Annotated in this window: 53 protein-coding genes, 1 tRNA gene, 1 other RNA gene and 1 pseudogene (2 of these 56 only partly in view); 21 read left to right on the forward strand and 35 right to left on the reverse strand. The window is 73.3% G+C overall.

Annotated elements, in window-relative coordinates; all coding sequences use genetic code 11:
• On the forward strand, positions 1-14 hold the 3' portion of the coding sequence (locus ACTMTB_RS17625) for a GlxA family transcriptional regulator (protein WP_441146939.1). The gene continues 979 nt to the left of window position 1, outside the view; the window shows 14 of its 993 coding nt (coding positions 980-993); its start codon lies off the left edge, out of view; the stop codon is at positions 12-14.
• 45 nt (positions 15-59) lie between these two features.
• Here ACTMTB_RS17625 and ACTMTB_RS17630 read toward each other — a convergent pair whose 3' ends face one another.
• The 10 genes from ACTMTB_RS17630 to ACTMTB_RS17675 all read right to left on the reverse strand — a co-directional run bounded on the left by ACTMTB_RS17630 (position 60) and on the right by ACTMTB_RS17675 (position 10,542).
• The gene (locus tag ACTMTB_RS17630) at positions 60-1,103 is read right to left on the reverse strand and encodes an FUSC family protein (protein ID WP_441146941.1); all 1,044 of its coding nucleotides are present in this window, start codon (positions 1,101-1,103) and stop codon (positions 60-62) included.
• Between the two features lie 13 nt (positions 1,104-1,116).
• The gene (locus ACTMTB_RS17635) at positions 1,117-1,632 is read right to left on the reverse strand and encodes a hypothetical protein (RefSeq protein WP_441146943.1); all 516 of its coding nucleotides are present in this window, start codon (positions 1,630-1,632) and stop codon (positions 1,117-1,119) included.
• 70 nt (positions 1,633-1,702) lie between these two features.
• On the reverse strand, positions 1,703-2,278 hold the full coding sequence (locus tag ACTMTB_RS17640) for a hypothetical protein (RefSeq protein WP_441146945.1): 576 nt from the start codon (positions 2,276-2,278) through the stop codon (positions 1,703-1,705).
• A gap of 66 nt (positions 2,279-2,344) precedes the next feature.
• Positions 2,345-4,297 (reverse strand): vWA domain-containing protein, encoded by a 1,953-nt coding sequence (locus ACTMTB_RS17645; RefSeq protein ID WP_441146947.1) that lies wholly within the window; start codon positions 4,295-4,297, stop codon positions 2,345-2,347.
• 2 nt (positions 4,298-4,299) lie between these two features.
• Entirely contained in the window at positions 4,300-5,769 is a 1,470-nt protein-coding gene (locus ACTMTB_RS17650) for a magnesium chelatase (RefSeq protein WP_441147613.1), read from the reverse strand.
• A gap of 93 nt (positions 5,770-5,862) precedes the next feature.
• Complete coding sequence (locus ACTMTB_RS17655; protein WP_441146949.1) at positions 5,863-6,939, reverse strand: hypothetical protein; 1,077 nt, start codon at positions 6,937-6,939, stop codon at positions 5,863-5,865.
• 74 nt (positions 6,940-7,013) lie between these two features.
• The gene (locus tag ACTMTB_RS17660) at positions 7,014-7,664 is read right to left on the reverse strand and encodes a response regulator transcription factor (RefSeq protein WP_441146951.1); all 651 of its coding nucleotides are present in this window, start codon (positions 7,662-7,664) and stop codon (positions 7,014-7,016) included.
• Positions 7,661-8,962 (reverse strand): sensor histidine kinase, encoded by a 1,302-nt coding sequence (locus ACTMTB_RS17665; RefSeq protein WP_441146953.1) that lies wholly within the window; start codon positions 8,960-8,962, stop codon positions 7,661-7,663. The genes ACTMTB_RS17660 and ACTMTB_RS17665 overlap by 4 nt, the downstream gene beginning before the upstream one ends.
• A gap of 108 nt (positions 8,963-9,070) precedes the next feature.
• Positions 9,071-9,568: a hemerythrin domain-containing protein gene (locus ACTMTB_RS17670; protein ID WP_154939220.1), complete on the reverse strand. Its 498-nt coding sequence runs from the start codon at positions 9,566-9,568 to the stop codon at positions 9,071-9,073.
• 5 nt (positions 9,569-9,573) lie between these two features.
• Positions 9,574-10,542: an aldo/keto reductase gene (locus ACTMTB_RS17675; RefSeq protein WP_441146955.1), complete on the reverse strand. Its 969-nt coding sequence runs from the start codon at positions 10,540-10,542 to the stop codon at positions 9,574-9,576.
• 67 nt (positions 10,543-10,609) lie between these two features.
• Here ACTMTB_RS17675 and mgrA point away from each other — a divergent pair, with 67 nt between their 5' ends.
• Complete coding sequence (mgrA, locus tag ACTMTB_RS17680; protein ID WP_441146957.1) at positions 10,610-11,599, forward strand: L-glyceraldehyde 3-phosphate reductase; 990 nt, start codon at positions 10,610-10,612, stop codon at positions 11,597-11,599.
• Between the two features lie 65 nt (positions 11,600-11,664).
• On the opposite strand, the gene ACTMTB_RS17685 is transcribed toward mgrA, so the two are convergent.
• Positions 11,665-12,585: a lytic polysaccharide monooxygenase auxiliary activity family 9 protein gene (locus tag ACTMTB_RS17685; protein ID WP_441146959.1), complete on the reverse strand. Its 921-nt coding sequence runs from the start codon at positions 12,583-12,585 to the stop codon at positions 11,665-11,667.
• Between the two features lie 82 nt (positions 12,586-12,667).
• Complete coding sequence (locus tag ACTMTB_RS17690; RefSeq protein ID WP_441146961.1) at positions 12,668-13,162, reverse strand: N-acetyltransferase family protein; 495 nt, start codon at positions 13,160-13,162, stop codon at positions 12,668-12,670.
• Positions 13,163-13,301: 139 nt separating this feature from the next.
• Between ACTMTB_RS17690 and ACTMTB_RS17695 the strand changes: the two genes are divergently transcribed.
• The gene (locus ACTMTB_RS17695; protein ID WP_441146963.1) at positions 13,302-14,447 is read left to right on the forward strand and encodes a CapA family protein; all 1,146 of its coding nucleotides are present in this window, start codon (positions 13,302-13,304) and stop codon (positions 14,445-14,447) included.
• Between the two features lie 186 nt (positions 14,448-14,633).
• Positions 14,634-15,095 carry a hypothetical protein gene (locus ACTMTB_RS17700; protein ID WP_441146965.1) on the forward strand — a complete coding sequence of 154 codons (462 nt, stop codon included), beginning with the start codon at positions 14,634-14,636 and terminating at the stop codon, positions 15,093-15,095.
• Between the two features lie 136 nt (positions 15,096-15,231).
• Here the strand turns inward: ACTMTB_RS17700 and ACTMTB_RS17705 are convergent, their stop codons facing one another.
• Together ACTMTB_RS17705 and ACTMTB_RS17710 are read right to left on the reverse strand one after the other, a co-directional pair.
• Entirely contained in the window at positions 15,232-16,461 is a 1,230-nt protein-coding gene (locus ACTMTB_RS17705; RefSeq protein WP_441146967.1) for a low temperature requirement protein A, read from the reverse strand.
• A gap of 409 nt (positions 16,462-16,870) precedes the next feature.
• On the reverse strand, positions 16,871-17,290 hold the full coding sequence (locus ACTMTB_RS17710; protein WP_441146969.1) for a DUF2267 domain-containing protein: 420 nt from the start codon (positions 17,288-17,290) through the stop codon (positions 16,871-16,873).
• 589 nt (positions 17,291-17,879) lie between these two features.
• Between ACTMTB_RS17710 and ACTMTB_RS17715 the strand changes: the two genes are divergently transcribed.
• The 4 genes and pseudogenes from ACTMTB_RS17715 to ACTMTB_RS17730 all read left to right on the forward strand — a co-directional run bounded on the left by ACTMTB_RS17715 (position 17,880) and on the right by ACTMTB_RS17730 (position 20,685).
• On the forward strand, positions 17,880-18,266 hold the full coding sequence (locus ACTMTB_RS17715; RefSeq protein ID WP_441146971.1) for a DUF1877 family protein: 387 nt from the start codon (positions 17,880-17,882) through the stop codon (positions 18,264-18,266).
• Between the two features lie 200 nt (positions 18,267-18,466).
• Positions 18,467-19,225 (forward strand): hypothetical protein, encoded by a 759-nt coding sequence (locus tag ACTMTB_RS17720; protein WP_441146973.1) that lies wholly within the window; start codon positions 18,467-18,469, stop codon positions 19,223-19,225.
• A gap of 50 nt (positions 19,226-19,275) precedes the next feature.
• A pseudogene (locus ACTMTB_RS17725) lies at positions 19,276-20,140 on the forward strand (IS5 family transposase).
• Between the two features lie 23 nt (positions 20,141-20,163).
• The gene (locus ACTMTB_RS17730; protein WP_441146974.1) at positions 20,164-20,685 is read left to right on the forward strand and encodes an SMI1/KNR4 family protein; all 522 of its coding nucleotides are present in this window, start codon (positions 20,164-20,166) and stop codon (positions 20,683-20,685) included.
• A 312-nt stretch (positions 20,686-20,997) separates the two neighbouring features.
• Here ACTMTB_RS17730 and ACTMTB_RS17735 read toward each other — a convergent pair.
• Positions 20,998-21,070, reverse strand: a tRNA-Ala gene (locus ACTMTB_RS17735).
• Positions 21,071-21,160: 90 nt separating this feature from the next.
• Positions 21,161-21,751 (reverse strand): YqgE/AlgH family protein, encoded by a 591-nt coding sequence (locus tag ACTMTB_RS17740; protein ID WP_154939236.1) that lies wholly within the window; start codon positions 21,749-21,751, stop codon positions 21,161-21,163.
• Positions 21,752-21,901: 150 nt separating this feature from the next.
• Between ACTMTB_RS17740 and ACTMTB_RS17745 the strand changes: the two genes are divergently transcribed.
• Positions 21,902-22,705, forward strand: a complete 804-nt coding sequence (locus ACTMTB_RS17745; protein ID WP_441146977.1) for an S-methyl-5'-thioadenosine phosphorylase — start codon at positions 21,902-21,904, stop codon at positions 22,703-22,705.
• 147 nt (positions 22,706-22,852) lie between these two features.
• On the forward strand, positions 22,853-24,448 hold the full coding sequence (mdlC, locus tag ACTMTB_RS17750; protein WP_441146979.1) for a benzoylformate decarboxylase: 1,596 nt from the start codon (positions 22,853-22,855) through the stop codon (positions 24,446-24,448).
• A gap of 4 nt (positions 24,449-24,452) precedes the next feature.
• Here the strand turns inward: mdlC and ACTMTB_RS17755 are convergent, their stop codons facing one another.
• The 9 genes from ACTMTB_RS17755 to pruA all read right to left on the reverse strand — a co-directional run bounded on the left by ACTMTB_RS17755 (position 24,453) and on the right by pruA (position 32,491).
• Positions 24,453-25,394, reverse strand: coding sequence for a hypothetical protein (locus ACTMTB_RS17755; RefSeq protein ID WP_441146980.1), 942 nt, complete (start codon positions 25,392-25,394; stop codon positions 24,453-24,455).
• A 41-nt stretch (positions 25,395-25,435) separates the two neighbouring features.
• Complete coding sequence (locus ACTMTB_RS17760) at positions 25,436-25,900, reverse strand: hypothetical protein (RefSeq protein ID WP_441146982.1); 465 nt, start codon at positions 25,898-25,900, stop codon at positions 25,436-25,438.
• 167 nt (positions 25,901-26,067) lie between these two features.
• Positions 26,068-26,443: a transfer-messenger RNA gene (gene ssrA, locus ACTMTB_RS17765) on the reverse strand.
• 106 nt (positions 26,444-26,549) lie between these two features.
• Positions 26,550-27,029: an SsrA-binding protein SmpB gene (gene smpB, locus ACTMTB_RS17770; RefSeq protein ID WP_210774828.1), complete on the reverse strand. Its 480-nt coding sequence runs from the start codon at positions 27,027-27,029 to the stop codon at positions 26,550-26,552.
• Between the two features lie 136 nt (positions 27,030-27,165).
• Positions 27,166-28,041 carry a permease-like cell division protein FtsX gene (ftsX, locus tag ACTMTB_RS17775; RefSeq protein WP_441146984.1) on the reverse strand — a complete coding sequence of 292 codons (876 nt, stop codon included), beginning with the start codon at positions 28,039-28,041 and terminating at the stop codon, positions 27,166-27,168.
• 70 nt (positions 28,042-28,111) lie between these two features.
• Positions 28,112-28,792, reverse strand: a complete 681-nt coding sequence (gene ftsE / locus ACTMTB_RS17780; RefSeq protein ID WP_088969966.1) for a cell division ATP-binding protein FtsE — start codon at positions 28,790-28,792, stop codon at positions 28,112-28,114.
• Positions 28,793-28,910: 118 nt separating this feature from the next.
• Complete coding sequence (gene prfB / locus ACTMTB_RS17785; protein ID WP_441146987.1) at positions 28,911-30,032, reverse strand: peptide chain release factor 2; 1,122 nt, start codon at positions 30,030-30,032, stop codon at positions 28,911-28,913.
• A gap of 64 nt (positions 30,033-30,096) precedes the next feature.
• Positions 30,097-30,612, reverse strand: coding sequence for a PadR family transcriptional regulator (locus ACTMTB_RS17790; protein WP_088963825.1), 516 nt, complete (start codon positions 30,610-30,612; stop codon positions 30,097-30,099).
• 250 nt (positions 30,613-30,862) lie between these two features.
• Positions 30,863-32,491 carry an L-glutamate gamma-semialdehyde dehydrogenase gene (gene pruA, locus ACTMTB_RS17795; RefSeq protein WP_441146989.1) on the reverse strand — a complete coding sequence of 543 codons (1,629 nt, stop codon included), beginning with the start codon at positions 32,489-32,491 and terminating at the stop codon, positions 30,863-30,865.
• A 355-nt stretch (positions 32,492-32,846) separates the two neighbouring features.
• On the opposite strand from pruA, the gene ACTMTB_RS17800 reads away from it, so the two are divergent.
• Positions 32,847-33,860 (forward strand): hypothetical protein, encoded by a 1,014-nt coding sequence (locus ACTMTB_RS17800; protein ID WP_441146991.1) that lies wholly within the window; start codon positions 32,847-32,849, stop codon positions 33,858-33,860.
• An 82-nt stretch (positions 33,861-33,942) separates the two neighbouring features.
• On the opposite strand, the gene ACTMTB_RS17805 is transcribed toward ACTMTB_RS17800, so the two are convergent.
• Entirely contained in the window at positions 33,943-34,452 is a 510-nt protein-coding gene (locus ACTMTB_RS17805; RefSeq protein WP_210774833.1) for a DUF6912 family protein, read from the reverse strand.
• A gap of 197 nt (positions 34,453-34,649) precedes the next feature.
• On the opposite strand from ACTMTB_RS17805, the gene ACTMTB_RS17810 reads away from it, so the two are divergent.
• Both ACTMTB_RS17810 and ACTMTB_RS17815 read left to right on the forward strand, forming a co-directional pair.
• The gene (locus tag ACTMTB_RS17810; protein WP_377604200.1) at positions 34,650-34,877 is read left to right on the forward strand and encodes a helix-turn-helix transcriptional regulator; all 228 of its coding nucleotides are present in this window, start codon (positions 34,650-34,652) and stop codon (positions 34,875-34,877) included.
• Positions 34,878-34,981: 104 nt separating this feature from the next.
• Complete coding sequence (locus tag ACTMTB_RS17815) at positions 34,982-35,566, forward strand: Rv3235 family protein (protein ID WP_441147615.1); 585 nt, start codon at positions 34,982-34,984, stop codon at positions 35,564-35,566.
• Positions 35,567-35,686: 120 nt separating this feature from the next.
• Here ACTMTB_RS17815 and secA read toward each other — a convergent pair whose 3' ends face one another.
• Positions 35,687-38,614, reverse strand: coding sequence for a preprotein translocase subunit SecA (secA, locus tag ACTMTB_RS17820; protein WP_441146994.1), 2,928 nt, complete (start codon positions 38,612-38,614; stop codon positions 35,687-35,689).
• A gap of 169 nt (positions 38,615-38,783) precedes the next feature.
• Here secA and ACTMTB_RS17825 point away from each other — a divergent pair, with 169 nt between their 5' ends.
• Together ACTMTB_RS17825 and ACTMTB_RS17830 are read left to right on the forward strand one after the other, a co-directional pair.
• Positions 38,784-39,941, forward strand: coding sequence for a GNAT family N-acetyltransferase (locus ACTMTB_RS17825; protein WP_441146996.1), 1,158 nt, complete (start codon positions 38,784-38,786; stop codon positions 39,939-39,941).
• Entirely contained in the window at positions 39,938-41,047 is a 1,110-nt protein-coding gene (locus tag ACTMTB_RS17830; RefSeq protein WP_441146998.1) for a GNAT family N-acetyltransferase, read from the forward strand. Before ACTMTB_RS17825 ends, ACTMTB_RS17830 begins: the two co-directional genes overlap by 4 nt.
• Positions 41,048-41,119: 72 nt before the next feature.
• Here ACTMTB_RS17830 and hpf read toward each other — a convergent pair whose 3' ends face one another.
• From hpf to mtrA, 5 genes are all read right to left on the reverse strand, one after another.
• Complete coding sequence (hpf, locus tag ACTMTB_RS17835) at positions 41,120-41,746, reverse strand: ribosome hibernation-promoting factor, HPF/YfiA family (RefSeq protein ID WP_441147000.1); 627 nt, start codon at positions 41,744-41,746, stop codon at positions 41,120-41,122.
• A 246-nt stretch (positions 41,747-41,992) separates the two neighbouring features.
• The gene (locus tag ACTMTB_RS17840; RefSeq protein ID WP_441147002.1) at positions 41,993-42,700 is read right to left on the reverse strand and encodes a ComF family protein; all 708 of its coding nucleotides are present in this window, start codon (positions 42,698-42,700) and stop codon (positions 41,993-41,995) included.
• 7 nt (positions 42,701-42,707) lie between these two features.
• Positions 42,708-44,534, reverse strand: coding sequence for an LpqB family beta-propeller domain-containing protein (locus tag ACTMTB_RS17845; RefSeq protein WP_441147004.1), 1,827 nt, complete (start codon positions 44,532-44,534; stop codon positions 42,708-42,710).
• Positions 44,531-46,195, reverse strand: a complete 1,665-nt coding sequence (gene mtrB, locus ACTMTB_RS17850; RefSeq protein ID WP_441147616.1) for an MtrAB system histidine kinase MtrB — start codon at positions 46,193-46,195, stop codon at positions 44,531-44,533. The genes ACTMTB_RS17845 and mtrB overlap by 4 nt, the downstream gene beginning before the upstream one ends.
• A 90-nt stretch (positions 46,196-46,285) precedes the next feature.
• Positions 46,286-46,975, reverse strand: a complete 690-nt coding sequence (mtrA, locus tag ACTMTB_RS17855; RefSeq protein WP_441147006.1) for an MtrAB system response regulator MtrA — start codon at positions 46,973-46,975, stop codon at positions 46,286-46,288.
• A 225-nt stretch (positions 46,976-47,200) separates the two neighbouring features.
• Here mtrA and ACTMTB_RS17860 point away from each other — a divergent pair, with 225 nt between their 5' ends.
• From ACTMTB_RS17860 to ACTMTB_RS17880, 5 genes are read left to right on the forward strand one after another with little or no spacing between them, the layout of a single operon-like run.
• Positions 47,201-48,052 (forward strand): hypothetical protein, encoded by an 852-nt coding sequence (locus ACTMTB_RS17860; RefSeq protein WP_441147008.1) that lies wholly within the window; start codon positions 47,201-47,203, stop codon positions 48,050-48,052.
• The gene (locus ACTMTB_RS17865; protein ID WP_441147010.1) at positions 48,049-48,717 is read left to right on the forward strand and encodes a DUF4129 domain-containing protein; all 669 of its coding nucleotides are present in this window, start codon (positions 48,049-48,051) and stop codon (positions 48,715-48,717) included. Before ACTMTB_RS17860 ends, ACTMTB_RS17865 begins: the two co-directional genes overlap by 4 nt.
• Positions 48,714-50,141 (forward strand): DUF4350 domain-containing protein, encoded by a 1,428-nt coding sequence (locus ACTMTB_RS17870; protein ID WP_441147012.1) that lies wholly within the window; start codon positions 48,714-48,716, stop codon positions 50,139-50,141. Before ACTMTB_RS17865 ends, ACTMTB_RS17870 begins: the two co-directional genes overlap by 4 nt.
• Positions 50,142-50,200: 59 nt before the next feature.
• A complete protein-coding gene (locus ACTMTB_RS17875) occupies positions 50,201-51,130 on the forward strand; it encodes an AAA family ATPase (RefSeq protein WP_441147617.1) in 930 nt (309 codons plus the stop codon).
• Positions 51,127-52,437, forward strand: a complete 1,311-nt coding sequence (locus ACTMTB_RS17880; protein WP_441147014.1) for a DUF58 domain-containing protein — start codon at positions 51,127-51,129, stop codon at positions 52,435-52,437. Before ACTMTB_RS17875 ends, ACTMTB_RS17880 begins: the two co-directional genes overlap by 4 nt.
• 41 nt (positions 52,438-52,478) lie before the next feature.
• Here ACTMTB_RS17880 and ACTMTB_RS17885 read toward each other — a convergent pair whose 3' ends face one another.
• A complete protein-coding gene (locus ACTMTB_RS17885) occupies positions 52,479-53,516 on the reverse strand; it encodes a stage II sporulation protein M (protein ID WP_441147016.1) in 1,038 nt (345 codons plus the stop codon).
• A 41-nt stretch (positions 53,517-53,557) separates the two neighbouring features.
• Here ACTMTB_RS17885 and ACTMTB_RS17890 point away from each other — a divergent pair, with 41 nt between their 5' ends.
• Positions 53,558-54,550, forward strand: coding sequence for an RDD family protein (locus ACTMTB_RS17890; protein WP_441147018.1), 993 nt, complete (start codon positions 53,558-53,560; stop codon positions 54,548-54,550).
• Positions 54,551-54,611: 61 nt separating this feature from the next.
• On the opposite strand, the gene efeB is transcribed toward ACTMTB_RS17890, so the two are convergent.
• Both efeB and efeO read right to left on the reverse strand, forming a co-directional pair.
• A complete protein-coding gene (gene efeB, locus ACTMTB_RS17895; protein ID WP_441147020.1) occupies positions 54,612-55,925 on the reverse strand; it encodes an iron uptake transporter deferrochelatase/peroxidase subunit in 1,314 nt (437 codons plus the stop codon).
• Between the two features lie 23 nt (positions 55,926-55,948).
• Positions 55,949-56,679, reverse strand: partial view of an iron uptake system protein EfeO gene (gene efeO / locus ACTMTB_RS17900; protein WP_441147022.1) — the 3' portion only. It continues 403 nt past the right edge of the window; the window shows 731 of its 1,134 coding nt (coding positions 404-1,134); its start codon lies off the right edge, out of view; the stop codon is at positions 55,949-55,951.

Below are 56,679 nucleotides of genomic sequence, written 5' to 3' on the forward strand. Positions count from 1 at the left end.
ACCGGCACCCCTGACCCGCGTTCCCGCGGCGCGGGCGAGGACCGCCCGGTCGGCGGGGGTCAGGGTGGGGCGGCGGCGCGGAGCCGGTGCAGGGCGGCGGTGGCGTCGCGCAGGTGCACCTCGATCACCGGGCGGTCACCGGGACCGGACGGCACGGGTGCGGTGGACCCGGGCCGGGATCCGGAGCGGTCGGTGGTGGCGGCGGAGAGCTCCGCCAGCCCGTCGGCCAGCTCGGTCAACCGGTCCGGCAACGGGCCCGACCCCGCCGTCGGGTGGGACGTGAGCTGTCCGTGCACGTCGTCGCAGAGCAGCAGGGCGGCGGCGACCAGCACGTGGACGTCGTCGAGGGGGCGGTCGGCCCGGTGCAGCCGGGCGGCCCGCCGGCGCCCGCGTACGGTGCGGCCGGTGACCCGGTGGGCCACCACCCGGGCCTCGGTGAGCCGACCGAGGCGGGCGTTGGCGTGCCGGGCCTGCTCGCAGGCGGTGGCCGCCAGCGCCGGCCCGCCCCGGCGCAGCGCCTCGGCCGCCGTCCGCAGCGCGATCGCGGTGTCCCGCAGGATCTCCGGGACCGGCGCGGCGACCAGCTTCACCGGATCAGGGCTGAACAGCACCTGGCTGCCGAGCAGACCCAGCGCGCCGCCGACCGCCACGTCCAGCAGATAGCCGGCGGGCGACCGCGCCGGCCCCAGTGCGGCCACGATCAACACGGCGGTGCCGGACTGGACGTAGGGCAGCGGCCGCGGGTCGATCAGGGCGGCGATCGACATCGCCAGCGCGAGCGCCGGCACCATCACCAGGAATCCGATGCCGAGGTCGAGGGCCTGGACACCCTCCCCCACCGCGACGCCGGCCAGCACCCCCACGAACAGGTCGACGGCCTGCCGGCCCCGCCCGCCCATACCCGCCGACAGGCAGATCAACGAGCCGGTGGCGGCGAAGATCGGCGCCTGGTGGCCGAAGAGGGTCGCCGCGATCCACCACGCCGCGCCCGCCGTCAACGCGCACTGGCCGATCACCGGCAGCGCCATCCGGATCCGGTGCGGCAACAGCGCGGGGACCACCGACCGGGCCGCGCTGCGCAGGCCGGCCCCGCGCCGGCTCACCGCACCGGCTGGCTCACGACCCGACCGACCGGTCGACGGTCGGCCGGTCGACGGTGGGCGCCCCCGGCGGCGTCCGCAGGACCCGGAGCTGCGCGAGGTGTTTCGGCAGGTGGACACGGGCGTGCAGGTCCAGGGTGCGCGACCAGGGCAGGGTGTCGTCGACGACCAGGTCGAAGCCCTCCCGCAGGTGGGTGTCGACCGGGGTCTCCGCCGCCGGGCCGAGCCGGTCCACCAGGGCGCAGAGCTTCTGGCTGGTGGCCCTCAGCAGGGTGGCCAGCCCGTCCAGGCCGCCGCAGTCGGCGACCAGCGCGTCCACCTGGGGGCGGTGGATGGTCTCCAGGTCGTAGTAGGCGAAGGGCGAGCCGGCGAGGACCGCCTCGGTGGCCTCGCTCATCAGCTCGTCGTTGGCGGCCAGGTGGGCCACGATCTGCTCGGCGGTCAGCTGCCCCTGCGGCGGCTCGCCGAAGCCGCCCGCCTCCACCTCGGCGAGCAGTTCGTCGTAGATCCGCCGCAGCCCCGCGCTCTCCACGTCCCCAGTCAACCCCGCCGACCGGCGCGGACCGGGGCGTTACCGCACCGGGATCACCCGGACGGGCGGTTCAGCGCCGGCGCGGGCGGGCGCGACGGCGGCCCCACCTGCGCGCCGGCCTCGGCCGACGGGCGGACCGTGGACGGGCCGCGGCGGGGGCGGCCGGACGGAGGGGCCGCTCGTCCGGGCCGGTCCACCACCAGAGCATCAGGGCCGCCACCACCAGGGCGAAGATCCCGGTGATCAGCGCGGGCTGCCACTCGTCGTCCACCGGGTGGGCCCGGGACGCCCCAGGCCCATTGACCCGGGCGGGCAGCGACGCCGGCCCGCCCACGACCCGGGGGTCCTCGTCCAGCCACTCGTCGTAGGTGATCCGCTCGATCCGCACGGTGCCGTCGGCGGAGCGGAACGTGCCCCGGCACCGCCAGGGATCCCCACGGAGGAAATCGTTCTGCCGGCAGCCGGCGACCGTGACCGTGCCCTCGACGTCGGCCTGCGCGGCCCGGAAGCCGTCAATGCCGGTGGAGAGCGGAAACCAGGCGAGGCACAGGAAGAAGCCGACGATCGCCGCTCCACCCAGATTCCACCAGCCCAGGTCCCACACGTGGTCGAGCCGCCGGAGCAGAGCCGCGCGCACCCGTGACATGCCGCCGAGGCTAGGCGGTCCCCGCCACCGGACCGCCGTCGCCGGATCCCGACCCGGACGGGCAACTCAGCGCCGGCCCCGCCGGGCGCGCAGGTAGTCGGAGACGACGTACTCGCCGAGGTCGTCGAGGTCCGGGGTGAACATCCGGCCCTTCGAGCGGCGGGCCACCGCGTCGACGAAGCGGCGCAGCCCCGGATCGTCGCCGAGCATGAAGAGGTTCAGCGTGGCGCCGTAGCGGGTCAGCTTGTCCACCTCGCGGATGGTCGCCTCGATCGTCTCCGGCAGCGGCGGCCAGTGGAACAGCGCCTCCCCGTCGTCCGGGTCGAGGTGGGCGGTCGGCTCGCCGTCGGTGACCACCAGCACCACCGGCTCCGCGCCGGGGTGCCGGCGCAGGTGCCGCCCGGCCAGCCGCAGCGCGTGCTGGAGGTTGGTGCCCTGCTGCATGTCCGGCTCCACCGCGGCCAACTCCTGCTGGGTCAGCGTCAGCGCCTCCCGGCCGAAGCCGACGATCTCCAGAGCGTCCTGCGGGAAGCGGGTCGCCACCAGGTGCGACAACGCCAGCGCCGTCTGCTTCATCGGGCCCCAGCGCCCCTGCGAGATCATCGAGTACGACAGGTCGACGCAGAGCGCCACCGCCGCCGAGGCCCGGCGCTCGGTCTCCACCACCTCGAAGTCGGAGACGTCGAGCTGGACCGGCACCGTGGGGCCGGCCCGCCGGACCGCCCGGGTGAGGGTGCGGACCACGTCCAGCGGCTGCTCGTCGCCGTACTCCCAGGGTCGGGACGCCCCGCTGACCTCGCCGGCCGCACCCGCCGAGCGCAGGTCGTGCTGGCCGCGCGGCCCGGCCGTGAGGTCGGCGAAGACCCGCCGCAGCGCGGTGCCGGCGAGCCGGCGCAGCGCCTTCGGGCTCAGCGTGAGCCCGTCGGCGTCCCGGCTCACCCACCCCTGCCGGCGCAGTTCCCGCTCCAGTTCCCGCAGCCGGCGGATGTCGTCGGCGGGGTCGCGGCCCAGCGTCCGGGCCACCGCCTCGACGTCCACGTCGTCGAGGGTCGCGCCGGGGTGCTCCTGGTCGAGGGAGTCGAGCAGGTCGTCCAGCTCGCCGATCTCGTCGAGCGCGCCGGCCGCCTCGCCGTAGCCGAGCGGCTGCTCACCGCGGACCCGCTCGCCGCGCTGCCAGTTCAGGTCGGGGCGCAGCGCCCGCAGGTGCCCGTCCAGCGCGGACAGCTCGCCGGCCAGCCGGTCGCCGAGGGACTGCCGCATCAGCCCGGCCAGTTCCTCGCGCTGCTGGTCCGACAGCGACCGCATCAGCCGCTCCCCGGCGGCCGAGCGGCGGGCCAGCACGTCGACCAGCTCGTCGACGTTCTTCGGCCGCTCCGGGAAGAACTCGCCGTGCCGGCGCATGAACTCGGCGAACGCGTCGGTGGTGTCCTCGGCGCGGGCGTGCCGGGCCAGCAGGTCGTTGAGGTCCCGCATCATCTCGGCCAGCTGCCGCTGCACCGCCGGGTCGCCGGCCGCCCGCGCCGCGTCGCGCAGCCCGGCGAAGCGCTGCTCCAAGACGTCGCCGCGCAGCCCGTCGAGAATCCGCTGGTACGTCTGCCGCGCCTCGTCGCTGGCCCACTCGTAGCCCGCCAGCTCCTGCACCGCGCGGGCGGTGGAGCGGGGCAGGTTGTCCAGCACCGCCTCGGCGAACCGCGCGTCGTCGTCGGCGCGCCCGCGCAGCTCGTCGCGTTCCGCCGCCAGCGCCTGGTCGAGCAGGGCCCGGGAGCGGGTCACCGCCCCGTCCAGGTCGCCTCGGCGCAGCGCCTCCCGGCGCAGCCGGCGGGCCCGGGCGGCCAGGTCGTCCAGGCCGCCGCGCCCCTGCGGGCCCCGGCGCAGCAGGTCGCGCAGCGCGTCCCGCAGGCTGCCGCCGGCCAGCACCTCCGCGCCGACGGCGTCCACCGCGGCCCGGACGTCGTACGGCGGGGCGAGCGGGTCGGGCCCGCCGCGCCACTGCCCGTACCGGAACCGGTTGCCGGCCACGCTCAGCCCCGGCCGCCGTAGACGGTGCGGCCCGACTCGGTGACGTCCTTGCCGAGCCGGCGGGTCAGGTGCAGCCCCTCCAGGACGAACTCGATCCCGGCGGCGGCCTCCTCCGGCGTGGGCGCGTCACCCAGCCCGAGCCGGTCCAGCGCCTTGGCCAGCCCGGGCACGGTGCCGACCTGGCGCAGCAGCTCCGCCGACGAGACCAGCTCACCGGTCTCGATGGCGGTGCCCTCGGCGACCAGGCCGGTGAAACCGGACAGGTCCAACCCGGCCAGCCTGGCCCGGAACGTCTCGGCGGTGGCGGTGCGCAGCAGGTGGGCCAGGATCTCGATCTCGCGCCCCTCCTCGCCGCTCTCGAACTCGACCTTGCCGCGCAGGGTCGAGGTCACCGACACCGCGTCGCCGACCCGCGCGACCGGGGCCTCGGGGCGTACCCCCTGGGCGGCGGGACCGGCGGCGAGCAGGCCGGATCGGCGCAGCGCGGCGGCGGCGACCGTCTCGGCGGCGGCGATCGCGAAGCGGGCGGAGACGCCGGAGCGCGGGTCCACCGACGGCGACTCGCGCACGGCGCGGGCGAACCGGGCGAGCACCTCCAGCACGTGCTCCGGCACCTCGGCGACCAGCTCGGCCTCCTGCCGGATCAGCGCCAGCTCCAGCTCCAGGTCGACCGGGTAGTGGGTGCGGACCTCCGCGCCGAAGCGGTCCTTGAGCGGCGTGATGATCCGGCCCCGGTTGGTGTAGTCCTCCGGGTTGGCGCTGGCCACCAGGAACAGGTCCAGCGGCAGCCGCAGCTGGTAGCCGCGGACCTGGATGTCCCGCTCCTCCAGCACGTTGAGCAGCGCCACCTGGATCCGCTCGGCCAGGTCGGGCAGCTCGTTCACCGCGAAGATCCCCCGGTTGGTGCGCGGCACCAGTCCGAAGTGGATGGTCTCCGGGTCGCCGAGGGTGCGACCCTGGGCCAGCCGGATCGGGTCGACGTCGCCGATCAGGTCGCCGACGCTGGTGTCCGGGGTGGCCAGCTTCTCGCCGTAGCGCATCGAGCGGTGCAGCCAGCCGACCGCCAGGTCGTCGCCGGCCTCGGCGACCAGCGCGCGGGAGGCCGGGGTGAGCGGGTGCATCGGGTGCTCGTTGAGCACCGAGCCGGGAATCACCGGGGTCCACTCGTCGAGCAGCGCCACCAGCGAGCGGATCAGCCGGGTCTTGCCCTGGCCGCGCTCGCCGAGCAGCACCATGTCGTGGCCGGCGAGCAGGGCCCGCTCGACCTCGGGGAGGACGGTGTCGTCGTAGCCGACGATGCCGGGGAAGCGATCGGAGCCGGAACGCATCCGGGCGAGGAGGTTGTCGCGGAGTTCCTGCTTGACGGTGCGGTGCCGGTGCCGGTGCCCGGCCGCGCGCAGCTCGCCGAGCGTGCCCGGCAGGTCGGCGGGCGGGACCGGGAGAACCTGGTTTGGCGCAGTCACCCGACCCAGGCTAGCGCAGGAAAACGAGGGTGCCCCGTCGATCGACGGGGCACCCTGCTCCCCCCGTGTCCGGAGCCGGCGGCGGGGCGCCGGCCCGCGACGTCAGCCGCGACCGCAGCGGGCGCAGCCGCCCCGGCGGCGCAGGTGGTACGCGTATGTGGCGGCGCCGAGCGCGGCGCCCCAGAACGGCCAGAGCAGCATCGGCGCGCTGGCCATGGTGAAGCCGCCGCCGAGCCGCCAGAACTCGGGCGTGGTGACCAGGCCGAGAGTGGCCGCGGTGACCGCGAGCGCGACCAGGGTGGCCGGGACGACCGCGAGCTTCACCGGCACCGGCCGGCCGGCCAGACCGACCATCCAGCGCGGGAACCGCTCGCCCCAGCTCTGCACCAGCCCGAGGGTGAGGACCGCGCCCACGGTGGCGAAGGCGCCCAGCCCGGCGCCGGCCCAGACCTGTCCGGTCTCCCGCATGTCGTCCAGCAGCTCCGGGGAGATGCCGAGCGGGATGCCGGCCGCCCAGGCGAACCGGGTCAGCGCGTACGCGAAGGGGATGGCCGCGGCGGTCCCGGCGGCCCAGCGTCCCCAGCGGGCGGCGGCCGCCCGGGTGGTCCAGCCCCGGTCGGCACTGCCCCGACCGCAGGCCAAGCAGGCGTCGGCGGTCCGCCGCTGCCAGACCAGCAGCGCCCCGGCCAGCAGCACTCCGCCCGCCATGGCGGCCACCTTGACGCCGAGCGACCAGGTGAAGACGTCGGCGTAGTCGACCGGCGGCCAGCCGAACGGGGCGCCGAGGATCAGCATCGGCGCGTAGCCGAGGATCACCAGCACCCGCGCGTCGGGCACCACCACGGCCAGGACGAAGGCGACCGTCCAGCCGTAGCCGAGCAGCAGTGCGCGCAGCGGGCCGGCGGTACGGGCGCCCTGGCTGCTCATCGCGAGGGCGGCGACCGCGGCGGCCAGCAGCGTCCCGGCGAAGAGCGGCGGCGCGACATCGACGGGAACCAGCCGGAGCAGGTTCGCCCCGCCGCCGTCCTGGTCGTTCGCGCCGAACGGGTAGCCGGCGCCAGTCAGCGTGCAGAGCAGGGCGAGTACGCCCCAGAGGCCGAGCCAGCCGGCGGCCAGCGGGGCGAGCCGGTCGGGCCGGCGGGAGGCCGGACGGTGGGTGGGAACATCGGTCGTCGTCATGCTCTCAGCCTCGGCGGCGGCGCCGCCACCGCCCTCCCGAGCGGTGACGAACCCGCTCCCCCGGCCGAGGGGGATCAGCCGGTGGGAACGACGAAACCCGACTCGTAGGCGGCGATCACGGCCTGGGTACGGTCCCGCACCCCGAGCTTGGCCAGCACGTTGCCGACGTGCGTCTTGACCGTCTCCACCCCGACCACGAGCTGCCCGGCGATCTCGGTGTTGGACAACCCGGTGGTCATCAGCCGCAACACCTCCGCCTCCCGCTCGGTCAGCCGGGCCGCGCGCAGCCGGTCCCCGCCCGAGGACCCGTACGCCCCGGCGAGGCGGCGGATCGCGGCCGGGAAGAGCAGCGAGTCGCCGGCGGCGACCGCCCGGACGGCGGCGACCACCTCCGCCGGGCGGGCCCGCTTGAGCAGGAAGCCGCTCGCGCCGGCGCGCAGCGCCTCGTAGACGTACTCGTCGTTCTCGAAGGTGGTGACCACGAGGACGCGGGGCGGGTCGGCGGAGGCGGCCAGCAGCAGCCGGGTCGCCTGGATGCCGTCGATGGCGGGCATCCGCACGTCCATCAGCACCACCCGGGGCCGCAGGCGCGCGACCAGCGGGGGCACCTCGGCGCCGTCGGCGGCCTCGCCCACCACCCGCAGGTCCGGCTGGGCGTCGATGATCGCCCGCAGCCCGACCCGGATCAGCTCGTCGTCGTCGACGATCAGCACGTCCGTGCTCACCGCGCCTCCCCCCTCGGCACCGGCAGCCGCACCCGGACCCGCCAGTGACCATTCTCCGGGCCGGCGGTGATCCGCCCGCCGAGCAGCAGCACCCGTTCCCGCATCCCGTCCAGGCCCCGGCCGCCGCGTCCCGGCCGCGCCGCGCCGCCCAGCAGGTTCTCCAGCTCGATCTCCAACCACCGCCGGCCCGGCGCGTCCGGCGCCGCGCGAGGTGCGGGCACCGGGGCCTCCCCGGGTACGTCCACCCGCAGGCGCACCGGGCCGCGGCCGTACCGGGCGGCGTTGGTCAGCCCCTCCTGCACGATCCGGTAGCCCTCCCGGGACACCGCCGGGGGCAGCTCCGCCAGCTCCCCGTCGACCCGCGCCTCGACCCGCAGCCCGGCCGCCCGGGTGTCCGCGACGAGCCGGTCGAGCTGGACCAGGGTCCGCTGCGGGGCGGTGTTGGCCGGGGCACGGGCGGCGCCCTCGGTCTCCCGGAGCAGGCCCAGCACGTGGTCCAGGTCGTCCATCGCGTGCCGGCTGGTCTCCTCGATCGCGGCGAGCGCCCGGCGGGCGAACTCCGGGTCGCCGTCGAGGAGCTGACGGGCCGCGCCGGCCTGGAGGGTGGCCACCGTCAGCGCGTGGCCCACCGAGTCGTGCAGTTCCCGGGCCAGCCGGTTGCGCTCGGCGAGCCGGGCCGCCCGCGCCGCCAGGGCGGCGAGCTGCTCGGCCGCCGAGGGGCCGAGCAGCGCCGGGGCCATCGAGGCGGCGAGCGTGCCCAGCCCGGCGACCGCGTAACCGAGGCCGAGCAGCATCAGCACCCCGGTGAGGGTGAGCCAGCCGGTGTCCCGCCCGTCAAGCGGCCCCCAGCTCTCCTGGGCGACCAGCTGGGTGCCGACGCCGAACTGCTGGGCGATGAACGACAGCGCCATCGGCAGGGCGCTGATCAGCGCGAACATCACCGTTCCGCCGACGGTCATGTGCAGGGCGATCCAGAGCGCGGCGCGCAGCCGGGTCTCCCGGTCGGCCGGGTGCCCGGCGGCGGGCTCCGGCAGCGGCACGCCGAGCAGGGCGCGGGCGGCGGCGATCTCCAGCGTTCGGCTGCCGTCGAGGAAGAACGGCACCGCGCCGATGACGGCGGCGACCACCATCAGCGCGAAGACCAGCAGCCGGGGCACCTCGCCGCGGGTGAGGAGCTGGACGAAGGTGCCGGCCAGCAGCGCGTACGGCAGGGCCAGCACCCCGCCGAGCAGGAGGAAGACGCCACGGCGACAGGTGCTCGCACGGACGAGCGGCGCGATCAGCGCCCGGGGAGTCACCGGGCCATTCTCCCGCCCCGCCACGCCAGGCCGACTCCCCCGTGTCGGGGATTCCGGCGCCGCCTCGTCGCCCCCGGGGTCACCGGGCGCGGCGGTCTCCCGTCCGCCTCAGCGGTGCTCCTGCACGTACTTCTGCGGGTCCTTGTCGTCGAAGGTCAGGTTGCGGCCGTTCTTGTGCTCGCCGTAGAAGGTCAGCCAGCGGGCGCCCAGCTCGGCGCGGAGTTCGACGCTGGCGTGCCGGCGGAAGTCCGGCAGCGCCCCGTCCTCCTCCTCCGCGAGGTGCTCGCTGTTCTCCCGGCGGGCCTTCCACACCGCCGCCCACCACTCGTCGGAGCCCACCGGGTGCAGCTTCGACTCGGCGATTGCGTCGCGGATCTCGTTGTGGTCGCCGATGGCGTCGGTGGTCTCGTCCTCGCCGTCGTCGCCGTGCCGCACCAGGTGCGGATAGAGGATCGCCTCCTCCGCCTCGGCGTGGATGTCCAGGTGCAGGGCGAGCGCCTCCCAGACGGCGAGCAGTTCGGTCTCGTCGCGGGCGTCGTCGAGCCGGGCGAAGCCGCGCCGGAAGGCGGCGTGGTCGTCCAGGATCAGCGCGGTGATGTCGTCCATGATGCTCACTTCCCCAGTCGGGCGCGGATCAGCCTCGGCACCGCCGCCAGGCCGGTGACCGGCCGGAACTGCCGGGCGGCGGTGGCCAGGGCGGCGTACTCGTCGGCGCCGAGGTCGATCTCGGCGGCGGCCGCGTTGCGCTCCATCTGCTCCACACCGGACGCGCCGGGGATGGCCACCACGTTCGGGTGGTGCAGCAGATAGGCCAACGCGATCTGGCTGGGGGTGGCGTCGTGCGCGTCGGCCACCTCGCGCAGCGTCGCGATCAGGGCGGTGCCGCGTTCCAGGTTCTCCGGCAGGAAGTACGGGTTGGCCCGGCGCACCGCCCCGCTCGGTGGGTGCTTCGCGTCGTACCGCCCGGAGAGGAAGCCCTGCGCGAGCGGGCTGTACGCGATGACGATCCGGCCGGCCTGCTCCGCGTACGGGATCAGGTCCTCCGCCGGGCCCCGGTCGATCATGCTGTAGCGGACCTGGTTGCTCAGCACCCGCCGGCCCAGCGCGGCCTCGGCGAACCGCCAGCGGCGCAGGCTGTAGTTGCTGACGCCGACCTCGGCGACCAGGCCGACGTCCTGCAACGCGCGCATGCCGCGCATGGTGGTGGTGTCGGCGACCACCGGGTTGGGCTGGTGCACCTGGTAGAGGTCGATGCCCTGCACGCCGAGGCGGGCGGCCGAGGCGACCGCCCGCTGCTGCACCACCGGGGCGACCGGCAGGACCGGGAAGATCTTGCTGGCCACCACGACCTTCTCCCGGTCGCCGCCGAGGGCGGCCCCGAGGATCCGCTCGCTGCGGCCGAAGCCGTACACCTCGGCGGTGTCGAAGAGGGTGACCCCCAGGTCGAGCGCCCGCCGCACGATGTCCGCCGCCCGGCGCTCGTAGTCGGGGCCGTAACCCCACTCCTTCGAGCCGAACTGCCAGGTACCGAGACCGATCTTGGAAATCGGCTTGGGCGTGTCGAGCGGGACGAAGCGCATGGGCTCGAAGCTACCCCCGCACACCGGGACGGCACGCCCGTTCTCCGACGCCGATAGGGTCGGCGTCGTGACCTACCTCGCCGCTGATCAGCGTTACGACTCGATGACCTACCGACGGACCGGACGCAGCGGGCTGCGGCTGCCCGCCGTCTCGCTCGGCCTGTGGCACAACTTCGGGCCGGACCGGCCCTTCGAGCGGCAGCGGGACATCGTCCGACGTGCGTTCGACCTCGGGGTCACCCACTTCGACCTGGCCAACAACTACGGCCCGCCGCCCGGCGCGGCGGAGGAGGCCTTCGGCCGGCTGCTGGCGACCGACCTCAAGCCCTACCGGGACGAGCTGGTGGTCTCCACCAAGGCCGGCTACCTGATGTGGCCCGGCCCGTACGGCGAGTGGGGCTCCCGCAAGTACCTGGTCTCCTCACTGGACCAGTCGCTGCGCCGGATGGGGCTGGAGTACGTCGACATCTTCTACTCGCACCGGTTCGACCCGGACACTCCGCTGGAGGAGACGATGGGCGCGCTCGACGCCGTCGTCCGCTCCGGCAAGGCGCTCTACGTCGGCATCTCCAACTACGACTCGGAGCAGACCGCCCGGGCCGCGGCGATCCTGCGTGACCTGGGCACGCCGCTGCTGATCAACCAGCCGTCGTACTCGATGTTGAACCGGTGGACCGAGGACGACGGCCTGCTCGACACCCTGGCGGAGGCTGGCGCGGGCTGCATCGCGTACAGCCCGCTGGCCCAGGGCCTGCTCACCGACCGCTACCTCGCCGGCATCCCCGAGGACTCGCGGGTGCGCACCAGCGTCTTCCTCAACGAGAGCGACCTGACCGAGGAGAAGCTGGCCACCATCCGCGGCCTGGGCCGGGTGGCCGAGCGGCGGGGGCAGACCCTCGCCCAGCTCGCCCTCGCCTGGGCGCTGCGCGACCCACGGATGACCAGCCTGATCATCGGCGCGAGCAGCGTGGCCCAGTTGGAGGGGAACGTCGCCGCAGTGGAGAACCTCGACTTCACCGCCGAGGAGCTGGCCGAGATCGACGGCCTGCTCGGCTGAGCCGCCGAGGCGTCCCGGCCGCCGCCCACCTCACGTGGCGCGGCCGGGGCGCTGCGGCGCCGGGGTCACCAGATGCGGCGGCGGCCGGCGCGGTGGTTGCGCACCTCGCAGGCGCGGCCGGGCGGAACGGTGCCGGCGCGGCGCAGCCGCATCGCGACCATCGCGGCGAGCAGCACGGTGACCGCCGCCGCCGCGCCGACCACCAGCCGGAGGCTGTCACCGCCGAGGCGGGTCACCGACGCCACGGGTACGCCCGGATCGCCCGCCACCGGCGCCGCGGTCAACCCGGGCACCGCGGTGCTGGCGGCGCGCGGCGCGACGGCCGGGCCGGCCGGGCTGGCCGCTGCGGTGGGCGTGGCCCCGCCCGGCTTCCGGAACACCACGTCGGAGCAGGAGTAGTAACTGTCCGGGGTGTCGGAGTTCTGCCACACGGTGTAGATCAGGTGCCGCCCGGTCAGCCCGGCCGGCAGCCGGCCCGCCAGCTGGTACGACCCGTTGCGCAGCGGCGGGTCGGTCATCGTCAAGAACGGGCGCGGCGAGAGGTCCGCCCAGGTCAGCCGGCTCTGCGGGTCGTAGCCGGGGCGCGTGGCGTAGAGCCGGAACGTGCCCTTGTGCGGGATGGTCCCCCGGTAGCGGAAGGTGAACTTCGCCCCGGCGGTCAGCTCCGTCGCCGGCCAGTCGGTGCGCGGCAGGTCCAACCCCCGGTACGCCGACAGCCCGCCGCTGCACAGCTCCCCGTCCGGGATCCGTTCCCGGTCCTTGCCGTTGACGCCGAAGACCCGGATGTTGTCCCACTCGCGTACCGCCGCTCCGGCCCGGACGGCGGCCCGGCAGGCCGGCGTCGCGGCGTGCGGGCCTTCCGGGCCGCAGGCCGCGGACCGGCTCAGCGGGCTGGTGGGTGCGCCGTGCGCGGCGGCGGGGGTCGCGGTCGGCAGGACGCTCGCGGCGACGGCCGCGAGGACGGCGAGCACTCGGCGTACGGTCATGATGGACCTCCCGAGCACTGGTACGGGCGGGAGCCGCCAAAGGTTCGACCGGCGCCCCGGGGGCCGGGCGACCTGGCGACCGCTAGGCCACGAGGATCTTGGCCATGATGTGCTCCCGACGCACGCCGTCGGGCATGAGGTCGCCCAGCTCACCCGTGTCACGGAAGCCGTTGCGCTGGTAGAGCGCCCAGGCGTTCCGGTTGCCCGCCACCACGGACAGGCGCAGTGTCTCCGCGCCCACCAGCCGAGCCCACTGCTCGACCGCCCGGACGAGGTGGTCGCCCACGCTCCGGCCACGTCCCACCGGCGCCACATACATCGAGATCAGCTCGACGACGCCGTCCTGACCGGTCGGCACCCCGCTGGCCATCCCGACGGGCTGCCCGTCGAGCATCGCGATGATGTTGTACGAGCCGGGGATGGCCAGCCGAGCGCGCCACCGTTCCGCACGGTCGCCCTCGCCCTGCCAGTCCGCCAGCTGGGAACCGAACGCATACGCCGCCTCCGCCAGCGCGGCGAGCCGCAGCTCCCGCCACATCTTCCAGTCGCCCTCGCTGAGCACCCGCGTCTCGATCATGCGGGGAGGATGCCGTGGGTGCGGGGACCAAGCAACCCGGTATCCGGTGACGCGGTGTGCCGACCGGCCCTGTCGGCCGGCGGCCACCTCGGTCAGCGGCGGTGCGGCATCATCCGCCGCTGATCGGGAAGAGCCGGGCGTGCGCCTCACCGTCATCCGCATGCTGCTCGTCACCGCGCTGGTGGCCTCGCCTCCCGCGGCCGGGGCAGCCCGTGAAGAGACGATCCGCGACCGGTTGGCCGGCACCTCCACGTCGGTGGCCCCGGCGGCGGCTCGGCAGGTCACCATCCTGGGCTCCGGCGACATCCTGGTGCACCCACCCACCTGGCAGCAGGCCGGCGCCGACGCGGTCAAGGCCGGTCGGCCCGGTTACGACTTCGACCCGATGTTCGCCCCCATCCGGCCCGCGGTCGAGTCCGCCGACCTGGCCATCTGCCACCTCGAAGCGCCCATGGGTCCCGGTGCGCCGGCGGACTTTCCCCGGTTCCGCGCCCCCACCGACCTGGGACCGGCCATCAGGACCGCCGGCTACGACACCTGTTCGACGGCCAGCAACCACTCCTTCGACCAGGGCGAGCAGGGCGTCTACGCCAACCTCGACGCGCTCGACGCCGCCGGGCTGAAGCACACCGGCACCTTCCGCAGCAGCGCGGCACAGGCCACCCCCACCATCTACCAGGTGAAGGGCGTCAAGATCGGCCACCTGTCCTGGGCTGCGCACTTCAACGGCCAGCCGCGGCCACCGGACAAACCGTGGCTGGCCAACCGCATCGACGTGCCCGCCATCAGGAAGGCCGCCGCAGCGACCCGCAGGGCGGGCGCGCAGATCATCGTCCTGTCCGCCCACTGGGGCACCGAGATGGAACACATCCCCGACGGGAACCAGCTGCGCTGGGCCAACGAGTTGATCGCCGACCCGGACATCGACCTGATCATCGGACATCACGCCCACGTCGTGCAGCCCTTCGAGAAGGTCGGCGGCAAGTGGATCGCCTACGGTGTGGGCAACACCCTCGCCCGGCACGACTTTCCCAAGGACGCCAACCGCGAAGGCGTCCTGGCCAAGTTCACCTTCACCGAACAGGCCGACCGTCGATGGACCGTCACGCGGGCGGAGGCGATCCCCATCTGGCTCTCCCTGAAGCCCACCATCCGGGTCCTCGACCTCGCCCGGCTCCCGGCCGCCGACCGGCGGCGTGAGACGTACCGGGCCGCCATGGACCGGATCAGCGGCTACCTCGACGCCCGCGGGGGCATCAACGACGGCCTGCACATCGCCGGGTGACCCCTGCTGGGAAGCCCCGGTCGGTAGGCCGGGCCGGTGCCCGCCGTAGGGAGAGTTTGGGTGCCGGGGGTGGGGGAAGACACGGGCGCCGAGCGGGCCGGTCGGCTCGACCCGGCTGGAGCGGCCCGTCCCGTCAGCGGCACCGTCGGTGCGGGCCTCGGCAGGACACCCCGAGGAGGAGCGACGATGGCCGACGCTCGACGGAGCACGACCGGGGCCACCGCCAGGCCCACCAGCGCCCGGAAGGCCACCGGGGCCAGCAAGGCCCCGATGAACCGCAGGGCGGCGGCGAAGAAGGTCGCGACCGCCACGAAGCGGGCCACCGGGGCGAGCGTGGCCAAGAGCCCGGGTGAGAAGCCCACCCCGACGACGGCGCGGGTGGCCCGGAAGAAGGCGACCTCCGCGACGGCCGCCCCGACCCGCACCCCGACCGCCAAGGCGGCCGCCGCCAAGAAGGCGCCCGCCGCCAAGAAGGCAGCCCCCGCCATGAAGGCGCCCGGGACGAGGGCGGCGACGAAGAAGTCGCCGGCGAAGAAGGCCGCGGCTGCCCGCGCGCGGACGACCACGGCCACCCGGGCGCCGGCGAAGAAAGCCACCACCATGGAGTCCTTCGGCAACCGGCGCACGGCCCGCAAGACCAACCGCTGACGGTCCCGCCGGTCCCGGTAGTGCCGGGGCGGAACCGCCTCGGCCACGTCTGGGCGCCGGGCCAGCTAGCTGGTGGACGGGTCGGCACGCAGGTAGGTGAGTGAGTGCCGCCGGTAGACGGCAACGACCCGCGCTTTCAGGCACGTTGCTGTCGGCTTGACCCGGGTGGCGACGGTGCCTCACCTGGGTGTCTTCGCTCGCGGATCGTGTCCCACGCCGCGATCCCGGCCAGCACGGTGGCCGCGGTGCTGGTGGCGATCAGCGGCGGCCGGCGGACCATCACCGGCACCAGAGCGGCAAGCGTGAGAAGTCCGATGACCCGGGACGGGGACACCCGGGCGAACACCTCGTACTCCAGCCGGGACCGCCCGGCCAGGAACAGCGCGGGCCCACCCAGGATGACCGCGAGCCACAGCGGATCCTCGTGTAGGACCGGATGGTGGATGACCAGTGCGTGGCCGACGCCGGTGGCGAGGATGCCGGTCACGATGGCCAGGTGGGTCTGGAACGCGGACCGACCGAGGCGGGCTGGGCTGGGGATGGCCTCGATGGCGTCGGGCAAAACCGCCCCAGCGCGGTGGAAGTAGATTCGCCACATCAGCATCGTGGTGGCGAAGGACACGACGCTCGGCACCACCCGGTCGGGGGTGAACTGCTCGGCGAACGTCAGTCCCGTGAGCAGGATCGTCTCGCCGAGGGCGATGACGATGAACTGCTGATAACGCTCGGCGAGGTGCTCGCCGGCGCCCTTCCAGACTTCGATACGGGAGCGGCCAAGTCCCGGAACGGGCCAGGCGATTACGAGTCCCGTGTAGTCCAGCGCCAACGCCAGCGTCCACAGGACCCCGCGCGCGGGACTCTGCGGGAAGAGAACCGCCCCGGCGATCCAGGGTACGGCGGATACCGCTGCCCAGCAGAGTGCCCGCGCGGGGGTGTGCCGTTCACGGTGGTACCGGCCGAGCAGGAGGACGAGGGGCTTGCCGAGTTGGATGGCGACGTAGGTGACCGCGAAGACCACGCCTCGATCGCCGAACGCAAAGGGCAGCGTAACCGCCATGATCATGACGCCGAACATGACCAAGACGAGCGCGAGCCGGATCGCCCGTTTTCGCGGATCCGCGGCGCTGGTCACGATCGCCGCGCGGACCCAGGTCAACCAGAGGGCCAGCAGCAACAACGCGGTCTGACCGAGTTCTGGCAGAACGACCCGCCGCTGTGTGGTGAAGTCCACGATCAGCCGCTCCGAGATCCGGGTGAGCGCGAAGACAAAGACCAGGTCGAGAAGGAGTTCCGCCTCGCGGCCACGGAGCAGACCACGCAAGCCACCGACCGTCATCTTCCGCCCGTTTCCGCGCGCCTCGCGCACTATTGATGCAGTCGTACCACGCCGGTCAGAGCCTCCGACGCGGATAGGCGGAACCCTGCGCGGCTGACCGATCCGCTGCTACACCCTCTCGGCGGGTCTTGCTCGGGTACTTTCGCCGCCAGGAACGACGAAGGGCGCCCGTCATCTCTGACGAACGCCCTGGTCTCAAGGGTGGAGCCGAGGGGACTCGAACCACCTGACCCCCACACTGCCAGGGGGATCTCCCGAACTCTCCTGACCTGGAGTGGCGCTGACCTGCGGCCAGCCATCCACTCTCTCCGTCAGTCCCCGTCAATCCCCCGACATGACCTGTCGACCTGGCACAGATCTGGCACGTCCTACGGGTCGCGGGGCGATCATGTGGCTGTGGCCTGCCACAACACTTAGTCGGAGCTGGGGCAATCCTCCGCTATGCGCCGCGCGGCCTGACCTCGACCCCCGCGCCGGCCTGAATGATCTCCCAGAACTCCTTCGGGAGCTGCGAAACCAGGTCCTCCAACTCGTCCTTGCTCACAGCCTCACCGATGGTGCTGAGCACGGCTCGCATACCTGCGTCGGCCATCGGCACATCGACCCCGGCGCGTCTCGCCACCCGCTCGACAAACTGGTTCAGCGCGAACGGCTCGGCGTTCTGCGACCCGATAGCGGTGGTGGTCTTGTGCAGATGCTGCCGTAGCTCTCTCGGAAGCTGCCCGGCGATGTTGCTCGCCTGACCGGCGGTGACCCGGTCGGTCAACGTTTCCAAAGTCGCGCGGCTGAGGGCTTCGGCCTTCTCTGTCGGCACCCCGGCACGCCTTGCCACAACCTCTACGAATTCGGCGTAATTCACCTTAAAACCTCCTGTCCGACCAGGCCATCGTCTACCCGCGCCCCTCACGGTGAAACGGCCTCCCTCGACCTGGTCCCGGTCCTCGGGGTCACCCTGAAGCTGTGGATTGCCGGCAAGGCGGTCGCCTGCGGCACCGTGCGCAGCTCGCGAACCCTGCCGGGCTGCTCTGAGCCTCCAGCGGTCGGATCGGTTGCTCTACTTCGGTGCTGTACGCCGCTCCATGGACGCAGCGGTGACCTCTTCATCCCGAACGCGGGTTCGGGACATCCTTCGATGTCCTCTGATGCCGTTCTGCCCTGCACAGCGGGCCTTCCTTGCCGACCTGTGTCGTCTGATGCCGGTCGTTGCTGTTGCTCTCGCTGCCTCCTGGCTGCCTCAGCTCGCTGCCCTCTTACTAGGCGTTGACCTGTCGGCGGCCTGGACCTGGTCTTCGTCGACGACGCGCTCGTGCCTGCGGCGCCTGTTGGCCACGGGGCTCGCGTCGGTGGCCCCAGGTAGTTTGCCGAGAGTGAGTATGTGGATCTACTTTCGAGGGCTCGAATCCTCCAAGCTGCCCGGGACCCCAGCGGGTTTAGAGGTCCTATTCGATGTGGAGTTCGACGAGCTGCGCCAGCGGGTCCGGGCAGGTGATGCAGTATGGCTGGAGAGCGGCTTCTTCCAGCTGGACGAGCTTTACTTGCTCCAGTCGCAGCTGGGCGGCGACCGGGAGCTCCCCGTCTTCGGAGGCCGGCACATACCGGACCCCGGCGGCGGCCCGGGCCACGTGGCGCTCGAGCCGCCGGACGTGGCGCGCACGGCGGCGTACCTGGAGACAGTTTCGTTCCCGGACCGGTGGCAGCAGTGGCGGCAACTGCCCTCGTCCGAGTCCGACGAGGAGCTGCAGGAGCGCCTGGCTCAGTACCACGAGGACCTTCGGGCCTTCTACGCCAGGTCCGCGGAGCGGGGCTGGGCGGTGGTCAAGCACTTCTCGTTCTGACCCGCTCGGGATTTCAGGTCGACGGCCGGAACCGCGAGGGATCGCGCAGGTAGGACGACTCCTTGGCCGGCTGTGTCGTGTCCCGGCTGATGCTCTACACCTGCGTCCCACCAGATGCTTGACATGATCGACGCTTCGTTGTTCAGCGTCGACCGATCGGCTAACCAGTCCTGCAACCGCCGGCTCGTATGGTCACGGGCATGATCGGCAAGGTTTCGGATGCCATGGTGCAGCACCGGCACGTCGCCTTGATGCTTGGTCTACTTGTGGCGGGCGTGAACGCCGCAGCCGTCGGGTTCGTGCCTACCTTGGGTCAGCGCCTGTTCTTCCCGCTGCTCTTCCTTACCTTGGCAGTCCTGGTCCTGGCGCTCATCACTATGGGGATCCGTCCGGCCTACTTCGTCGTGCAGCCGCAGATTCCGGCCTTCGCCACACCCGCGCCAGCGTGGAAGGTGTTCATTGCCCTGGGCTTCCTCGCGCCTGCATCGGCCAGCATCGGCGCAGTGGTGCGTTCGACCAGGGCAGGCATTGTGTCGACGTTCGACGTGGTTGCCAATATCCCCTGGTTTGTGCTGATCGCGCTGTTGCTGGTTGAGGCGTGGCGGGGTTACGGGGTACAGCTCCATCCTTACGGGATACGGCAGCGTTGGGCTCTCGGCTCACTCACTGTGCCGTGGGAGGCCCTACCGGCCGCTCAGATCCCCCCAGGTGTCGACCGCCCCTCGCGGCTCCGGATGGCGATCGCGGAACCCCAGCTGGTGCGGCGACGCGGTATTCCGTGGAGCCGGAAGGCCCTGCGCACCGACAACATCGACGCTGGGTTTCTCGCCGCTGCAATCCGGCACTACGTCTGTCACCCGGAACACCGGGTCGCGATCGGCAGCCAGGACGAGCACCAACGGCTTCTCGCCGAGTTGCCCGACCGGGACGGTTGGAAGGACGCGGGCGACGATTCCTAGGGCGTGTCCTGCCGATCTTGTAGCGGTGGATCGTTGACGATGTGCCGGTGGTGCGCCGTGGCGAGTTGGCGGACGAGGCGTGGGCGGCGATAGCGCCGTTGTTGCCGGAGCCGGGTGGGGCTCAGGGTCGGTGGCGGGATCACCGGCAGGTCATCAACGGGATCTTGTGGAAGCTGCGCACCGGGGCACCATGGCGTGACCTGCCGGAACGGTACGGGCCGTGGAAGACCTGCCACGAACGGCTGCGCCGGTGGACCGCGGACGGCACGTGGGACCGGATCCTGTCCGCGGCGCAGGTGCATGACGACGGGACACCGGTGCAGTGGAGGATCAGCGTCGACTCGTCGATCGTGCGGGCGCATCAGCATGCTGCTGGCGCCCGCAAAAAGGGGGATCTCCGGCTGGTGCGGCGACGCCTGGTGAGCAAGTTGGTGAGGCCATCGGCCGATCCCGCGGCGGGCTGAGTACGAAGATTCACCTCGCCGTCGACGGGCGTGGCCGGCCGTTGTCCATCCTGCTCACCCCGGGTCAGGCCGGCGACAATCCGCAGTTGCTGGCCCTGCTCGACGCGATCCGCGTCAACGAGCCCGGACCCGGCCGGCCCCGCAAACGCCCCGACGTGCTGATCGCGGACAAGGGCTACGCGCACGACTCGACCCGCCGAGCGCTGCGGCAACGCAGGAGCCGGCACGTCATTCCGGAACGGTCGGACCAGATAGCCACAGGGCTGCCAAGGGCAGCGCCGGCGGCCGACCACCAGCCTTCGACAAGGTGATCTACAAGAAGCGCAACGTGGTGGAACGCTGCTTCAACCGCCTCAAGCAGTGGCGTGACCTGGCCACCCGCTACGCCAAACGCGCATCCCTCTACCGATCCAGCGTGGTCCTGATCGCCGCGATCATGTGGCTTCCATGATCGGCACTATCTAAACTGCATCGATGACGGACGAGGACCTGACGCTGCCTGCGGTGCTCGTCGAGGCACACACGGCGGGGTTCTTCCACGAGCACAGCGGGCATGACTTCGATCCGTACGACACGTTCATGTGGTCGGGCGAAATGGTGGAGTGGTGGCAGAACTGGACGAACGACCCTATGACCGGCGCTCCTCCATTCCGCGCCTTCGGCCAGGACGGCACCGGTGGCCTGGCCGCCTTCTGGCTCCGTAACCCAGGTGACCCTCTCGACCGCCAATCGGTCGTGTTCTTGGGCTCTGAAGGCGAGTACACCGTCATCGCGCGCGACCTTGGCGATTATCTGTGGCTGCTGGCGAACGGCGTCGGCCCGCTCGAGACGGTCGACGGCATCGAGCGCGTGCCCGAGCCCATCGCAGCGTTGACGACAATCGCACAGCGGCACACCGACTCCGCCCGACGGTCGACCGCAGAGGTGATCGCCGCCGCGCAAGCCCAGTTCCCCGCCTTTGAGGCACTGCTCAACACGCACGCACCGGCGGAGTAACCCTGGAGTTTGACCTGTCAATGATGGAAGCCGGATCCTCATGATCGGCAGGACAGGCTCTAGGCCAAACGTCAAGCATGTCCTGGGACGGATTCGGCCCCGTCACGCATCAACTGAAGCTCGACATCGCCGACAGCCGGCCGGATCGTACGTCTGTTCGACTAGATTGTTGCTGGTGGAGGTACGGGGGCGCTGGTGGAAAGGGGCATGGGGCCGCATGGCCCGCCGGGGCACGTACCGGCCCTGAGAGCATGGGGAACAATAAACGCCCTGGTGAAGGATTCGATCCCTCACCAGGGCGTTTCGCTAGGGTGGAGCCGAGGGGACTCGAACCCCTGACCCCCACACTGCCAGTGTGGTGCGCTACCAGCTGCGCCACGGCCCCTTGCTGTCGTCCCCGGTGTCCCGGGCACGCAGAGAACTATACACACGCCGCGCGGCATGGTCATCTCGCGGGGTCCCCACCCCGTCGCGGCTAGTTCAGCGCCACGTCGGGCGGGAAGTGGGCGACCGCCGCCATCATTCCGCCCTGTCTCCGCAGCACCATCGGCCACAGGTCGTCCGGCCGGTCGACGAAGGCGTCCCCCGGCAGCGCGTCGAAGACGAACCAGGAGCCGTCCTCGATCTCCTGCTCCAACTGACCCGAACCCCACCCCGAGTAGCCGGCGAAGACCCGGATGCCGCCGATGCCGTCGCGCAGCTTCTCCGGGTCGGCCGACAGGTCGACGGTGCCGACCGCGCCGGAGATCTGCTGGAAGCCCTTCAGCCGGCGCATCGGGTGCCGCATCCGGGCGAGGCAGATCGCCGAGTCCGGCTGCACCGGGCCGCCCTCGAAGAGCACCGCGGGGTGCCGGGCCAGGTCGCTCCAGTCACCGAGCACGTCGGCGACCGGCACCTCGGTCGCCCGGTTGAGCACCACGCCGAGCGCCCCGCCCGCTTCGTGGGCGACCAGGAGCACCACCGTGCGATCGAAGTTCGGATCCTTGAGGGCCGGGGTGGCGACCAGCAGCCGCCCGGTCATGGACTCCATGGCTCGACCGCCGATCGCCCGTCCCTCCTCCTGCATCTCGGACACCGTCAGCCGCGCGCCGGGTCGTGGAACCGGTTGCCGTCGGCCGTCCGCGCTGTCACCGCCATGCCTGGCACCATAGCCTGCGCCCGGGGCGGTGGCTAAGGTCTGACCGGCGGGTGATCGAGCGGGAACGAGGGAGGGTCGATGGGTCCGACGGCGGACATCGCGGTGATCGGCGGGTCGGGGCTCTACGCGTTCCTGGACGGTGCCACCGAGCACATGGTCGAGACGCCGTACGGGGCACCCTCGGACCCGATCACCGTCGCGGAGGTGGGCGGGCGGCCGGTGGCCTTCCTCCCCCGGCACGGCCGCGACCACCGGTACCCGCCGCACCTGATCCCGTACCGGGCGAACCTGTGGGCGCTGCGGTCGCTCGGGGTGCGCCAGGTCGTCGCCCCGTGCGCGGTGGGCGGTCTGCGGCCGGAGCTGGGCCCGGGCACCTTCGTGGTCCCCGACCAGCTGATCGACCGGACCAGCGGCCGGGCCCAGACCTACTACGACCGGGGCGCGGTGCACGTGCCGTTCGGCGACCCGTACTGCCCGGTCGGGCGGCGTACGCTGCTGGCCGCCGCGGCCGGTCGGGACGTGGCGGCGGTGGACGGCGGCACGGTGGTGGTGATCGAGGGTCCTCGCTTCTCCACCCGCGCCGAGTCCCGCTGGTACGCCTCGATGGGCGGCACGGTGGTCAACATGACCGGCCACCCGGAGGCGGTGCTCGCCCGCGAGCTGGCCCTCTGCTACACCTCGATCGCGCTCGTCACCGACCTGGACGCCGGTGTGCAGGCCGGCGAGTCGGTCACCCAGGAGGAGGTGTTCCGGGTCTTCGCCGAGAACACCGACCGGCTGCGCGGGGTGCTGCTGGACGCGGTGGGCGCGCTGCCGACCCACCGGGACTGCCCGTGCGGGCACGCCCTGGACGGCATCAAGACCCCCTTCCCGCTGCCCTGAGCCTCCCCGGCCGGGTGCGCCCGGCCCGGTGAGCGGCAAAGCGCCCGACTTGTCCACCCGCCCCCGATAGATTCGGCAGGTCGGGAGCCTCTGTCGGGGGTGGGCGCCGGCGGGCGCCGGCACGCGCCGGACAGGGAGGCAGGGGCGATGGCGACCGTCCGGGACACCACCTACGAGCTGCTCCGCGCCCTCGGCCTGACCACCGTCTTCGGCAACCCCGGCTCCACCGAGCAACCGTTCCTGCGGGACTTCCCGGCGGACTTCCGCTACGTGCACGCCCTGCACGAGGCGTCCGCGGTGGCGATGGCCGACGGGTACGCGCAGGCCACCGGCCGCCCGGCGCACGTGAACCTGCACACCGCGCCGGGCACCGGCAACGGCATGGGCAACCTCGTCACCGCCTGGCACAACCGCACGCCGCTGATCGTCTCGGCCGGCCAGCAGAGCCGGGAGATGCTGTTGACGGAGCCCCGGCTGACCAGCCGGGCGCCGACCGAGCTGCCCCAGCCGTACGTGAAGTGGAGCTACGAGCCGGTCCGCGCGCAGGACCTCCCGGCGGCGTTCATGCGGGCGTACGCGAGCGCCGCCCAGCCCCCGGCCGGGCCGGTCTTCCTCTCCCTGCCACTGGACGACTGGGACCAGCCGGCGGACCCGCCGCCCCAGGTGCGTACCGTGGCGACCCGGTTCGGGCCCGACCCCCGGCGGCTGCGGGAGTTCGCCGCGCTGCTGGCCGCCAGCCGCTCCCCGGTGCTGGTGCTCGGCGCGGCGGTGGACCGGGCCGAGGCCTGGCCGCTGGCGGTGGCGGTGGCCGAGCGGCTGGCCGCCCCGGTCTGGTCCGCCCCGGCGCCGGAGCGGGCCGTGTTCCCGGAGCGGCACCCGCACTACCGGGGGGTGCTGCCCTTCGCCATCGCGCCGCTGGCGGAGAAGCTGCGTGGGCATGACACGGTGCTGGTCGTCGGCGCCCCGGTGTTCCGGTACTACCCGTACGTCCCCGGCGCGCACCTGCCCGAGGGCGCCCGGCTGCTGCACGTCACCGACGACCCGGACGAGGCCGCCCGGGCACCGGTCGGCGACAGCCTGCTCGGCGACGCCGGGCTGACCCTCGCCGCGCTACTGGACCTGCTCCCGGCGGCCGACCGACCGGCGCCGGAGCCCCGGCCGGCGGTGGCGCCGCCGGAGCCGGCCGACCCGCCGGACGCGGACACGCTCTTCGCCGCGCTGGCCGCCTGCTGGCCCACCGACGGGGTGCTGGTCCAGGAGTCACCGTCCAATCTGGCCGCGCTGCGCCGCCGGCTGCCGATGGTCCGGCCGGCGTCGTACTTCACCATGGCCAGCGGCGGGCTCGGGTACGGCCTGCCGGCGGCGGTCGGCATCGCCCTCGCCGAGCGGGACACCGGCCGGGGCCGGCCGGTGGTCGCGGTGATCGGCGACGGCTCGTTCCACTACTCGGTGCAGGCGCTCTGGACCGCCGCCCGACTGCGCCTGCCGGTGGTCGTGCTGGTGCCGGTCAACCAGCAGTACGCCATCCTCAAGTCGTTCGCCGAGCTGAAGCACACCCCCGGCGTGCCCGGGCTGGACCTGCCCGGCCTGGACATCACCGCGATCGCCCAGGGGTACGGCTGCGCCACCAGGGTCGTCGGCACGCCGGACGACCTGCCCGCCGCGCTGGCCGACGCGCTGCGCGCCGAGGGCCCGACGGTGCTCCCGGCGCCGATCAGCGGCGACCTGCCCCGGATCCTCTGACCGGTCAGCCGGCCCGCTGGGTAAGCACCCGCCCGGTCAGCACGTCCAGCACCGGCCGGCCGCCGAGCGGCGCGGAGAGGGTGACGGTGACCGGCTCCAGCTTCAGCTGGTCGGTGCAGACGCCGCTGGCCCGGACCACCCCGCCGCCGACCACGACCACGTCCTCGCGCTCCTGCACCAGCGGGGTGATCCCGGTGTCGCAGGCGCCCACCCCGAGCACGTAGGTCAGCCGGGTGCCGTCCACCCGTTCGGTGTGCTGGGCGCCCACCACGTCGGCGGGGCCGGGCCGGGCGGGAGCCGTCGGCTCGGGCACCGGGGTGACCGACTGCGGCGCGACGGCCACCCGGGCCACCGGGGCGGCCAGTCCCTCCACGGTGAACAACCAGGCCGGTACGTCGGCCACGCCGCGGCTGGTGCGGACTCCGGCGGTGCCGAGCCGGACGGCGGTGACGGTGAGCGGGACGCAGGCGGTGGCGACCGGGCTGGAGACCGAGCCGTCCGGCCCCGGCTCGATCGTCGGGCCGGGCGCCTTCGGCCGCCCCTCGCACGGCGGCGGGTCGCCCTGGTCCAGCTGCCGGTACGCCTCGGCGGCGCTGAGCAGCGGCGTGGTCATCGTGCCGTCGGGGAACCGGATCTTGCCGTCGGCGGGGCGGGCAGCCGGCAGCTCGATCTGATCCCGGTACCAGCCGGCCCGGAAGGCGGTCTCGGTGTCGGCGGTGAACCCGGGGTCGCCGACCAGCACGGTCGGGTCCTGCAGCGGCACGTACCCGGTCCGCCAGGCGGGTGCGGGGCGCCAGTCCTCGGCGACTTCCACGGCCCGCTGGTGGAACGCCTCCCAGCGGTGGTCCGGTCCGGCGGACGGTCCGGCCGGGTCGGAGCCGGCCGGCGCGCAGCCGGCCGCGGTGACCACCAGGGGCAGGCCCAGCAGGGCGAGGAGTCGACGCATACGCACTTGGACGCCGCCCGGCACGGGCCGGTTCCCGCCGGTCAGGTCTCCCCGCCGAGGTCCGTCTGATACGCCTGCCAGAGCAGGTCCGCGCCGCGCTGCCGGTGCCGGGACAGCGCCCGCAGCAGGTCGTCGGTGCGCCGGCGCAGCTCCTCGGCGCACACCCCGGGCCGGTCGACGGCCCGCTGGAGGTCGGCCAGCGCCGCGACGATGGCCCCGTGCTCCCGGGTGAGCAGCCGGACGCCGCGGTGCAGCCGGGGCGCCTGGGCGAGCACCTCCGCGTAGAGGCCGGCCGGGCCCTCGGTGATCCGGACGTGTTCGGCGAAGCCCCGGCGGACCGGGGCGAGCTGGACGATGACCCGTTCCCGCCAGCGCGGCTCCCCCGGCGGTACGGCGAGCGCCCGGGCCAGGGCGGGCAGGTCGCCGGACGGGCTGGGCCGGCGCGCGGCGGGCGGGCGGACCGCCGGCGGGGCGACGGACGGCTGCTGGATCGGACCGGTGGCCATGGGCACCTCCCGCGCTGCGTGCTACCGCGTACAGCGATGGTGGACCCCCTGCTCGGGCGCTGTCCAGGGGGCCGGAACGCCTCATTGGCCCCATCGGTCCCACTGGCCCCACAAGTATCCGGAAGACGACTGTGCGCCCCGGTCCAATGGACCGGGGCGCACATGAGGTGTGGAGGTGCCGGGAATCGAACCCGGGTCCTTCGCCGGTTTGTCAGGGCTTCTCCGAGCGCAGCTCGCTATGCCTCTACTCGGCCCCACCGCTCACGCGAGCAAGTTGGTGTGACGGGCCCAGTCGCTGATTGATCTCGCCGCACGGACCCCGCGACCGGGTCCGATTGGCCAGCCTCCTAGCTGATGCCGGCTGACTGGGACGAAGGCGTTCCCAGGCCGACAGACTCACTACTCGCCTCAGGCGGCGAGAGCGAAGTCAGCGCGATTGTTCTTGGCGCTTATTGGTTTCCGACGAACGATTCTCGAGACGACGTCGGCTTCCTCGGCTCGCTTCCCCTGCCGCAACGTACGAAGTCGAAACCAGTCACCCCCTCGGTGGGCCGCCCTTCCGGCGGCTTCGTACAAGACTAACGCCTGCCGCAACGGGTTTCATCCCGAGCCCCGGGCCGGATTCACCGACTCGGACAAAGACGACAGATCAGTCGTCCATGCCCTTGCCGCGCCGGCCGGCCACCCGGGCGATCTCCCGGTCGGCGTCCCGCTTGGCGAGGTCCTGACGCTTGTCGTACGACTTCTTACCCTTGGCCAGGGCGATCTCCACCTTCGCCCAGCCGTCGGAGAAGTAGACCTGCAACGGCACCATGGTCAACCCGCCCTCGCGGGTCTTGCCGATCAGCCGGTCGATCTCCAGCCGCTTGAGCAGCAGCTTGCGGGTACGCCGGGGCTCGTGGTTGGTCCAGGTGCCCTGGGTGTACTCCGGGATGTGCATGCTGTGCAGGTAGAGCTCGCCGTTGCGCTCCTGGGCGAACGCGTCGACCAGGGACGCCCGACCGGCCCGCAGCGACTTGACCTCGGTGCCGGTCAGCGCCATGCCCGCCTCGTACGTGTCGAGGATGGCGTAGTCGTGGCGCGCCTTCTTGTTGGAGGCGACCACCTTGCGACCCTTTTCCCGTGGCATCGGCGCCACCCCCTTTCCTGGTGACCCACGACCGGTGCGACCGGCCGCGGGCAGAGATCATGCTACCCGAATGACAAGGACCCTCCCGCGCCGTTTATTCCGGCGCGGAAGGGCCCTCGGCGGAGCCGTCGGGTAACTAGACCCGCAGGTAGAAGCGGAGCGTGATCCAGCCGGTGACCGCGCTGAACAGCGCGCCGACGCCCGCCATGATCGGGAACATCAGCAGGATGTCGCCCCACGAGACCGGCGTGATCAGGCCCTCCAGGGCGGACAGCGAGCCGCTGCCGCCGAAGTACTTTCCGAGCGCCATGAACACCAGCGCGAGGATCGAACCGATCAGACCGGCGACCACCGCCTCCAGCACGAACGGCGCCTGGATGAACCAGTTGGACGCGCCGACGAGCTTCATGACCGCGACCTCACGCCGCTTGCTGTACGCGGCGACCTGGATGGTGTTCGCGACCAGGAGCAGCGCGGCGGCGGCCATGAACACCGCGATGACCAGCGCGAAGGTCTGGATGCCGGTGAGGACGCCGAAGACCTTGTCCAGCAGTCGGCTCTGGTCGACGATCTCGTCGACCCCCTCGGTGTCCTTGTACTGGTCGTAGATGTTCTTGTACTGCTCCGGGTTGACCAGCTTGAGCCGGAACGACTCGGGCAACTGGTCCGCCTTGACGGCGTTCACCAGGTCCGGGGCGTCCTGGTACATCTCCTGGAACCGCTTGTACGCCTCGTCCTTGTTGACGTAGAGGACCTCCTTGACCAGGGGGTCGCTCTTGAGCTTGGCGTCCAGGTCGTTGCGCTGCTGCTCGCTGACGTCGGTCGCCAGGAAGATCGAGACCTCGACGTTCTCGTAGTAGAGGTCCTTCATGTCGCCGACCTTCTGGTACAGCAGGCCGGCTCCGCCCAGCATGAACAGCGACACCGCCATGGTGATGATCATGGCGATGGTCATGGTGACGTTGCGCCACAGTCCGACCAGTACCTCGGACAGGACGTATTTCATCCGCATCGGGTGTTCCTCCGGCTCTCCGGCATGAGGTGTTCGTCGTCAGGGTGTACGGCAGGGGTGGAGCGCCGGCTCACCCGTAGACGCCGCGGGCCTGGTCGCGCACGATGCGGCCGCTCTCGATCTCGACGACGCGACGGCGCATCTGGTTCACGATGTTGGAGTCGTGCGTGACCATCACGACGGTCGTGCCGGTGCGGTTGATCCGGTCCAGCAGGCGCATGATCTCGATCGAGGTGTCCGGGTCCAGGTTTCCGGTCGGCTCGTCCGCCAGCAGGATCAGCGGACGGTTCACGAACGCCCGGGCGACGGCCACGCGCTGCTGCTCACCACCGGAGAGCTCATGCGGGTAGCGGTGCTCCTTGCCACCGAGCCCGACCAGCTCCAGCACCTCGGGCACGACCCGGCGGGCGACCGCCTTGGTCTTGCCGATCACCTCGAGAGCGAACGCCACGTTCTCGTAGGCGGTGCGGTTGGGCAGCAACCGGAAGTCCTGGAAGACGCAGCCGATCGAGCGCCGGAAGTGGGGTCGCTTCCAGGAGCGCATCGTGGTGACGTCCTTGCCGTTGACGACGACCCGGCCCTTGTTGGGGCTGACCTCGTGCAGCAGCATTTTGATTATCGTGGACTTGCCGGAGCCGGATGGACCGATGAAGAAGACGAACTCGCCCTTCTCGATCGAGACGGACACGTTGTCGAGCGAAGGCCGGGACGCCTTCGGGTACGTCTTCGTCACTTGCTCAAGCTGAATCACGGGTGGTGAGTCTACGCGGTGTAACCGCTGAGCCAAGTCCTACGCCCCACCTGTGCGAGGCGCGTCATCGATTGCCCCTCCCGCCAGGAGATCGACGACGCGCTCCGCCCCCGCTTGATCACACAGCGTCGTTGGCGAGCTGCTGCTGCTTGCGCCAGCGGATGCCGGCCTCGATGAAGCTGTCCAGTTCCCCGTCGAAGACCGAGGACGGATTGCCGGTCTCCTGCTCGGTTCGGAGATCCTTCACCATCTGATACGGGTGCAGGACGTAGGAGCGCATCTGGTCGCCCCACGAACCGGCGGCGTCCGTCTTGAGGCCCTGGAGCTTGGCCTGCTCCTCCTGCCGCTTGCGCTCCAGCAGCCGGGCCTGGAGCACGCGCAGCGCGGAGGCCTTGTTCTGCAGCTGGGACTTCTCGTTCTGGCAGGTCACCACGATGCCGGTGGGGATGTGGGTGATCCGGACCGCCGAGTCGGTGGTGTTGACGCTCTGCCCGCCCGGCCCGGAGGACCGGTAGACGTCGATCCGCATCTCGTTCTCGGGGATGTCGATGTGGTCGGTCTGCTCCACCACGGGCAGCACCTCGACACCGGCGAAGCTGGTCTGCCGGCGGCCCTGGTTGTCGAAGGGGCTGATCCGGACCAGCCGGTGGGTGCCCGACTCGACGCTGAGGGTGCCGTAGGCGTACGGGACCTTGACGGTGAAGGTGGCGGACTTCAGGCCAGCCTCCTCCGCGTACGAGGTCTCGTAGACCTCGGTCGGGTAGCCGTGCCGCTCGGCCCAGCGCAGGTACATCCGCAGCAGCATCTCGGCGAAGTCGGCGGCGTCCACCCCGCCGGCGCCGGCCCGGATGGCGACCAGCGCCTCCCGGGAGTCGTACTCGCCGGAGAGCAGGGTGCGGACCTCCATCTCCTGGATGGCCTTGCGCAGCCCGCCGATCTCCGTCTCGACCTCGGAGAGCACCCCCGGGTCGGCCTCGGCCTCGGCCAGCTCCAGCAGGACACCGGCGTCGTCGAGCCGGGAGCGGAGGCTGCCGAGCTTGCCGATCTCGCCGTTGACGTACGACAGCTGCGAGGTCACCTGCTGCGCCTTCGCCTGGTCGTCCCAGAGGTCGGGCGCGGACGCCTGCTCCTCGAGCCGGGCCTTCTCCTCGTGCAGGCGGTCGAGGTCGAGCACCGCCTCGATGTTGCGCAGGGTGGCGTCGAGTTCCTTGAGCTGTTCGGCGTAATCGGCAGCGGTCACGACAGACAAGCGTACTGTGCGTGCGGCGGTCCGCTCACGTCACACCGCCGACCCGGGCAGATGATCAGCCGACCGGGGCGGTCTTGAGCCAGGAAAGCGCCGCCTTGTGGTAGGCGACGGCGAACTCCAGCGCGCTGGCGTCGTAGGTGTCGCCCTCTTTCTTGGCGTTCTTCACCTGCTCGCGCACGTGCGCCAGGGCCTCGGTGTGGTATTCGTTGGCCGAGGCGTAGAGGTTCTTCAGCTGGCTGGCCGAGTGCAGGTCGCCGAAGGCGATCCGCAGGGCGATCGGGTTGCGGATGGTGTCCCGCCCCGGGTTCTCCGCCAACCAGCGGGAAAATGTCCGTTTCCCGCTGGCGGTGATCGCGTACGGCTGGCTCATCCGCGGCCCGGGCTTGCCCAGCCGCACGAAACCCCGCTCGGCCAGCACCGGCAACTCGCGGTAGACCTGACTGCGGGTCATCGACCAGTACGGCGCCAGTCGGCGCTCAGCGGCGGCCATCAGCTGGCCGCCAGTCATCGGGCCCTCGTGCAGCAGCCCCAGCAGGGCTGCCGCGGTGGGGTTGACTCCGGATTCCGCCATGCCCTCTAAGCTGCCACTTTGCCGTCGCAGCGTCCAGGATTTCCGGATTTGCCACCCGGGAGGATTTCCAATGTGCACTGTCGGCGGACGACAGTGCTGCCAGGACTATCGATGCCTACCGGCCGGACGGTGTCCGGGCCCCACCGGACGGCCGGTCGGGCTCCGCCGCGCAGCCAGCGACCCGCCCACGGCCGCGGGCCGGCCCCGGCCGCCGGTGACGCTGTGCGCGCCACCGGCGGCCGTCGCCGGTTCAGCCCATGTGCGGGTACGTGTGGTCGGTCGGCGGCACGAAGGTCTCCTTGATCGTCCGCGGCGACAGCCAGCGGACCAGGTTGAGCCAGGAGCCCGCCTTGTCGTTGGTGCCGCTGGCCCGGGCGCCGCCGAAGGGCTGCTGCCCGACCACCGCGCCGGTCGGCTTGTCGTTGATGTAGAAGTTGCCGGCCGCGTACCGCATCCGCTCGGCGACCGCCTCGACCACCCGGCGGTCGTTGGCGAAGATCGAACCGGTCAGCGCGTACGGCGCGATCGACTCGGCCTGGGCGACCGCGTCGTCGAAGCGGGCGTCGTCGAACACGTGCACGCCGAGGATCGGACCGAAGTACTCGGTGGTGAAGGTCTCGTGCGCGGCGTCGCTGCACTCGAAGAGGGTGGGCCGGACGAAGTAGCCGACCGAGTCGTCGGCGGTGCCGCCGGCGAGGATCCGGCAGGTGTCGTCGTCGGAGATCAGCTCCAGCGCGGCGGTGTGCCGGCTGAACGCCTTCTCGTCGATCACCGCGCCGCCGAAGTTGCTGAAGTCGGTGACGTCGCCGTAGGTCAGCGAGTCCGTGGTGGCGGCCAGCCGGTCGCGCAGCCCGCCCTCCCAGAGCGAACGCGGCACGTACGCCCGCGAGGCGGCCGAGCACTTCTGGCCCTGGTACTCGTAGGCGCCCCGGATCAGCGCGGTGTGCAGGGCGTCGACGTCGGCGCTGGGGTGCGCCACGACGAAGTCCTTGCCGCCGGTCTCGCCGACCAGCCGCGGGTAGCCCCGGTAGCCGGCGATGTTCTCGCCGACGGTCCGCCACAGGTGCTGGAAGACCTTGGTGGAACCGGTGAAGTGGATGCCGGCCAGGTCCGGGTCGGCGAGCACGACGTCGGAGACCTCCTCGCCCCGCCCGGTGACCATGTTGATCACGCCGGGCGGCAGGCCGGCCGCCTCGAACAGCCGCATGGTGAAGTGCGCGGCGAACTGCTGGGTCGGGCCCGGCTTCCAGACCACGGTGTTGCCGAGCAGGGCCGGCGCCGAGGGCAGGTTGCCGGCGATCGCGGTGAAGTTGAACGGGGTGACCGCGTAGACGAAGCCCTCCAGCGGGCGGTGGTCGAAGCGGTTCCACACCCCCGGCGACGACATCGGCTGCTCTTCGAGCAGCCGACGGGCGAAGTGCACGTTGAACCGGAGGAAGTCGATGAACTCGCAGGCCGAGTCGATCTCCGCCTGGACGGCGGTCTTGGACTGGCCGAGCATGGTGGCGGCGTTAAGCGTGTCCCGCCAGGGGCCGGCGAGCAGCTCGGCGGCGCGCAGGAAGATCGCGGCCCGCTCCTCGAACGGCAGCGCGCGCCACATCGGCGCGGCGTCCTTGGCGGCCTTCACCGCGGCGCGGGCGTCGTCGTGGGTGGCGTGGCCGGTGACGCCGAGCACGTGGGCGTGCTTGTGTGGCTGGACCACGTCGATCGACTCACCGCCGGCCATCCGCTGCTCGCCGGCGATCGTCATCGGCAGGTCGATACGCTCGGCGGCGAGTTCGGTCAGCCGCCGCTGCAGCCGCTCCCGGTCGGCGCTGCCCGGCTCGTAGGTGCGTACCGGCTCGTTGCGCGGCTCGGGTACGGAGAACACGGCGTCCATCACAGGCTCCTGTGCGATCTCGACAGCGGTGGCGAAACCGGACCCGCGGGCACCGACCGGACGGCCGGACGCCGGGCGCCGCGCGGGTGAGGCGTCGCGGCGGCGGGACCTCCGAGGATTCTCCCACGCCCGTTCCCCGCCGATCGCGCCCCGCCCGCCCGGAAACCATAGATCGAGAAGTGCGGGAGCGGGCCGGGCGGCGATCCGTACCCGAACGGCCCTTTCCGCCGAAGGAAAGCAGGCCGCCGGTGCGGGCGCGGGCGCGCGGAGCCAGCCGGGCCGGGCGCGTACGCTGGATGGCCGGTGACCTGCCCCGGCCCGCCGCTGCGGTCGGGCGCCCGTCGAAGGGGACACGATGAGCAAGCAGCCCGGCAGCTCGACGGCCGCGGAGTCGGACCGGCCGGACACCACCGACCCGGCCGACCAGGTCGCGCCGGTGGCCGAGGCCCCCCGCCCGGCGCGCGCCCCGGGCGCACCCGTGCTGGCCCTGCTGGCGGTCGGTTGGCTGGCGGCGATGCTCTGGTCGACCCGCGAGGCGATCAGCTCGGCGGCGGCCGGCCTCACCGCGATCAGTCTCTCCGCCTTCGCCCTGCCCGGGGTCATCTCGGCCGCCCTGGTGGCCGGGACCGCCGTCGCCCTGGCGGTGACCGGGCTGCTGGCCCGGCGGGGCGTCGACCGGGCCACCCTGCGCTTCGTGGTGGCGGTCGGCACCGGCCTGCTGGTCGGGCTCGCCGTCGCCCTCGCGATCAACCTGACCTACGCCGACAACGCGACCACCAACACGATCGCCGGCACCAGCGCCGCGGCGGCCATCATCGGCGGGGCACTGGCCGGAGCCCGCGACGCCGCCCCGGTCGGCGCCGTGGTCACCGCCGCCCTGGGCACGCTGGTCTTCGTGGTGGCGTTCAGCCGGGCCCGCGACCCGCTGTTCGACCTCTTCGGCGCCGACGGCTCCCAGGCGTCGCTGGTGAGCGCCGCCAAGTGGGTCTCCCGCACGGAGTCGCTGCTCGCCGGACTGCTCGCCGGACTGCTCGCCTTCGGCTACCTGACCTGGGCCCGCCGCCGGGCGCTGCGCCGCGACCCGGCGACGCCGGCGCTGCGCTGGCCGGCGTACCTGGTCGCCGGGGCCGGCCCGGGCCTGCTCCTGCTGCTCGCCGAGGTGATCATCCGGATCGGCGGCCGGACCCTGCTCGACCTGGCCAGCGCGCTGAGCGAGGCGGACGCGGTCGCCCAGACCAGCCTCGGCACCTCCCGGGTCGACAACGGCATCTGGGTGCTGTTCGTGGGCGCGCTGACCGCGCTCGTCGCCTTCGGCCGCACCCTCGGGCCGGCGCCCCACGACGACGAGCCGGAGCCGGTCGAGGACTGAGGCGGCTCCGCCCCGGGGCGTCCCGCTCCGCCGGGGGCGTGGCCGCTTCCACGGCGGGCCGGGCGCCCGCCGGCGGGCCGGATCAGGAGGCGGCGCGGAGCAGCAGGTCCAGCTCGGAGGGGTCGTACCACTCCAGCTCGTGGTCCTCGGCGCTGTCGACGGTGAACTGGGCGTCCGGGTCGCCCGCCAGGGCCTCGGCGACCACCTCGACGGCGGCGGCCACGTCGTCCACCGCGTCCGCCCCGTCCACGTGCAGCGCGGCCACCGACCGCACCGGCACCGGCTGGTCGAGCCGCACCGTGCTGGAGCCGAGGTCACCGTCGCCCCGGCCGACCGCCGACGGGGGCAGGTCCACCGAGACCACCACCCGGCGCCGGGGCGCGGCCGGGTCCTCCCGCAGCAGTTGGAGGGCGTCCTGGGCGGCGCGGGTGAACGCGACGTACTCCAGCTCCTCCTCGTCGCCCTCGGCGTACCACTCGCGCAGGGCGGGGGTGACGGCGTGCGCCTGGTCGGCCGACAGCCCCTGCTCCCGCAGCCGGGCCAGCATCGGCACGGTCGCCGGGACGTACACCCGGACCAGCTCGTCGCTCACCGTCGTATCCCCCGATCGTTCGCGGACCGGCGGGTCTGCCGGTCCGGGCGCCGATCATGCCGTACGCCGAGACCGTCATACACCCCGCACCGGCCCGGTGGAAGTTGCCGCACCGCAGCGCCGGCCGGGTGGGTGCTGGGCGGGTCCGGCCGGCGGTGGCAAACTGAAGCAAACGACGCCAACACCGGGGGTTATCCGTGGAGCCGAGGTTTCTCCTGCTCTCCGACGTGGCCACCGAGTTGAACGTGTCGGACTCGCAGGTCTACCACATGGTGCGCAGCGGAGAGCTGCCCGCGATCAAGATCGGTGGGCGCGGCCAGTGGCGCGTCGAGCGCGCCCAGCTGGAGGAGTACATCCAGCGCAAGTACGCCGAAACTGCCGAGTGGGTACGCGGCAACCCGCTCACCGACCGCGACACCGAGTAGCCGTCCCGACGCCGAACGCCATTGACGGCGAATACTGTTGTACCCGAGTATCGAAGCGTACCGGAGGCAAACGAACGCAAACGCAAGGATCAGAGGTGAGCACCATGGTCGACTCCCGCCGTCCCGGCCCCTCCCGGCCCCCGGTCCGGCTACGCCCGGCCCCGGTCAGCGACCCGCCCTACGTCGACGAGTCGCCGGATCTCTGGCCCCGCCCCAGCGGCCAGCTCGCCCTCGACCTCTTCGGTGCCGCGCACCAGCCCGCCGGCCGCCCGCCCGGCCGGCGGCACGACTCCCGCCCGGGGCCGCCCCGGCCCCGCTCCGGCCCGCCGCCCGGCGCACTCGCCACGGCCACGCCCGAGGCCGGCCGCGCCGCCCAGCGGTTCGTCGCCACCTTCCTGGAGATCCTCAACGGCTACCGCCCGCCCGGGCAGCTCCGGTCCCTGGTGGAGCCCGGACGGGCCGCCGAGGTCACCGAGCAGCTGGCCCGGGCGTCGGCCCACACCGGCCCGCACCGCCGTCGGTCGAGCCGGCCGGTGGTGCACCTGCGCCGGCTCCGGGTGTGCGAGCCACGGTCGGCGGCCGTCGAGGCCGCCGCGGTGCTCGCCGGCGCCGGCCGCACCTGGGCGCTGGCGGTCCGCCTCGAACACCGCCGGGGCGGCTGGCTCTGCACCGCCCTCCAGGTGCTCTGACCACCTCGCCCGTTGTCACCGAGGATCCGACGGACGCGCGGCAGGACGGCGAGAGCCGCAGCCCCGAAGGACTGCGGCTCTCGCCGTACCGACTCGGCGGGGCGGGGCCCCGCGTCAGGATCAGGCGCCGCCGTTGGGCGCGCCGTGGCAGCGCTTGTACTTGCGGCCGGAGCCGCACGGGCAGGGCGCGTTGCGGGACGGGCCGTTGCCGCCCTCGGCACGCTCCGCCGGCACCGACCCGCGCCGGGCGGTGCTGGCCGCGACGGCCTGACCGCTCGCCCCGGTGGCCGCCGGACGACGCGGCGCGCCGGACGCCCCCGGCGCCGCCGGACGGGCCGGCGTCTCCGAACGCCCGACACCCAGGGCGGGCGCCTGCTGCTCGGGCCGCTCCACGGCCACCGCACCCTGGCCGGCCTCACCGTCGATGGTGGGCGCGGAGTACTGCAGGCCCTGCTGCTGCGGCGCGCGGTTGAGACCCTTGGCCCGGATCTCGACCGGCTTCTCCAGCAGCTGGACCTCCTCGGCCTCCGGCTCCTGCTCCTGGACCTGCACCTCCAGGTTGTAGAGGAAGCCGACCGTCTCCTCCTTGATGCCGTCCATCATGGTGGCGAACATGTCGAAGCCCTCGCGCTGGTACTCGATGACCGGGTCGCGCTGGGCGTACGCCCGGAGGCTGATGCCCTCCTGGAGGTAGTCCATCTCGTAGAGGTGCTCGCGCCACTTGCGGTCGATGACCTGGAGCAGCACCATCCGCTCCAGCTGGCGTACCGCCTCCTCGCCGAGCTGCTCCTCACGCCGGTCGTACGCGGCGTGCGCGTCCTCCTTGAGGCGGGCCAGCAGGAAGTCGGCGTCGATGCTGGCCCGACTGCCGCCGGCCTCCTCCTCCATCTCCTCGATGGTGATGCCGACCGGGTAGAGCTGCTTGAGGCTGGACCAGAGCTGCTCCAGGTCCCAGTCCTCGGCGTAGCCCTCGCTGGTGGCGCCGGTGACGTACGCGGTGACCGTGTCGTCGATCATGTTGCGGACCTGGTCGGAGAGGTCCTCACCGTTGAGCACGCGCAGCCGCTCGGCGTAGATCACCTGGCGCTGCTTGTTGAGCACCTCGTCGTACTTGAGGACGTTCTTGCGGATCTCGGCGTTCTGGCCCTCGATCTGCGCCTGGGCGCTCTTGATCTGGCGGGTGACCATCTTCGACTCGATCGGCACGTCCTCGGGGATGTTGAAGCGCTCCATCACCGCCTCGACCGCACCCGCGCGGAAGCGCTTCATCAGCTCGTCCTGCAGCGACAGGTAGAAGCGGGACTCGCCCGGGTCGCCCTGCCGGCCGGCCCGACCGCGCAGCTGGTTGTCGATCCGGCGGGACTCGTGCCGCTCGGTGCCCAGCACGTAGAGGCCACCGGCGTCGGCGACCTCCTCGGCCTCCGTTTCGCAGGCCTGCTTCCAGGTGGGGAGGACCTCCTCCATCGCCTTGGCGTACTCCTCGTCGTTCTCCAGCGGGTCGAGGCCGCGCTGGCGCAGCTCGCTGGCGGCGAGGAACTCGGGGTTGCCGCCGAGCAGGATGTCCGTGCCACGGCCGGCCATGTTGGTGGCGACGGTGACCGCGCCCTTCCGGCCGGCCTGGGCGACGATCTCCGCCTCGCGGGCGTGGAACTTGGCGTTCAGCACCGAGTGCGGGATGCCGCGGCGGCGCAGCAGCTGGGACAGGATCTCCGAGTTCTCCACCGAGACGGTGCCGACCAGCACCGGCTGGCCCTTCTCGTGCCGCTCGGCGATGTCCTCGATGACCGCGTTGAACTTGGCCCGCTCGGTCTTGTAGATGACGTCGGCGCGGTCGATCCGGACCATCGGCCGGTGCGTCGGGATGGTCACGACGCCGACCTTGTAGACCTTGTTGAACTCGCCCGCCTCGGTCTGGGCGGTACCGGTCATGCCGGAGAGCTTCTCGTAGAGGCGGAAGTAGTTCTGGAGGGTGATGGTGGCCAGGGTCTGGTTCTCCTGCTTGATCTCCACCCCCTCCTTGGCCTCGATCGCCTGGTGCATGCCCTCGTTGTAGCGACGGCCGTGCAGGATGCGGCCGGTGAACTCGTCGACGATCAGGACCTCGCCGTCGCTGACGATGTAGTCCTTGTCGCGCTTGTAGAGCTCCTTGGCCTTGATCGCGTTGTTGAGGTAGCCGACCAGCGGGGTGTTCACCGACTCGTAAAGGTTGTCGATGCCGAGCCGGTCCTCGACCTTGGCCACACCGCGCTCGGTGACCGCGATGGTGCGCTTGGCGTAGTCGACCTCGTAGTCGCCCTCGCCGTCGGTGCCGGGCTGCAGCCGGGCCACCACGCCCGCGAACTCGGAGTACCAGCGGGCGGAGTGCTCGGCCGGGCCGGAGATGATCAGCGGCGTCCGGGCCTCGTCGATGAGGATCGAGTCGACCTCGTCGACCACGGCGAAGTTGTGGCCGCGCTGGACCAGCTCGTCGCGCGACCAGGCCATGTTGTCGCGCAGGTAGTCGAAGCCGAACTCGTTGTTCGTGCCGTAGGTGATGTCGCACTCGTACGCGGCGCGGTGCTCGGCGGCCGGCCGGTTGGGCAGGACCACGCCGACGGTCAGGCCGAGGAACTCGTGCACCCGGCCCATCCAGGCGGCGTCGCGCTGGGCCAGGTAGTCGTTGACCGTGACCACGTGCACGCCCTTGCCGGACAGGGCGTTGAGGTAGACCGCCATGACCGAGGTCAGGGTCTTGCCCTCACCGGTCTTCATCTCGGCGATGTTGCCGAAGTGCAGCGCCGCGCCGCCCATCACCTGGACGTCGTACGGGCGCTGGCCGAGCACCCGGGCAGCCGCCTCGCGAACCGTGGCGAACGCCTCCGGCAGCAGGTCGTCGAGGGTCTCACCGTCGGCGAGCCGCTCCCTGTACTGCTCCGTCAGGCCGCGCAGCTCGTCGTCGCTGAGGTTGACGTAGTCGTCCTCGATCGAGTTGACGGCGGCGGCGATGGCCTTGAGCCGACGCACCATACGGCCCTCGCCGGCGCGGAGGACCTTTTCCAGAATCGACACGGATCAACGCTCCCCTAGACAGTCTCGAACCATCGTAGGCGCTCCATCGGCGCGATGGTCACTGGTGGCGGCGGTCCGGCCCGGCGAACCCGACATATCGCGCAGGCAGTGCCGCCACCGGCGGTTATCCGGTTACGCCCACCGCGAACGATCCGGCACGATGGCTCGGATGGAGCCTGTGGAGATCATCGAGGACGGCCTGCTGCTGCGCCCCTGGCAGGCCGCCGACGCGGACGCCGTGCATCGCGCCTGCCAGGACCCGGACATCCAGCGCTGGACCACCGTACCGCGCCCGTACCTGCCGGAACACGCCCACGGGTTCGTCACCGGCATCGCCCCGACGGCCTGGGCCGAGGGCACCGGCGCGCCGTTCGCGGTCTGCGACGCCGGCACCGGCGAGCTGCTCGGCTCCTGCGGCCTCGTCTCGATCGACCGGGCCCTGGACTCGGCCGAGATCGGCTACTGGACCGCGCCCTGGGCGCGCGGGCGGGGCGTCACCGTGCGGGCCACCCGGGCGGTCGCCCGCTGGGCGTTCGACGCGCTGAAGCTGCGCCGGCTGGTCTGGCAGGCCGAGGTCGGCAACCACTACTCCCGGCTGGTCGCGCTGCGCGCCGGCTTCCAGGTCTCCGGCGAGCTGCGGCTGGCCCACCCGGCCGAGGGCGGTCGGACGGCGGGCTGGATCGGCTCGCTGCTGCCCGGCGAGGTGCCCGCGCCGGGCGAACCCGGCCCGGCCGGCCCGGACACCCTCGACGCCCGCCGGGCCGCCGTCTTCGGTCGGCCGCAGCCCGTCCTCTTCGCCACGACCGGCGACACCGAGCTGCGGCTGCGCCCGATGGAGGAACGCGACTTGGATGCGATCGCGACAACCTGCCAGGATCCCGACACGATCCGGTGGACCACCGTGCCGCATCCCTACCAGCGGAACGACGCCGAGGAGTTCCTCGACCACTGCCGGACCAACTGGGCGCGCGGTGCCAGCGCCTGCTTCGTGATCGCCGACGCCGACGACGCCTACGCCGGCACCATCGACCTGCGTCTGAGCCCCGCCGACCCGCTCCTGGCCGACGTGGGCTTCATGACCGCCCCGCACGCCCGGGGCCGCGGCTGGATGCCGGCCGCGCTCGCCGCGCTGACCGCCTGGGGCTTCACCACGCTGGGCCTGGCCCGGATCGAGTGGAAGGCACACGTCGGCAACACCGCCTCCCGGCGGGTCGCCGAGAAGGCCGGGTTCACCGTCGAGGGCACCGCCCGGGGCGGGTTGCAGCACCGGGGCGAACGGGGCGACGCCTGGGTGGCCGCGCTGCTCGCCGAGGACCTGACCTCGTGACCCCCGAGATCGTCGAGTCCCACGGCATCCGGCTGCGCCCGTTCCGGCTCGACGACGTCGCGGACACCGCCACCGCCTGCGCCGACCCGCTCACCCGACGGTTCATCTCCGGCATGCCCGACCCGTACACCGAGCAGAGCGCCCGGTGGTGGATCACCGAGGGCGCGCCGGCCGCCTGGGCCACCGGCGGCGCCGCGTACGCGATCGCCGACCCCGCCTCCGACCGGCTGCTCGGCGGGGTCGGGCTGAGTCAGCCGGTCCCGGCGCGGGGCCAGGCGGAGATCGGCTACTGGGTGGCGCCGTGGGCCCGCGGCCGGGGCGTGGCCACCGCCGCCACCCGCGCGCTGGCCGGGCACGCCTTCGCCGCCGGCATCGCCCGGCTGGAGCTGCTCACCCACGAGGAGAACGCGGCGAGCATGCGGGTGGCGCTCGCCGCCGGCTTCCGGTACGAGGGGGTCCGCCGGGCCGCGAACCCGACGCGCGGCGGCGGGCGACACGACCTGTGGGCCTGGGTACGCCTCGCCGACGACCCGGACGGCCCGACGCCCCGCGCGCTGCCGGACCTGCCCGACGGCCGGCTCACCGACGGCGTGCTGACGCTGCGCCGGCTGACCCCCGCGGACACCGACGCGCTGTACCGACTGCACACGCTGCCCGAGGTGGTGGCGAACCGGGTACGGCAGGTCCCGCCGACCCGGGCGGCGATGGCGCGGCGCTGCGCCGTCGCGGAGAGCGAATGGCTGGTCGGCAGCTCGGCCGACTTCGCGCTCTGCGACGCGCGCACCGGGGAACTGGCCGGCGGCTGCGCGATGAGCTACGACGAGCCGGCCACCGGCCAGGCGATGCTCGGCTACAGCCTGCTGCCCGCGGCGCGCGGCCGGGGGCTGGCCACCCGGGCGGTACGTCTCCTCGCCGACTGGGCCTTCGGGCCGGTCGGCCTCACCCGACTCTGGGCCGGTACCGCGCCGGACAACCTCGATTCCCAGCGGGTGCTGGAGCGGGCCGGGTTCCGGCGGGAGGGGCTGATGCGGGGTCGGCTCCCCGGCCGGGACGGGCTCCGGGCGGACGCGGTGCTCTACGCACTGCTCGCCGACGACCCGCGCTGAACGCGCCGGCCACCGGAGCCGGGATGGGCGAACCACCCGGCCCCGTGACCGGCTGCGAGGGGTGGGCAGGGGTCAGATGTCGAGCGAGATGATGCCGTAGTCGTACGCGTGCCGCCGGTAGACGACGCTCGGCCGGCCGGTTTCCTTGTCGTGGAACAGGTAGAAGTCGTGCCCCACCAGTTCCATCTGGAACAGGGCGTCGTCCACGGTCATCGGCTCGGCGGGGTGCACCTTGGCCCGGGCGATGTGCCAGGGCTGGTCGTCGTACTCGTCGGCGGGCTCCTCCTCGACCCGTTCGGCCACCGCGGTGGCCGTAGCGCCGGACGGCGCGGCCAGCTCGGCCACCGGTAGATCGGCGGTGGCGGCGGCGACGGAGAGCGGCGCGTGCCGGCCCCGGTGCACGCGGCGGCGGTCGGCCGCCCGGCGCAGTCGGGTGTCCAGCTTGGCGATCGCCGCGTCGAGCGCGCTGTAGAAGTCGCTCGTGCAGGCCTCCGCCCGGATCACCGGCCCCCGGGAGACACAGGTGATCTCCACGCGTTGGCAGGTGTCGGACTGGCGGGGATTGCGTTCGTGGAACAACTCCACGTCGACTCGGATGAGCTTGTGGTCGTAGCGTTCGATTTTCGCGAGTTTCTCAGCTACGTGCACCCGGTAATGGTCCGGCACTTCGACGTTTCGGCCCTTGACCACGATGTCCACGTGACCTCCCTTTTTCGGATGGTCGTCTGATCTTCAATCCGGTCGACCGACCCTGGGAGCATCCCTGTGGCGTCGACCGGTCAGGTACGGCTACGCCTCCTTCCACCGCCGGGGGTGGGTTTGAAACCTCCTACCCCCGACAGGAAAACGCTAACTCCTGTTCGGCCGGCAGTCACCCCCAGTTGTCGAGAACGCTCAGGGATTTCACACCTCATACACCATGGGGTGAAACGGGAACACGAAGCGTCACCAATGGCGTCGTTTTTGCGTTGCGGCGAGCACCGCCGCGACGTTTGGCGTTATTCCCAGGCCCCGCAATGTGCGGGCCACCGCGGCCAGGGTCGCCCCGGTGGTGAGGATGTCGTCGAGCACCACCACGCTCCGACCGCCGGCTTCGCGCCCGCCCCGGCCCGCGCGACCCCGGAAAGCCGACGCCGCCGCGGCCGCCCGCCCGGCGCTGTCCAGCGCCACCGAGTCGGGCCGGGGCAGCGCCCGCAGCGGCCGGGCCGTCCGCACGTCCCACCCCGCCCCGCGCAGCCGCCGGGCCGCGTGCCGGGCCAACCGACCCAGGTGGTCGCCGTAGCGGGACCGGGCCGCCGCCGCGGTGTCCGGCACCGGCACCAGCAGCACCGGCCTTGCCGGGCCCACCGCCTCGGCCACCACCTCGGCCAGCAGCGCGCCCAACGGCCCGGCCAGGCCGTGCCGACCCCGTTCCTTGTACGTCAGCAGCGCCTCCCGCAACGGCCCGGCGTACGGGCCGAGGGCGTGGCAGGGCGGCAGGTCGGGCGGGGCGGGGGTGGGGCGTACCGGGGCGGGACGCAACGCCTGGAGCGCGTCGGCGCAGGCCGGGCAGAACCCCCGCCGGCTCGCCGAACCGGTCCGTCGGCAGCCCGCGCACCCGCTCGGCAGCACCAGGTCGGTCAGGTCCGCCCAGAGCCCGCCGACCGCCCGCACGACGCCCTCAGTACAGGAAGAAGGGGGCGGTCGGGCTGCCCGGGCGGACGCCGGCCGGTGGCGGCGCCACCTCCAGCACCTGGTCGCGCCGGATGGTGTCCGGCGAGGGATAGCGGTAGGCGACCCCGTTCGCCTCGTACATGATCAGCGCGCTGGGCAGCGGCACCACCGGGTTCGTCGGGTACGCGGCCAGGTGCGTCACCCGGGCGCCCACGTCGGCCACCAGCGTGGTCTCCAGCGCGCCGTCGGTGCTCACGTAGTAGACCGCCGAACGGTCCGCCGTACCGGCCACGACCAGGGTGTTCTCCGCCGCCCAGTCGACCGCGGACAGGTCGCGCAGCGAGGTGGCCACCGCGCGGGCCGGGCCGACCGAGACCAGGCCGCCGGCCAGGTTCACCGCCGCCAGGTGGAGCCGACCGCCGATCACCAGGGCGAGCCGGTGCCCGTCCAGCGAGCCGGCCACCGCCGTCACCCGGCCGGCGGCGGTCAACGGCACCGGGACCGTCCGGGCCCGGTCGTCGAAGCGGTAGAGCTGGCCGTCCGCGACCATCAGCCCGTACGGCTGGCCGGGGTCGAGCGAGCGCAGCCACACCGGCCGCCCGATCGCGCCGAACGTCTGGGTGCCCCGGTGGACGACCTGCACCGGGTCGGTGCCGGATCCGACAGCCAGCCGCTGCCGGCCGCCCGGGGCGCCGACCACCAGGGCGGCGAAGATCCTGTCGTCGACCCGGCTGATCCCGGCCGAGACGACGTTGCGGTTGACGGCCGGCACGAGCGGCACCACCCCGCTGGCCTCGCCCGGGAAACTCAGCGCGTGGACCGTGCCGTCGTAGACGGTGAACCGCTGCGGGGTGTCGTCGATCGGGTAGAGCGGGTGCGCCAGGCGGTGCTGCTTGAGGTCCGCGATCGCCACCCGGGACTGGTTGCGGGTGGTGAGCTGGAGTTGGCCGTCCAGCTCCGGCAGCGACCAGGCGAGTTGGATGCCGATCCTGCCCAGCTCGCGGTTGTCGTCACCCGGCAGTTCGAGGGTGACCTCCCAGCGGCCGTCCGTCTCGATCGCGTTGTTGATCAGCGCGGTGCGGTCCGGCAGGGGCCGGGCAGCCGGGCGCAGCCACTCCGACGGGCCGGCGAGCAGCCACTTGACCACCTCGCTGACCCGGCGTTCGTCCGGCACCGCCAGCGGCAGGTAACGCTGGTCGGCGACCAGGCGGGTCTGGTCGGAGTTCCAGAAGTAGACCGCGCTGGTCTGGTAGTACTCCCGCAGCGCCCGCTCGCTGAGCAGCAGCACGTGCGGCGGGTCGGTGACGAAGAGGCCGGCCTCCTCGGTGCCCTGCTGCCCCGGCGAGACGGCGCCGCGCAGGGTGAACCGGTACTCCCGCTCGGTCGCCACCGGGGGAGCCAGGACGCCGTTGGACCGCAGCACGCCGATCTGCTGCACCCGCAGGAGCACGGAGAACAGCCCGTTGGCGTTCTCGGTGATCACCGGGTCCTCGGTCAGCCGGACCACGTTGACCGCGACCTCGCTGCCCTGCTTCTCCTGGAGGCGGCTCTTGTTCTCCGGCGCGATGAACTGCTTGACCCGCGCGTACGCCCGGTCCGGCTCGCCCGCCGCGGCGGAGAGGAAGTTGCGGACGAAGGTCTCCCGGTCGGTGCCGGCGGCCGCCCGGGCGGGCGGCTCGCTGCGGCGGAAGCTGGACGCGCCCGCCTCCACCGCCGGCCCGGACCCGTCCACCTGCACCTCGGTGTTCTCCGGGATGCCGCAGCCGGCCACGGCCAGCAGCGCGGCGCAGAGCGCCCCGGCCAGCGTCCGCCCGCGCGGCGCCCTCACGCTCACGAGTGCACCTCCGCCCGGTCGTCGTCGGCGGCCGGGGCCGGCCCGATGGCCAGCGCGCCCTCGCCGGCGGGGCCGATCGCCAGCAGCTCGCCGGGCCGGGGACCGCCGAACGGCAACGCGGCGTCGGCCGGCACCAGCCGCAGCGGCGACGTGGTGAGCCGGTCCCCGGCGCGGGCCGGCAGGGTGAGCCGGAACTGTGCGCCCTGCCCGGGCGCGCCCCACGCCTCCAGCCAGCCACCGTGCAGCCGGGCGTCCTCCAGGCTGATCGACAGGCCCAGGCCCGTCCCGCCGGTCTGTCGGGCGCGGGACGGGTCGGCCCGCCAGAAGCGGTTGAAGACCAGCTTCTCCTCCCCCGGCTTGAGCCCGACGCCGTGGTCGCGCACGGTGATCGCGACGGCGGTCTCGTCCATGCCGAGGGTGATCAGCACCGGCTTCGCCTCGCCGTGCTCGACCGCGTTGCCGACCAGGTTGCGCAGCACCCGCTCGACCCGGCGGGGGTCGACCTCGGCGATGACCGGCGTGGTCGGCACGTCGAGGTGGATCGGTACGCCGACCCGCTCGGCCAGGCCGGCCAGCCGGTCGGCGACCCGGTGCACCACCGGCACCAGGTCGGTCGGTTCGGCGTCGAGCATGGCGAAGCCGGCGTCGAAGCGGCTGATCTCCAGCAGGTCGGTGAGCAGCTCCTCGAACCGGTCCAGCTCGGCCTGGAGCAGCTCGGCGCTGCGGGCGACGGCCGGGTCGAACTCGTCGCGCTCGGCGAAGATCAGGTCGGCGGCCATCCGGACGGTGGTGAGCGGGGTACGCAGCTCGTGCGACACGTCCGAGGTGAACCGGCGCTGCAACCGGGACATCTCCTCCAGCCGGAGGATCTGCCGTTGCAGGTTGGTCGCCATCTGGTTGAACGAGGCGGCCAGCAGGGCCAGGTCGTCCTCGCCGTTGACCACCATCCGTTGGTCGAGCAGGCCGGCGGAGAGTCGCTGGGCGGTGCGGGCGGCCACCCGGACCGGGGTCACCACCAGGCGGGTGACCAGGGCGGCGAGCAGCCCGAGCAGCAGCACCAGGGCCACCCCGGTGGCGAGCACGGTGGCCCGGGCGTCGGCGGCGGTGGCGTCCTGCCGGGTCAGCGGCACCAGGTAGTAGAGCTCCAACTGGCCGAAGCGGGTCGGCACCGGCGAGCCGTACACCAGGTACTTGGTCCGCGCGCCGCCGAGCCGGCCGGTGCGGACCTGGTGGGCGACCTTGCCGTCCGCGACGGCGGCCCGCAGCTCCCGGCTGATCAGCGGCCGGACGTCGGTCGCCGGGGAGGTCCGGGTCTCGATGATCCCCGCGTAGCTGTCGGCGGTGATCGCCACGACCACCCCGCTGGTCTGCTGCGGGTCGCCGCCGGCCAGGTAGTTGACCGTGCCCTCGATGGTGTCCTGGAGCTGGGCCTCCTGCGGCTGGCTGTAGAGGTTGAACTGCTTCGCCGAGTAGTCGCTGCCGCTGCGCAGCCGCAGCAGCACGTCGGTCTGGGCGTTCTCCACCAGGATGTTGGTGATCTTGTCGGCGATCAGGTAGGCGAAGCCGCCGACCAGCAGGCTGGAGGCCACCAGCGTGATGGTGACCACCCGCACCTGCAACGACCGGCGCCAGGTCTGGTGCAGGCCGAGGCCCTGAGCCACCAGGGCACGGCAGAGCACCCGCGCGGCGGGTCGCCAGCCGGCGGGGGTGCGGGAGTGGGGGGTCGGGGAGCTGGTCACGGTGCGACCAGGCTATCCGGTACCCGCCTTGTAGCCCACGCCCCGAACGGTGAGGATGATTTCCGGGCGCTCCGGATCCGGCTCGATCTTGGCGCGCAGCCGCTGCACGTGCACGTTCACCAGCCGGGTGTCGGCCGCGTGCCGGTAGCCCCAGACCTGCTCCAGCAACACCTCGCGGGTGAAGACCTGGCGCGGCTTGCGGGCGAGCGCGACCAGCAGGTCGAACTCCAGCGGCGTCAGCTTCACCTCCTCGCCGTCCCGGCTGACCGTGTGCGCCGGCACGTCGATGGTGATCTGGTTGCTGGGCGGCCCGATCGTCAACATCTCCGGGGCGACGTCCTCGCCGCGCCGCAGCCGGGCCCGCATCCGGGCGACCAGCTCCTTGGGCTTGAACGGCTTGACCACGTAGTCGTCGGCGCCGGACTCCAGGCCGAGGACCACGTCGACGGTGTCGCTCTTGGCGGTCAACATCACGATCGGCACGCCGGATTCGGTCCGGATCGCCCGGGCCACGTCGATACCGCTCATACCGGGCAACATCAGGTCGAGCAGCACGATGTCGGGTCGATTGTCCCGGAACGCGGCCAACGCCCGTTCCCCGTCGGCGACGAACGAGGGCAGGAAGCCCTCGCTGCGCAGGACGATGCCGAGCATCTCGGCGAGCGCGGGGTCGTCGTCGACCACCAGTACCCGGGCTCTCATGGGATTTATGTTTCCATCCCCGTTCAGTTCGGTGGGATCGGCGTCACCCGGCACGGTACTGCCGTGGGTGCTGTCACCGCACGTCCCACGCGGAAGACCGCCGCCGAAGGTCATCCGCGAGGGCCACGCGGCGTGCGGGTCCACCCGATCGGACGGGCCGTGTCACCATGATCCCCCGGGTGCCCCGCCGCCCGCCACCGAGACCCGTCAGGAGCAGGAGTACGCGTGCCCGACGTCGGCCCGACCGCCGTGCTCCCGAGGCGCCCGCTCACCGTCGGCGAGCTGCTCGACTCGGCCGTGCTGCTGCTGCGTACCCAGGGCCGGCTGTTGCTCCCGCTGGGCGCCCTGTTCGCCGTCGGCGAGCAGCTCCTGCTCCACCCCCTGCGGCTGGCCGCCGGCGTCGAGCCGCCGAGCTGGCTGCTGGGCGTCGACGGGCTCGCCCCGCTGTGGTTCCTGCTGGCGGTGGGCGCGGCGAGCGAGGCGGTGATCGTCACGCTGCTCGGCAACCCGGCCGCCCGGGCCGCCGGCGCCGCGCTGCTCGGCCGCCGCGCCGGCGTACGCGAACTGCTCCGCCCCCGGGGTGCCCGCTACGGCGCCACCCTGCTCCTCGCGCTCCTGGTCGGCCTGGTGATGATGCTCGCCGGCCTGATGGGCCCCCTCTGGTTCGTCGCGTACGCCCTGTTCGGCTCCGTCGCGGCCGCCCTGGCGGTGGACCGGGTACCGGTGGAGCGGGCGGTCGGCCGCGCGGCACGGCTCGCCGTGCGCGGCGGCGGGCAGGCGGGCGCCGTCCGACTGCTCGGCTACCTCGGCTGGTGGATCCTCCGGATCGGCCTCGGCCTGGGCGTCCTCACCGGGCTCGACTCCCTCGACCTGATCGATCTCGGGGACCCGGCCCTGGCCCAGGTCGCCGCCATCACGGTCTGGGCCGGCGTGAACACCGTCGCCTACCCGGCGCTGGCCTGCCTGGACGCGGTGATCCACCTGGACAACCGGATGCGCACCGAGGGCCTCGACATCCGGCTCGCCCGCTCCCCGACCGGCCTCGCCGAGCCCGTCCTGTTGGCGGCTGATCGATGAGCTTCAGCCGCTGGTGGACCGAGGCCACGGCCGCGCTCGGCGACCTGCTGCCGCTGCCGCTGGCGGCGCTGCTGCTCCTGCTGGCCGCCGGGTTGGCCGCGCTGGCCTGGTACCACTGGCCGGCGTGGGTGCCGCGCCGACTGCCCCGGCTCCGGCTCCGCCGACGCCGCCTCCGGCTGCCCCGATTCCGCTTCCGGCTGCCCCGGCTCCGGCTGCCCCGGCTCCGGCTGCCCCGACTCCGCTTCCGGCTGCCCCGCTGGCGGCGGCGCCGCCGGACCCGGCCCGCCGCCGAGACCCCGGAGCTGCCCCGGCCCCGGGCGGGCGACGCGGCACCGACCCCCGGGCCGGCGCTCTCCCTGGCCGACCGGCTGGCCGCCGAGGGCCGCTTCGCCGAGGCGGTACGGGAACGGCTGCGCGGCATGGTCCGCCGGCTGGTCGCCACCGGGGCGGTCGAGCAGCGCCCCGGCATGACCGTCACCGAGCTGACCGAGGCGGCGGCCCGCAACCGGCCCCCGGTCGACCCGACGCTCCGCGCTGCGAGCACGATCTTCTCCGAGCTCTGGTACGCCCGGCGTACCGCCTCCGCCGAGCACGACCGGCGGATGCGGGAGCTCGCCGACGAACTGGACCGGGTGCTGGCCGGCGGTCCGGAGGAGCCGCGATGACCGCCACCGCCGCACCGCCGGCCGCCCCCTCGACCGCCCCGCCCCCGCCCCGGCGGCGACGCCGCTGGCACCGGCTGGTGATCCCGTTCGCGCTGGCCGCCGCGCTGCTCACGATCACCGTGGTCACCCACGCGGTCGACCAGCCGGACAACACCGAGCGGGGCTACCTCTCCCCGGTGGCGACCGACGACGACGGCGGCAGCCGGCTGGCCGAGGCGCTGCGCGGGCAGGGCGTCACCGTGCAGCGGGAGACGGACACCCTGCGGGCCCTGCTGGCGCTCGACACCGGGCCGGCGACGCTCTTCGTACCGGCGCCGGAGCTGCTGCACCCGGACACCGTCGGCGCGCTGGGCGACCTGCCGGCCGGCCGCCGGCTGGTCCTGGTCGACCCGTCCCTGCGGGTGCTGGAGTCGGTGGACCTGCCGGTGGTACGGGCCGACCGGCGCTGGGCCACCCGGGCCGTCGCCCCGGACGCCGACGGGGTGCCCTGCCCGCTGCCCGAGGCCGCCCGGGCCGGCACCGCCGCCGCCCAGCTCCAGCGGTACGCCCCGCCCGCCGGCTTCGCCAACACCCTGCGCACCTGTTACTCCGGCGGACTGGTGCACCTGCCCTGGGCGGCCGACGTGGTGGTGATCGGCGCCGGCGACCCGTTCCGCAACGACCGGATCGGCGAGTGGGGCAACCAGGCGCTGGCCACCGGGCTGCTCGGCGGCCATGGCCGGGTGGTCTGGCTCGACCTGGACGGACCCGCCCCGCCCCCGCACTTCGGCACCGGCAGCAGCGGCGAACCCGCCTGGTCGCCCACCCCCGGCGGCTCGACCACCTACGGCAGCGGTGACGGCAACGGCGAGCGGCCCGGCGACGGCTACCCGGGCGACTCCGGCGACTCCGGCGACCCGTCGGAGGGCGACGACCCGTCCGCCGGCGACGAGCAGGACCAGGGGCAGGGCCAACCGCCGGACCGGCAGAACCCGCTCTGGGCGGCGTTCCCCGCCTGGTTCTGGGCGCTGCTGGTGCAGCTCGCGCTGGCCGCGCTGCTGGTGGTGCTCTGGCGGGCCCGCCGGCTCGGCCCGCCGGTCGCCGAGCCGCTGCCGGTGCGGGTGCGCTCCGCCGAGACGGTCCTCGGCCGGGCGCGGCTCTACCAGCGCGCCCGCGCCCGTGGCCCGGCCGCCGACACGCTGCGCGCCGCCGCGCTCGACCGGCTCGCCGCCCGGCTCAACCTGCCCGCCACCACCCCGCCCGCGGAGGTGGCCGCGCTGGTCGCCGCGCGGACCGGCGGCACCACCGACGAGGCGCACGAGCTGCTGTACGGCGGGGAGCCGTCCTCCGACGCCGAACTGCTGGCACTGGCCCGGTCGCTGGACCGGGTGACCCGTACGGTCGCGGCACCCCCCGACCACCCGACCGAAGGAGACCTCCGGTGACCCACCCCGTCGCATCCGCCGCGACCGCGACCGCCGGCGCGGACGACGCCCGTGCCGCCCTGCACCGGCTGCGCGCCGAGGTGGCCAAGGCGGTCGTCGGGCAGGACGCCGTGGTCACCGGGCTGGTGATCGCGCTGCTCTGCCGGGGGCACGTGCTGCTGGAGGGCGTACCGGGAGTGGCCAAGACGCTGCTGATCCGGACGGTCGCCGCGGCGCTGGACCTGGATTCCAAGCGGGTGCAGTTCACCCCGGACCTGATGCCGGGCGACGTCACCGGGTCGCTGATCTTCGACCCGCACACCGCCGCGTTCACCTTCCGGGAGGGGCCGGTCTTCACCAACCTGCTGCTCGCCGACGAGATCAACCGGACCCCGCCGAAGACCCAGTCGGCGCTGCTGGAGGTCATGGAGGAGCGGCAGGTCTCCGTCGAGGGCGCCCGCCGGCCGCTGCCCGACCCGTTCATCGTCGCCGCCACCCAGAACCCCATCGAGTACGAGGGCACGTACCCGCTGCCGGAGGCGCAGCTGGACCGGTTCCTGCTCAAGCTCACCGTGCCGCTGCCCACCCGGGACGAGGAACTGGGCGTGCTGCGGGCCCACCACGCCGGCTTCGACCCGCGGGACCTGGCCGCCGCCGGCGTACGACCGGTCGCCACCGCCGCCGACCTGGCCGCCGCCCGGGAGTCGGTCGGCCGGGTGTACGTGGCCGAGGCCGTCCTCGGCTACATCGTGGACCTGTGCCGGGCCACCCGGGCCACCCCGGCGCTGGAGCTGGGCGCCTCGCCCCGGGGCGCGACGGCCCTGCTCAACACGGCGAAGGCGTGGGCCTGGCTGGCCGGGCGCGACCACGTCACCCCGGACGACGTCAAGGCCACCGCCCGACCGACGCTGCGGCACCGGCTGCGGCTGCGCCCGGAGGTGGAACTGGAGGGCGTCGGCGTGGACGCGGTGCTGGACACGGTGCTCGCCACCGTGCCGACGCCGCGATGACCTGGCGGGCGGCCGTCCTGCTGCTGGGGGGCGCGCTGACCCTGCCGGTGTGGCCGGACCCGTTCCTCGGGGTCGTCGCGATGACCGGCGCGGTGCTGCTGCTCTGCGCCCTGGACTGGGCGCTGGCCGCGCCACTGCACGCGGTCACCGCCACCCGGGAGGGCGACCGGACCGTCCGGCTCGGCGGCAACGCCACCGTCGCGCTGCGCCTGACCAACACCTCCGGCCGTACGCTGCGGGCCCAGGTCCGCGACGCCTGGGTGCCCTCGGCGGGGGCCCGGCCGGACGTGCCACCGGAGCGGGTCGTGCCGGTACCGGCGGGCGGCGACGCGCTGCTGCCCAGCCGGCTCACCCCGAACCGGCGCGGCGACCGGCCCGCGGTGGCCCTGGCGGTGCGCTCGCTGGGCCCGCTGGGGCTGGCCTTCCGGCAGCGCGCCGGGCGGCCGGTCACCCCGGCCTGGACCCTGCGGGTGCTGCCGCGCTTCGACTCCCGGCGGCACCTGCCGGAGAAGCTCTCCCGGCTGCGGGTGATCGACGGCATGCAGGTCACCCGGGGACGCGGGCAGGGCACCGAGTTCGACACCCTGCGCGAGTACGTGGTCGGCGACGACGTCCGCTCGATCGACTGGCGGGCCAGCGCCCGGCGGGCCGACGTGCTGGTCCGCACCTGGCGGCCGGAGCGGGACCGCCGGCTGGTCTGCGTGCTGGACACCGGCCGCACCTCGGCGGTACGCGTCGGCGACGAGCCCCGGCTGGACACCGCGATCGACGCGGCGCTGCTGCTCACCGCGCTCGCCGCCCGGGCCGGCGACCGGGTCGACCTGATCGCCGCGGACGCCGCGATCCGGGCCACGGTCACCGGCAGCGGACGCCCCGCCCTGCTCGGCAAGCTGGTGACCACGCTGGCGCCGCTGCAACCGGCGCTGGTGGAGACGGACTTCGAGCTGATCGTCGGGGAGATCCTCCGTCGGGAGCGGCAGCGTAGCCTGGTGGTGCTCTTCACCGCGCTGGAGGCCGGCGCGCTGGGCGAGGGCCTGCTGCCGGTGCTGCCCCGGCTGGCCGCCCGGCACCGGGTGGTGGTGGCCGCCGTGCACGACCCGGTACTCACCCGGCTGACCACCGCCGCGCCCACCCGGCCCGAGGACGCCTACGCGGCGGCGGCGGGCTGGCGGGCGCTGGCCGAGCGGGACCGGGTGCGCGCCGCCCTCGCCCGGTACGGCGTGACCGTCGTGGACGCCCCGGCGGACCGCCTCGCCCCCACGGTCGCCGACACCTACCTCCGCCTCAAGGCCCTCGGCCAACTCTGACCCACCCGGCGCTCCCGGCGGTCCGGGTGGCGTGGGTCAGGTCAGCGACCAGCGGGGTCGGCGGTCGGGGTCGGTCGGTGCCAGGCGCGGGCCGGGTCGGTGGAGGGCCAGAGTTCGGCCAGCCAGGGGTCGGTGCGCTCGGCGGCGACCGCTCGACGGCCGAGGATCACCACGTACCCGAGGAAGCCCAGCCAGACCATGGCCCCGAGCGCCACGCGCAGCGCGATCGGCACCGGCGCCGGGGTGACGAATGCCTCCAGCAGCGCGGAGACCGCGAAGAGCCCGACCAGGCCGACGGCGACCAGGATCGCCGAGCGGCCCGCCTCGGCGACGGCCCGGCCCCGGCTCAGGTGCGCCGGCGGCGAGATCCACGCCCACGCGGTCCGCAGGCCCACCCCGGCGGCGACGAAGACCCCGGTCAGCTCCAGCAGGCCGTGCGGGGTGATCAGTCCGAAGAAGACGTCGGCCCGGCCGTAGGAGACCATCACGCCGCCGACCACGCCGACGTTGAGCGCGTTCTGCCAGAGCAGGTAGAACACCGGCACCACCAGCACGCCGGACGCCAGGCACTGGGCGGCTACCCAGGCGTTGTGGGTCCACAGGTGGAAGGCGAAGGTCGGCGCGGAGAACTCGGTGTAGTAGCCGGCGAAGCCCGACTCGACCAGCTCGGCCGCCGCCTGCGGGCCGATGAACGCCGCAGCGGTTTCCGGGTGACCGGCGACGTACCAGATGAGGAAGCCGCTGAGCAGGCTGAACCCGGTCGCCACCGCGCACCACCACGGCCAGGCGCGGTAGACGGCGCCCGGGAAGCCGACGGTGACGAACCGGGCCACCGCGGACCAGGACGCGCCGCGCCGCCCGGTCACCCGGGCCCGGGCGCGCAGCACCAGCTGGGAGAGCCGGCTGACCAGACCCGGGTCGGGTGAGCGGCTGCGCAGCGCGGACAGGTGGGTCGCGGCGCGCTGGTAGAGCGCCACCAGCTCGTCGACCTCGTCGGCGTCCAGCCGACGCCGGTCGCAGAGCTGTTCCAGCCGCCGCCACTCGTGTTGGTGCTCGGCGACGTACGCGTCGAGATCCACTCGTCCTCCCCCGTCCGGCGCTCATAGTGTTCACTGTGCGGGTGAGAGCGCAACCACCGGTGCCCGCCGCGACCGGCGCGGCCGACCGTTCCCCGACGGGCGCCGACGCCGGCCTGGTCAGCGGCGAGGCCGTCCAGTTGGACGTGCGGGCGGCCCGGCTTGGCTCCCGGGTGCTGGCGCTGTTGCTGGACGTCGCGGTCCAGCTGGTCCTGGTGGTGCTGCTCGCGATGGCGCTGGCGGGCCTGTCGCTGAACGCCCTGCCCGGCGTGGACGGCGCCCTGCTGAACGCGCTGGCGACCGTCCTGCTGGTGCTGCTGCTGGTCGGCTACCCGGTGCTCTTCGAACGTTTCAACCACGGCCGCACCCCGGGCAAGCTGGCCGTGGGGCTGCGGGTGGTCAGCGCCGACGGCGGCCCGGTCGGGGTACGGCAGTCGCTGAGCCGGGCGCTGGTCGGGGTCGCGGTGGAGTGGCCCGGTCTGGTGCTGCCGCTGCTGAGCTGGGTCGCCGGCGTGGCGGTGATGCTCACCGACCGGCGCGGCCGGCGGCTGGGCGACCTGGTGGCCGGCACGATGGTGGTGCACACCCGCACCCAGCAGCCCTGGCTGCCGGCACCGATGATCATCCCGCCGCTGACCGGCTGGGCGGTCCGCCTGGACCTGACCCGGCTGGACGACCCGCTGGCCCTGGCCGTGCGGCAGTACCTGACCCGGGCGCACCGGTTCGCCGAGCCGTCGCGGACCCTGCTGGCGCGGGCACTGTGGAGCGAGGTGGCCGCGGTGACGGCGCCGCCACCGCCGGCCCGCGTACCGGAGCCGCTGCTGCTGGCCGCCGTGCTGGCCGAACGCAACCGCCGTGGGGCGCTGCGGCTGCGGCGGGCCCGCACGCTCACCGCCAGCCTCTGGCCGGAACTGTCACCGGCCCCGGCCACCCCTGCCGTACCCGTCGGGGCGACCGCAAACGCCACCACGGCCGGCCTCCGGCCCGCGGTCCCGGCCCCCCGCCCCGCGTCGAGCCCGCCGGTGCCCCCGTCCTGACGCCCGTCGGACCGGCTGCGGGCACGATGGCACGCTCGACCGGACGGCGGCGGCGGGACGGTCAGCTGAAGAGCGAGCGGCCCCACCAGTCGGCGGCGTCCCGGACGCCGGGCGGGCAGGCGAAGAGCGCGCTGGAGACGTGCCGCAGGTACTCGTTCATCACGTCGTTGCGGGCGAGCTGGGTCTGGATCGGCACGAACTGCTTGCGCGGGTCCCGCTGGTACGCGATGAAGAAGAGTCCGGCGTCGAGGCGACCCAGCCCGTCGGACCCGTCCACGAAGTTGTAGCCCCGGCGCAGCAGCCGGGCGCCGTTGTTGCGGCTCGGGTGGGCGAGCCGCACGTGCGCGACCTCGGCGATCACCGGCTCCCCGTCGTCGCCCTTGGCGTCGAAGTCGGGCTCGTCGAACTCGTCGCGGCGGCCCAGCGGCGCGCCGACGCCCTTGGTCCGCCCGACGATCTGCTCCTGCTCGACCAGCGAGGTGCGGTCCCAGGTCTCGACCTGCATCCGGATCTTCCGGGTGACCAGGTACGACCCGCCGGTCATCCAGTCCGGCCCGTCACCGGGCTGGGCCCAGAGCTGCTCGCGCAGCAGCGCGGCGTCCTCCGCCTTGAGGTTGGCGGTGCCGTCCTTGAAGCCGAAGAGGTTGCGCGGCGTCGCCTGGCCCCGCGAGGTCGACGAGGTACGCCCGAAGCCCAGCTGCGACCAACGGACGCTGACCACGCCCATGCCGATCCGGGCCAGGTTGCGGATGGCGTGCACCGCCACCTGCGGGTCGTTGGCACAGGCCTGCATGCAGAGGTCGCCACCGGAGATCTCCGGGCGCAGCGCGTCCCCGGCGAAGTGCGGCAGGTCGGCCAGGGCGGCGGGGCGGCGATCGGCGATACCGAACCGGTCCCGGCCCTGCGCGTCCCGGAACAGCGACGGGCCGAAGCCGATGGTGAGGGTGAGCTGCGACGGCGGCAGACCGAGCGCCTCACCGGTGTCGTCCGGCGGGGCCTCCGGCATGCCGTCGACCGCGCCGATCACCCCGGCGTCCCGGCCGGCGGTCATCCGGGCGGCGGCGGCCGTCCACTCCTGGAGCAGCGCCACCAGCCGGGCCCGGTCCTTGGTGATCACGTCGAACGCGACGAAGTGCAGCCGGTCCTGCGCAGGGGTGGTGATGCCGGCCTGGTGCTCGCCGTGGAACGGCACCGCGCCGGCCGCCACGTCGCCGGCCACCGCCTGGTCGGCGTCGCGGAGCAGCGCGCCCGCACCGGCGGCGACGCCGGCCACCCCGGCGACCCCGACCCCGGCGAGGGTGATGGCCCGTCGCCGGGACAGCCCGCCCCGAGAAGCCTCGGCGGACGTGGTGGACGCGCTGCTCTGCTTGCTCATCCGTTCTCCTGTGGGACCGGCCGTCATCGGGCGACGACGGCAGCGACCTTGCTGATCGGCTCGGCGAGGGCGTTGATGCTGTCGGACAGCTCCTTGAGCTGGGCCTTGCTCAGCTCGGTGTGCAGCTTCCAGCCGTCACCGGCCCGGTGCTGCCCGAGCGCCTTCTCGACGTTGGCGAACTCCGTGTCGAGCTGGGTGACCAGCTCGGGCGAGCGCTGCTCCAGGGCCGGGCGCAGCGCGGCGATCGCGGCCTTCGAACCCTCCAGGTTGGCGTTGAAGTCCCAGAGGTCGGTGTGCGAGTAGCGGTCCTCCTCGCCGGTGATCTTGCCGCTGGCGACCTCGTCGAGGAGCTCCTTGGCGCCGTTGGCGAGCTGGAGCGGGTTGAGCTTCTCGGCGTTGGCCTTGGCCACGATCTCCTTGACGTCGGCGAGCAGCCGGTCGGCGATCGGGCCGTCCTTGCTGATGTCGCCGGACTGCCAGAGGTCCTTCTCGATCCGGTGGAAGCCGGTGAACTCCATCCCCTCCTCGATGACCTCCTCGCGGCCGTCGATCTTGGGGTCGAGGTCGCCGAAGATCTCCGCCACCGGCTCGATCCGCTCCCAGTACGTGCGGGCGACCGGGTAGAGCGCCTTGGCCTTGGCCACGTCGCCGGCCTTGACCGCGGCGACGAACTCCTCGGTCTTGGTCAGCAGGGCGCCGGTCTGGCTGGCCACGTACCGCTGGTAGCTGGCGGTGGCCTGGGCCAGCGCGGCGT

It is taken from the genome of Micromonospora sp. L32, from assembly GCF_052068055.1.
Taxonomy (GTDB): domain Bacteria; phylum Actinomycetota; class Actinomycetes; order Mycobacteriales; family Micromonosporaceae; genus Micromonospora; species Micromonospora purpureochromogenes.

Bases quoted from the DNA above. Each gene is read 5' to 3' on its own strand.
- mtrA (WP_441147006.1), bottom strand. From the start codon at position 46,975: ATGAGAGCCCGGGTACTGGTGGTCGACGACGACCCCGCGCTCGCCGAG.
- ACTMTB_RS17865 (WP_441147010.1), top strand. From the start codon at position 48,049: ATGAGCTTCAGCCGCTGGTGGACCGAGGCCACGGCCGCGCTCGGCGAC.
- ftsX (WP_441146984.1), bottom strand. From the start codon at position 28,041: ATGCGGATGAAATACGTCCTGTCCGAGGTACTGGTCGGACTGTGGCGC.
- ACTMTB_RS17880 (WP_441147014.1), top strand. From the start codon at position 51,127: ATGACCTGGCGGGCGGCCGTCCTGCTGCTGGGGGGCGCGCTGACCCTG.
- ACTMTB_RS17730 (WP_441146974.1), top strand. From the start codon at position 20,164: ATGACGGACGAGGACCTGACGCTGCCTGCGGTGCTCGTCGAGGCACAC.
- ACTMTB_RS17720 (WP_441146973.1), top strand. From the start codon at position 18,467: ATGATCGGCAAGGTTTCGGATGCCATGGTGCAGCACCGGCACGTCGCC.
- ACTMTB_RS17870 (WP_441147012.1), top strand. From the start codon at position 48,714: ATGACCGCCACCGCCGCACCGCCGGCCGCCCCCTCGACCGCCCCGCCC.
- ACTMTB_RS17690 (WP_441146961.1), bottom strand. From the start codon at position 13,162: ATGATCGAGACGCGGGTGCTCAGCGAGGGCGACTGGAAGATGTGGCGG.
- ACTMTB_RS17685 (WP_441146959.1), bottom strand. From the start codon at position 12,585: ATGACCGTACGCCGAGTGCTCGCCGTCCTCGCGGCCGTCGCCGCGAGC.
- smpB (WP_210774828.1), bottom strand. From the start codon at position 27,029: ATGCCACGGGAAAAGGGTCGCAAGGTGGTCGCCTCCAACAAGAAGGCG.
- ACTMTB_RS17655 (WP_441146949.1), bottom strand. From the start codon at position 6,939: ATGACGACGACCGATGTTCCCACCCACCGTCCGGCCTCCCGCCGGCCC.
- efeB (WP_441147020.1), bottom strand. From the start codon at position 55,925: ATGAGCAAGCAGAGCAGCGCGTCCACCACGTCCGCCGAGGCTTCTCGG.
- ACTMTB_RS17800 (WP_441146991.1), top strand. From the start codon at position 32,847: ATGAGCAAGCAGCCCGGCAGCTCGACGGCCGCGGAGTCGGACCGGCCG.
- ACTMTB_RS17700 (WP_441146965.1), top strand. From the start codon at position 14,634: ATGGCCGACGCTCGACGGAGCACGACCGGGGCCACCGCCAGGCCCACC.
- ACTMTB_RS17640 (WP_441146945.1), bottom strand. From the start codon at position 2,278: ATGTCACGGGTGCGCGCGGCTCTGCTCCGGCGGCTCGACCACGTGTGG.
- ACTMTB_RS17675 (WP_441146955.1), bottom strand. From the start codon at position 10,542: ATGCGCTTCGTCCCGCTCGACACGCCCAAGCCGATTTCCAAGATCGGT.
- mdlC (WP_441146979.1), top strand. From the start codon at position 22,853: ATGGCGACCGTCCGGGACACCACCTACGAGCTGCTCCGCGCCCTCGGC.
- ACTMTB_RS17790 (WP_088963825.1), bottom strand. From the start codon at position 30,612: ATGGCGGAATCCGGAGTCAACCCCACCGCGGCAGCCCTGCTGGGGCTG.
- pruA (WP_441146989.1), bottom strand. From the start codon at position 32,491: ATGGACGCCGTGTTCTCCGTACCCGAGCCGCGCAACGAGCCGGTACGC.
- ACTMTB_RS17760 (WP_441146982.1), bottom strand. From the start codon at position 25,900: ATGGCCACCGGTCCGATCCAGCAGCCGTCCGTCGCCCCGCCGGCGGTC.
- ACTMTB_RS17740 (WP_154939236.1), bottom strand. From the start codon at position 21,751: ATGCAGGAGGAGGGACGGGCGATCGGCGGTCGAGCCATGGAGTCCATG.
- ACTMTB_RS17670 (WP_154939220.1), bottom strand. From the start codon at position 9,568: ATGGACGACATCACCGCGCTGATCCTGGACGACCACGCCGCCTTCCGG.
- ACTMTB_RS17825 (WP_441146996.1), top strand. From the start codon at position 38,784: ATGGAGCCTGTGGAGATCATCGAGGACGGCCTGCTGCTGCGCCCCTGG.
- ACTMTB_RS17815 (WP_441147615.1), top strand. From the start codon at position 34,982: ATGGTCGACTCCCGCCGTCCCGGCCCCTCCCGGCCCCCGGTCCGGCTA.
- ACTMTB_RS17755 (WP_441146980.1), bottom strand. From the start codon at position 25,394: ATGCGTCGACTCCTCGCCCTGCTGGGCCTGCCCCTGGTGGTCACCGCG.
- ACTMTB_RS17745 (WP_441146977.1), top strand. From the start codon at position 21,902: ATGGGTCCGACGGCGGACATCGCGGTGATCGGCGGGTCGGGGCTCTAC.